At 49.8% G+C, this 57,671-nt stretch carries 59 protein-coding genes and 1 other annotated feature (2 of these 60 cut by a window edge); of the genes, 37 read left to right on the top strand and 22 right to left on the bottom strand.

What is annotated here, in order from left to right; translation table 11 throughout:
* The 6 genes from FS806_RS01480 to FS806_RS01455 form a co-directional block, all read left to right on the top strand.
* Positions 1–388, top strand: the final stretch of a protein-coding gene (locus tag FS806_RS01480; RefSeq protein ID WP_144932455.1) for a GMC family oxidoreductase. 1,334 nt of this gene lie to the left of the window's left edge; the window shows 388 of its 1,722 coding nt (coding positions 1,335–1,722); its start codon lies beyond the left edge, outside the window; its stop codon occupies positions 386–388.
* A gap of 30 nt (positions 389–418) precedes the next feature.
* A complete protein-coding gene (gene tatC / locus FS806_RS01475) occupies positions 419–1,153 on the top strand; it encodes a twin-arginine translocase subunit TatC (RefSeq protein WP_144932454.1) in 735 nt (244 codons plus the stop codon).
* A gap of 16 nt (positions 1,154–1,169) precedes the next feature.
* The gene (locus FS806_RS01470) at positions 1,170–1,373 is read left to right on the top strand and encodes a twin-arginine translocase TatA/TatE family subunit (RefSeq protein WP_144932453.1); all 204 of its coding nucleotides are present in this window, start codon (positions 1,170–1,172) and stop codon (positions 1,371–1,373) included.
* Between the two features lie 371 nt (positions 1,374–1,744).
* Positions 1,745–2,899 (top strand): glycosyltransferase family 4 protein, encoded by a 1,155-nt coding sequence (locus FS806_RS01465; RefSeq protein WP_144932452.1) that lies wholly within the window; start codon positions 1,745–1,747, stop codon positions 2,897–2,899.
* On the top strand, positions 2,896–3,648 hold the full coding sequence (locus FS806_RS01460; RefSeq protein WP_144932450.1) for a YheC/YheD family protein: 753 nt from the start codon (positions 2,896–2,898) through the stop codon (positions 3,646–3,648). The genes FS806_RS01465 and FS806_RS01460 overlap by 4 nt, the downstream gene beginning before the upstream one ends.
* A gap of 143 nt (positions 3,649–3,791) precedes the next feature.
* Positions 3,792–4,514, top strand: coding sequence for an MtnX-like HAD-IB family phosphatase (locus tag FS806_RS01455; protein WP_186328151.1), 723 nt, complete (start codon positions 3,792–3,794; stop codon positions 4,512–4,514).
* A gap of 302 nt (positions 4,515–4,816) precedes the next feature.
* On the opposite strand, the gene sspI is transcribed toward FS806_RS01455, so the two are convergent.
* Positions 4,817–5,023: a small acid-soluble spore protein SspI gene (gene sspI, locus FS806_RS01450; RefSeq protein ID WP_144932443.1), complete on the bottom strand. Its 207-nt coding sequence runs from the start codon at positions 5,021–5,023 to the stop codon at positions 4,817–4,819.
* A gap of 222 nt (positions 5,024–5,245) precedes the next feature.
* On the opposite strand from sspI, the gene FS806_RS01445 reads away from it, so the two are divergent.
* Together FS806_RS01445 and FS806_RS01440 are read left to right on the top strand one after the other, a co-directional pair.
* On the top strand, positions 5,246–5,905 hold the full coding sequence (locus FS806_RS01445; RefSeq protein ID WP_144932440.1) for a potassium channel family protein: 660 nt from the start codon (positions 5,246–5,248) through the stop codon (positions 5,903–5,905).
* 10 nt (positions 5,906–5,915) lie between these two features.
* Positions 5,916–6,716: a TrmH family RNA methyltransferase gene (locus FS806_RS01440; RefSeq protein WP_144932438.1), complete on the top strand. Its 801-nt coding sequence runs from the start codon at positions 5,916–5,918 to the stop codon at positions 6,714–6,716.
* Between the two features lie 375 nt (positions 6,717–7,091).
* Here the strand turns inward: FS806_RS01440 and FS806_RS01435 are convergent, their stop codons facing one another.
* Positions 7,092–7,661 (bottom strand): hypothetical protein, encoded by a 570-nt coding sequence (locus FS806_RS01435; protein ID WP_144932435.1) that lies wholly within the window; start codon positions 7,659–7,661, stop codon positions 7,092–7,094.
* A gap of 549 nt (positions 7,662–8,210) precedes the next feature.
* Here FS806_RS01435 and FS806_RS01430 point away from each other — a divergent pair.
* Entirely contained in the window at positions 8,211–8,669 is a 459-nt protein-coding gene (locus FS806_RS01430; RefSeq protein ID WP_144932546.1) for a MarR family winged helix-turn-helix transcriptional regulator, read from the top strand.
* Positions 8,670–8,867: 198 nt separating this feature from the next.
* On the opposite strand, the gene FS806_RS01425 is transcribed toward FS806_RS01430, so the two are convergent.
* Positions 8,868–10,064 (bottom strand): MFS transporter, encoded by a 1,197-nt coding sequence (locus FS806_RS01425; protein ID WP_144932433.1) that lies wholly within the window; start codon positions 10,062–10,064, stop codon positions 8,868–8,870.
* A 182-nt stretch (positions 10,065–10,246) separates the two neighbouring features.
* On the opposite strand from FS806_RS01425, the gene yunB reads away from it, so the two are divergent.
* From yunB to FS806_RS01405, 4 genes are all read left to right on the top strand, one after another.
* Positions 10,247–11,026 (top strand): sporulation protein YunB, encoded by a 780-nt coding sequence (yunB, locus tag FS806_RS01420; RefSeq protein ID WP_144932431.1) that lies wholly within the window; start codon positions 10,247–10,249, stop codon positions 11,024–11,026.
* Between the two features lie 346 nt (positions 11,027–11,372).
* Positions 11,373–11,852: a nickel pincer cofactor biosynthesis protein LarC2 gene (gene larC2, locus FS806_RS01415; protein ID WP_144932429.1), complete on the top strand. Its 480-nt coding sequence runs from the start codon at positions 11,373–11,375 to the stop codon at positions 11,850–11,852.
* 89 nt (positions 11,853–11,941) lie between these two features.
* Positions 11,942–15,061, top strand: a complete 3,120-nt coding sequence (locus FS806_RS01410) for a GNAT family N-acetyltransferase (protein ID WP_144932427.1) — start codon at positions 11,942–11,944, stop codon at positions 15,059–15,061.
* Between the two features lie 22 nt (positions 15,062–15,083).
* Entirely contained in the window at positions 15,084–15,968 is an 885-nt protein-coding gene (locus tag FS806_RS01405; RefSeq protein ID WP_144932424.1) for an amidohydrolase family protein, read from the top strand.
* A 541-nt stretch (positions 15,969–16,509) separates the two neighbouring features.
* Here FS806_RS01405 and larC read toward each other — a convergent pair.
* The 3 genes from larC to larE are packed head-to-tail and all read right to left on the bottom strand — an operon-like array spanning position 16,510 to position 19,400.
* Positions 16,510–17,778: a nickel pincer cofactor biosynthesis protein LarC gene (gene larC, locus FS806_RS01400; protein ID WP_186328150.1), complete on the bottom strand. Its 1,269-nt coding sequence runs from the start codon at positions 17,776–17,778 to the stop codon at positions 16,510–16,512.
* Between the two features lie 6 nt (positions 17,779–17,784).
* Positions 17,785–18,555 carry a nickel pincer cofactor biosynthesis protein LarB gene (gene larB / locus FS806_RS01395; protein ID WP_144932422.1) on the bottom strand — a complete coding sequence of 257 codons (771 nt, stop codon included), beginning with the start codon at positions 18,553–18,555 and terminating at the stop codon, positions 17,785–17,787.
* Entirely contained in the window at positions 18,552–19,400 is an 849-nt protein-coding gene (gene larE / locus FS806_RS01390; RefSeq protein ID WP_144932420.1) for an ATP-dependent sacrificial sulfur transferase LarE, read from the bottom strand. Before larE ends, larB begins: the two co-directional genes overlap by 4 nt.
* Positions 19,401–19,681: 281 nt before the next feature.
* Between larE and ssuE the strand changes: the two genes are divergently transcribed.
* The 3 genes from ssuE (at position 19,682) to FS806_RS01375 (ending at position 21,948) form a co-directional block, all read left to right on the top strand.
* On the top strand, positions 19,682–20,242 hold the full coding sequence (gene ssuE / locus FS806_RS01385; RefSeq protein ID WP_144932418.1) for an NADPH-dependent FMN reductase: 561 nt from the start codon (positions 19,682–19,684) through the stop codon (positions 20,240–20,242).
* 211 nt (positions 20,243–20,453) lie between these two features.
* A complete protein-coding gene (gene lipA, locus FS806_RS01380; RefSeq protein WP_144932416.1) occupies positions 20,454–21,332 on the top strand; it encodes a lipoyl synthase in 879 nt (292 codons plus the stop codon).
* Between the two features lie 307 nt (positions 21,333–21,639).
* Entirely contained in the window at positions 21,640–21,948 is a 309-nt protein-coding gene (locus FS806_RS01375; RefSeq protein WP_144932414.1) for a YutD family protein, read from the top strand.
* Between the two features lie 159 nt (positions 21,949–22,107).
* On the opposite strand, the gene FS806_RS01370 is transcribed toward FS806_RS01375, so the two are convergent.
* Together FS806_RS01370 and ylbJ are read right to left on the bottom strand one after the other, a co-directional pair.
* A complete protein-coding gene (locus tag FS806_RS01370; RefSeq protein WP_144932412.1) occupies positions 22,108–22,920 on the bottom strand; it encodes an NAD kinase in 813 nt (270 codons plus the stop codon).
* Between the two features lie 120 nt (positions 22,921–23,040).
* Complete coding sequence (ylbJ, locus tag FS806_RS01365) at positions 23,041–24,267, bottom strand: sporulation integral membrane protein YlbJ (RefSeq protein WP_144932410.1); 1,227 nt, start codon at positions 24,265–24,267, stop codon at positions 23,041–23,043.
* Positions 24,268–24,563: 296 nt separating this feature from the next.
* On the opposite strand from ylbJ, the gene FS806_RS01360 reads away from it, so the two are divergent.
* Positions 24,564–24,947, top strand: a complete 384-nt coding sequence (locus FS806_RS01360; protein WP_144932408.1) for a globin domain-containing protein — start codon at positions 24,564–24,566, stop codon at positions 24,945–24,947.
* Between the two features lie 205 nt (positions 24,948–25,152).
* Here the strand turns inward: FS806_RS01360 and FS806_RS01355 are convergent, their stop codons facing one another.
* The 3 genes from FS806_RS01355 to FS806_RS01345 form a co-directional block, all read right to left on the bottom strand.
* On the bottom strand, positions 25,153–26,169 hold the full coding sequence (locus FS806_RS01355) for a GGDEF domain-containing protein (protein WP_222126569.1): 1,017 nt from the start codon (positions 26,167–26,169) through the stop codon (positions 25,153–25,155).
* Positions 26,170–26,361: 192 nt separating this feature from the next.
* Positions 26,362–26,601 (bottom strand): hypothetical protein, encoded by a 240-nt coding sequence (locus FS806_RS01350; RefSeq protein ID WP_144932404.1) that lies wholly within the window; start codon positions 26,599–26,601, stop codon positions 26,362–26,364.
* Positions 26,598–26,789, bottom strand: coding sequence for a YycC family protein (locus FS806_RS01345; protein ID WP_144932402.1), 192 nt, complete (start codon positions 26,787–26,789; stop codon positions 26,598–26,600). Before FS806_RS01345 ends, FS806_RS01350 begins: the two co-directional genes overlap by 4 nt.
* Positions 26,790–27,046: 257 nt before the next feature.
* Between FS806_RS01345 and FS806_RS01340 the strand changes: the two genes are divergently transcribed.
* Entirely contained in the window at positions 27,047–27,424 is a 378-nt protein-coding gene (locus FS806_RS01340) for an O-methyltransferase (RefSeq protein WP_144932541.1), read from the top strand.
* Positions 27,425–27,490: 66 nt separating this feature from the next.
* Here the strand turns inward: FS806_RS01340 and FS806_RS01335 are convergent, their stop codons facing one another.
* The gene (locus FS806_RS01335; protein WP_144932400.1) at positions 27,491–27,718 is read right to left on the bottom strand and encodes an alpha/beta-type small acid-soluble spore protein; all 228 of its coding nucleotides are present in this window, start codon (positions 27,716–27,718) and stop codon (positions 27,491–27,493) included.
* A gap of 148 nt (positions 27,719–27,866) precedes the next feature.
* Positions 27,867–28,820: an aldose 1-epimerase gene (locus FS806_RS01330; RefSeq protein ID WP_144932398.1), complete on the bottom strand. Its 954-nt coding sequence runs from the start codon at positions 28,818–28,820 to the stop codon at positions 27,867–27,869.
* Positions 28,821–29,002: 182 nt separating this feature from the next.
* Positions 29,003–29,243 (top strand) — a binding site (T-box leader).
* 99 nt (positions 29,244–29,342) lie between these two features.
* Here FS806_RS01330 and trpS point away from each other — a divergent pair.
* Positions 29,343–30,326: a tryptophan--tRNA ligase gene (trpS, locus tag FS806_RS01325; protein WP_144932396.1), complete on the top strand. Its 984-nt coding sequence runs from the start codon at positions 29,343–29,345 to the stop codon at positions 30,324–30,326.
* Between the two features lie 15 nt (positions 30,327–30,341).
* On the opposite strand, the gene FS806_RS01320 is transcribed toward trpS, so the two are convergent.
* Complete coding sequence (locus tag FS806_RS01320) at positions 30,342–30,536, bottom strand: DUF5325 family protein (RefSeq protein WP_222126568.1); 195 nt, start codon at positions 30,534–30,536, stop codon at positions 30,342–30,344.
* Positions 30,537–31,055: 519 nt separating this feature from the next.
* Between FS806_RS01320 and FS806_RS01315 the strand changes: the two genes are divergently transcribed.
* The 5 genes from FS806_RS01315 (at position 31,056) to FS806_RS01295 (ending at position 36,495) form a co-directional block, all read left to right on the top strand.
* The gene (locus tag FS806_RS01315; protein WP_222126567.1) at positions 31,056–32,540 is read left to right on the top strand and encodes an ABC transporter substrate-binding protein; all 1,485 of its coding nucleotides are present in this window, start codon (positions 31,056–31,058) and stop codon (positions 32,538–32,540) included.
* Positions 32,541–32,835: 295 nt separating this feature from the next.
* The gene (locus FS806_RS01310) at positions 32,836–33,753 is read left to right on the top strand and encodes a carbohydrate ABC transporter permease (RefSeq protein ID WP_144932391.1); all 918 of its coding nucleotides are present in this window, start codon (positions 32,836–32,838) and stop codon (positions 33,751–33,753) included.
* A gap of 11 nt (positions 33,754–33,764) precedes the next feature.
* Complete coding sequence (locus FS806_RS01305) at positions 33,765–34,661, top strand: carbohydrate ABC transporter permease (protein WP_144932389.1); 897 nt, start codon at positions 33,765–33,767, stop codon at positions 34,659–34,661.
* A gap of 12 nt (positions 34,662–34,673) precedes the next feature.
* Positions 34,674–35,777, top strand: coding sequence for an ABC transporter ATP-binding protein (locus tag FS806_RS01300; protein ID WP_144932387.1), 1,104 nt, complete (start codon positions 34,674–34,676; stop codon positions 35,775–35,777).
* A gap of 31 nt (positions 35,778–35,808) precedes the next feature.
* Positions 35,809–36,495 (top strand): DUF624 domain-containing protein, encoded by a 687-nt coding sequence (locus FS806_RS01295; RefSeq protein ID WP_144932385.1) that lies wholly within the window; start codon positions 35,809–35,811, stop codon positions 36,493–36,495.
* 131 nt (positions 36,496–36,626) lie between these two features.
* Here FS806_RS01295 and FS806_RS01290 read toward each other — a convergent pair whose 3' ends face one another.
* Positions 36,627–37,610: a metal-dependent hydrolase gene (locus FS806_RS01290; RefSeq protein ID WP_144932383.1), complete on the bottom strand. Its 984-nt coding sequence runs from the start codon at positions 37,608–37,610 to the stop codon at positions 36,627–36,629.
* A 113-nt stretch (positions 37,611–37,723) separates the two neighbouring features.
* Here FS806_RS01290 and FS806_RS01285 point away from each other — a divergent pair, with 113 nt between their 5' ends.
* The 3 genes from FS806_RS01285 (at position 37,724) to FS806_RS01275 (ending at position 42,102) form a co-directional block, all read left to right on the top strand.
* Entirely contained in the window at positions 37,724–38,065 is a 342-nt protein-coding gene (locus tag FS806_RS01285) for a hypothetical protein (RefSeq protein ID WP_144932381.1), read from the top strand.
* 114 nt (positions 38,066–38,179) lie between these two features.
* Positions 38,180–40,000 (top strand): ABC transporter ATP-binding protein, encoded by a 1,821-nt coding sequence (locus tag FS806_RS01280; protein WP_144932379.1) that lies wholly within the window; start codon positions 38,180–38,182, stop codon positions 39,998–40,000.
* Entirely contained in the window at positions 39,997–42,102 is a 2,106-nt protein-coding gene (locus FS806_RS01275) for an ABC transporter ATP-binding protein (RefSeq protein WP_144932377.1), read from the top strand. The genes FS806_RS01280 and FS806_RS01275 overlap by 4 nt, the downstream gene beginning before the upstream one ends.
* Positions 42,103–42,169: 67 nt before the next feature.
* Here the strand turns inward: FS806_RS01275 and gerQ are convergent, their stop codons facing one another.
* Together gerQ and FS806_RS01265 are read right to left on the bottom strand one after the other, a co-directional pair.
* Positions 42,170–42,667, bottom strand: coding sequence for a spore coat protein GerQ (gerQ, locus tag FS806_RS01270; protein WP_144932375.1), 498 nt, complete (start codon positions 42,665–42,667; stop codon positions 42,170–42,172).
* A gap of 108 nt (positions 42,668–42,775) precedes the next feature.
* Positions 42,776–43,147 (bottom strand): cell wall hydrolase, encoded by a 372-nt coding sequence (locus tag FS806_RS01265; RefSeq protein ID WP_186328153.1) that lies wholly within the window; start codon positions 43,145–43,147, stop codon positions 42,776–42,778.
* Between the two features lie 269 nt (positions 43,148–43,416).
* Here FS806_RS01265 and cyoE point away from each other — a divergent pair, with 269 nt between their 5' ends.
* The 3 genes from cyoE (at position 43,417) to FS806_RS01250 (ending at position 45,970) form a co-directional block, all read left to right on the top strand.
* Positions 43,417–44,349 carry a heme o synthase gene (gene cyoE / locus FS806_RS01260; protein ID WP_144932371.1) on the top strand — a complete coding sequence of 311 codons (933 nt, stop codon included), beginning with the start codon at positions 43,417–43,419 and terminating at the stop codon, positions 44,347–44,349.
* 66 nt (positions 44,350–44,415) lie between these two features.
* Positions 44,416–45,030, top strand: coding sequence for an SCO family protein (locus tag FS806_RS01255; RefSeq protein WP_144932369.1), 615 nt, complete (start codon positions 44,416–44,418; stop codon positions 45,028–45,030).
* 16 nt (positions 45,031–45,046) lie between these two features.
* Complete coding sequence (locus FS806_RS01250; RefSeq protein WP_144932367.1) at positions 45,047–45,970, top strand: AEC family transporter; 924 nt, start codon at positions 45,047–45,049, stop codon at positions 45,968–45,970.
* Here FS806_RS01250 and FS806_RS01245 read toward each other — a convergent pair.
* Entirely contained in the window at positions 45,960–46,319 is a 360-nt protein-coding gene (locus tag FS806_RS01245) for a toprim domain-containing protein (RefSeq protein ID WP_144932365.1), read from the bottom strand. The two genes, FS806_RS01250 and FS806_RS01245, sit on opposite strands and share 11 nt — an antisense overlap.
* Positions 46,320–46,824: 505 nt before the next feature.
* Here FS806_RS01245 and FS806_RS01240 point away from each other — a divergent pair.
* Entirely contained in the window at positions 46,825–47,784 is a 960-nt protein-coding gene (locus FS806_RS01240) for a Gfo/Idh/MocA family protein (RefSeq protein WP_144932363.1), read from the top strand.
* 12 nt (positions 47,785–47,796) lie between these two features.
* A complete protein-coding gene (locus FS806_RS01235) occupies positions 47,797–48,519 on the top strand; it encodes a ThuA domain-containing protein (protein WP_144932361.1) in 723 nt (240 codons plus the stop codon).
* Between the two features lie 116 nt (positions 48,520–48,635).
* Here FS806_RS01235 and FS806_RS26490 read toward each other — a convergent pair whose 3' ends face one another.
* A complete protein-coding gene (locus FS806_RS26490; protein ID WP_225312747.1) occupies positions 48,636–48,719 on the bottom strand; it encodes a sporulation protein YjcZ in 84 nt (27 codons plus the stop codon).
* 231 nt (positions 48,720–48,950) lie between these two features.
* Here FS806_RS26490 and FS806_RS01230 point away from each other — a divergent pair, with 231 nt between their 5' ends.
* Entirely contained in the window at positions 48,951–50,111 is a 1,161-nt protein-coding gene (locus tag FS806_RS01230) for a DUF6348 family protein (RefSeq protein WP_144932359.1), read from the top strand.
* Positions 50,112–50,371: 260 nt separating this feature from the next.
* Here FS806_RS01230 and FS806_RS01225 read toward each other — a convergent pair whose 3' ends face one another.
* Positions 50,372–51,511, bottom strand: a complete 1,140-nt coding sequence (locus FS806_RS01225) for an MFS transporter (protein ID WP_144932357.1) — start codon at positions 51,509–51,511, stop codon at positions 50,372–50,374.
* A 96-nt stretch (positions 51,512–51,607) separates the two neighbouring features.
* Here FS806_RS01225 and FS806_RS25590 point away from each other — a divergent pair, with 96 nt between their 5' ends.
* The 3 genes from FS806_RS25590 to FS806_RS01215 all read left to right on the top strand — a co-directional run bounded on the left by FS806_RS25590 (position 51,608) and on the right by FS806_RS01215 (position 53,464).
* A complete protein-coding gene (locus FS806_RS25590; protein ID WP_186328149.1) occupies positions 51,608–51,754 on the top strand; it encodes a hypothetical protein in 147 nt (48 codons plus the stop codon).
* A gap of 81 nt (positions 51,755–51,835) precedes the next feature.
* The gene (locus FS806_RS01220) at positions 51,836–52,261 is read left to right on the top strand and encodes a hypothetical protein (protein ID WP_144932355.1); all 426 of its coding nucleotides are present in this window, start codon (positions 51,836–51,838) and stop codon (positions 52,259–52,261) included.
* A gap of 57 nt (positions 52,262–52,318) precedes the next feature.
* The gene (locus tag FS806_RS01215; RefSeq protein WP_144932353.1) at positions 52,319–53,464 is read left to right on the top strand and encodes a transglutaminase domain-containing protein; all 1,146 of its coding nucleotides are present in this window, start codon (positions 52,319–52,321) and stop codon (positions 53,462–53,464) included.
* Positions 53,465–53,586: 122 nt separating this feature from the next.
* Here FS806_RS01215 and FS806_RS01210 read toward each other — a convergent pair whose 3' ends face one another.
* The gene (locus FS806_RS01210; protein ID WP_225312743.1) at positions 53,587–54,690 is read right to left on the bottom strand and encodes a phosphodiester glycosidase family protein; all 1,104 of its coding nucleotides are present in this window, start codon (positions 54,688–54,690) and stop codon (positions 53,587–53,589) included.
* Positions 54,680–55,156: a hypothetical protein gene (locus FS806_RS01205; RefSeq protein ID WP_144932351.1), complete on the bottom strand. Its 477-nt coding sequence runs from the start codon at positions 55,154–55,156 to the stop codon at positions 54,680–54,682. Before FS806_RS01205 ends, FS806_RS01210 begins: the two co-directional genes overlap by 11 nt.
* Positions 55,157–56,023: 867 nt before the next feature.
* Here FS806_RS01205 and FS806_RS01200 point away from each other — a divergent pair.
* Positions 56,024–57,671 carry the 5' portion of a peptidoglycan D,D-transpeptidase FtsI family protein gene (locus FS806_RS01200; RefSeq protein WP_144932348.1) on the top strand. Its footprint extends 377 nt past the window's final position, so only the first 1,648 of its 2,025 coding nucleotides appear in the window; it begins with the start codon at positions 56,024–56,026; the stop codon falls past the right edge of the window.

Here is a 57,671-nt window from a genome sequence, read left to right as displayed (position 1 = left end):
TATATACGGACTGCCGCTGCTTCGATTAACCTATGATTTTGAGAATCAGGATCGGGAATTGGTCAATTTTATTTCAACCAAAACCGAAGCGGTCATGAAGGAAATGAATCCGACCAAGCTGGAAACGTCCAAAGCGATCAGCAACTATGATATCGTCCCATATCAGTCCACGCACAATACGGGAGGCGTAGTGATGGGGGCGGACCCGAGCACTTCTGCAGTCAATTCCTATTTGCAGATGTGGGATGCGGAAAATGTATTTGTTGTAGGAGCATCGGCCTTTCCCCATAACAGCGGATACAATCCGACGGGCACAATTGGGGCGCTGGCATACCGGGCTTCGGAAGGCATTCTCAAATACTTGCAGCAGGGCGGATCTCTCGTATAGGGCTCTGTTCTGTTGAAGGACAGGGGTAGAATGGATATAAAAGAAAATCTGGTCGTTCATCTGACCGAGCTACGCAAGAGATTGATCGTGGTCGCGACGGTCTTGTTGGGCGCCATGTGCGCGGGGTTGTATTTATCTCCCGCCATATTGCGCTATGTTCAAGCCAGGCCGGGCGCCAGCGGCATCGAGTGGAACGTATTCTCGTTGACGGACGGGCTGTTCGTCTACATGAAGTGCGCGTTTCTGTTTGCGATCCTGTTCACTCTTCCGGTGCTGCTGTATCAAATATGGGCATTTGTCAGGCCGGGTCTGACTGATGCGGAGGCCAGAGGAACACTTGCATTCGTTCCGGCCTCCTTCCTGCTCTTCCTTACGGGCACCGTTTTCGGCTACTATGTCGTTTTTCCGATGATGGTCGGGTTTATGAAAACGATGAACGCCTCGATCGGGGCAATGGAGACTTACGGGATCGATCGTTACTTTTCCTTCCTGTTCAACGTCGTCTTTCCGATGGGGGTCTCCTTTGAGATGCCCGTTGTCGTGCTGTTTCTTACACGGCTTGGGCTGTTGACTCCGGAGAGGCTCAAGGGAACCCGCAAATATGCTTATGTCGGGCTTGCAATCGTAGGGGCGCTGATCTCGCCGCCGGACTTCATCTCGCATCTGTCCGTGACGATTCCGTTAATTGCCTTGTTCGAAATCAGCGCCGCCTTGGCAGGCCATTACTACAGAAGACTAGCAACACTGTCAACCAATACCCAGTGAAGGGGAGGTTAATCAAATGTTCAATAATGTAGGGATTCCCGGCTTGATTATTATTCTGGCCATTGCCCTGATTGTCTTCGGGCCGGCCAAGCTTCCGCAGCTCGGAAGAGCTTTCGGCGATACGCTGCGTGAGTTCCGCAATTCGACTAGAGGAATGGTCGACGATACCGAGGATAACGTGGTCCGCCAGGAGAAGGACGAACTTAAATTGCTTAAGTGATAAGGAATAAAAGCCGCAGATCCCTGTGATCGGCGGCTTTTTTACCTATAAAATGGCTTGATCTCCCTTGGAATGAAAAAAAAAGATGTGTTTTTGCAGGCTTTACCGCGGACACGGGATCAAACAGCCCAAAGCGTGCAGAATTGCAGGCTTTACCGCGGATACGAAGCAAAACGTCACTTTTCTTGGGGTTTTGGGTCTTGGTCATGCACTGTCAGTTGTCCAGTGCATCAGCGGGTATGCACACATATGATATTGGAGTAAAAAAGCTCTGTATACCAGTACAGTAAAGGCCGCGTGTACAGGAACGCGAGCAGTGAATCTCTGATACCGGATGCCGTCTCCGATATCGGTTAAGGAGGTGCCGTCTGTTGCATCTGTTAATTATCGCCCCGGAACAAATCCCGGTTCCTCCGGTATTGGGGGGATCGGTGGAAATTTCGATTCACCATATTGCGAAAGAGCTGTCCGCCAGCCATCAGGTAACGATCATCAGCCGCGAACATACCGGCTATCCCGCCTTAACTAAAGACGGAAATCTAACGATCATCAGGGTTCCGGGAGGAAGTCCGGGCAATTATTTAAACCATGTCCTCAGAAGATTGGCCGGCCATACCTTTGACTGGGTGCAGGTAGATAACCGCCCTCTCTTTCTCCCTCGGGTAAAGCGGCAATTTCCTAATACGCCCGTGTCCATTTTCCTGCATTCGCTGACATTTGTTTCCGCCCCCCGAATTTCACGTGAGCTGGCGTTCCGCTGTTTGTCCAAAGCCGATTTGATAGTTGCCAACAGCTTGTCTTTACAGAATAGGCTGAAAGAACGGTTCCCCCGCCTTCACAACAAAATTAAGAAAGTTTGGCTGGGAACGGACTTGAATCGGTTTCGGCCGCCGACACCGGCAGAAAAAATGGATCTGAAAAACCGATACGGGCTAGCGGCATCATTCACCGTGGCCTTCGCAGGGAGACTGATTCCGCGCAAAGGACTTCCCCTGCTGATCCGCGCTATCCGCATGGCGCGAAATGAAGTTCCCGAAATCAAACTGGTAGTGGCAGGGAAGAGCCAGGTGCATGGTTACGGGATGAAATTAAAGAAGCTCGCCCGGCATTACCGGGTCCCGGTCGTGTTCTTGGGGCAGCTGTCGCATCGGCAAATGCACAAGCTGTATTGGATGGCCGATTGCTTCGTCTGTCCGTCGCAAAAGCATGAAGCCTTCGGCCTGGTAAACGTAGAGGCGATGGCTACCGGGCTTCCCTGCATAGCCTCTAATATCGGGGGAATCGGGGAAATTATCCGGGACAAACATAACGGACTGTTGGTCGATCATTATCAGGACTACAGAGCGTTTGCCGCACGGATTGCTTATCTTGCCCGTCACCGGGAATGGGGGAAGCAATTGGGCAAGCAAGCGAGGGAGGATGCAGTCAAGAGGTTTGGTTGGAAAACATCAGCAGGTCATTTAATCAATCTGTATGATCTTTATTACAGGTCCAATGTTAAGTCAAAGGTGGAGGAAGCGCGGTGAAACTGACAGCGAACAAATGGCTTAAGACAACCATCCTGCTGCAGAACGAACAGATTCGCCCGGTCATTCCCGAAACCCGGCGGATGAACAGGGACAGCCTGCAGGAAATGTTGAATAAATACGGTATGGTTTATATTAAACCTAATTTCGGAACCTTCGGTATCGGGGTCATCCGAGTCGAGAAGGAAGAGGCCGAGGGCAGACTCCGGTTTCATTTTCAAAGAGGGAAGCGCAGATGGACGTTCGGTTCTTATACGGATATGTATGCTAATCTGTTAAGACAAACCGGGAAGAAGCGCTATTTGGTTCAGAAGGGAATCAGGCTCTTAAGCCATGAGCAGCGTCCCTTCGATATTCGCGTAATGGTGCAGAGGAACCCGGTGAAGAATTGGGAGACCACCGGGATGATGGGAAGGGTGGCTCATCCTCAGAAGGTAGTAACGAATTATCATAATGGAGGGACACTTAAGACGGTTGACGTCCTTCTGAGCCGATACATGGGCCCTGCCGAGAGGGAGAAGTATATGGCACGGCTTGCCAAGCTGGGGACGGATGCGGCCATACAACTGCATAAACATTTTCCCGGATTGAAGGAAATCGGGGTCGATATCGCCATCGGCAAAGATTTAGATCCGTGGATTTTGGAAGTCAATTTCCGGCCGGACCCTTATATTTTCAGAAAATTGGCCAACCGAAAAGCCTACTTAAAAATTTTAAGGTATGCCAGGGCCTATAAAAGAATCCGATAGCCTGCCAACTTCGATTTATGCGTCTGAAAAATTTGAAAAGCTGTCTCCATCTATTTCATTATGAAACTATAAGGGGTCTGGATGTGGTATGATAAGGACAAATTGACGTTGCTTTCAATATAAACGAAATGGGTGGAGAAGAAATGTCTAAGCTGGCCGTAGTCACCGATTTTGACGGGACCTTAATGCAGCAGGATGTCGGAGATTTGCTTATGAAAACAGCCGAGGTCGAGAAGGAACCGGCAGTGGTGGAGGCTTACCGCCAATTCGATGCCGGTCAGGTCGGTTCCATGGAGGTGGCGAGAACGAGCTACTCCTTTCTGGCAGACCGCAAATCATTGGTGGACGATGTGATCCGACAGATAAATCCGCGGGAGGGAGCTGCGGATTTTCTTGACTTTTGCCGTAAGCACGGTATCCCTGTCACGATACTGAGTGATGGAATGGAATATTATATCCGGGAAATCATCCGGAAGTTCGATTATCAGGTGGAGCAAATCATATCGAATCCGATTTATTATACGGAGGACGGAGGGTACAGGCTTGATTTCCAAAATGAAAATGAAGCTTGCAAATGGTGCGGCTGCTGCAAGGCGGACGTGGTGCGGAAATTAAAGCAGGAAGGCTACCATGTGCTATATATCGGAGACGGAACGAGTGATTATTATGGTTCGGGTTTTGCCGATTGGATCTTTGCCAGAGCAAGGCTGGCCGGTTACCTCGATGAAGCCGGAGAGGCCTACTTTCCGTTCGAAACCTTCCATGACGTGCTGAAAGTTATAGAGCCGGATCTGGATAAGTTCCTATCCGGGGAAGCCTCGGGCAAACGGATGGTCCCTAATACTTTTTGCCTGTTTGAAGAGTGAACTCGTTCAGCTTAGCTGAACATAGAGTAATCAGATGGAGACTCTACTCCACCTGATTTAGAGCCCAGCTATAGAGGTGTGGGGTCTTAACCCGATAATACAAACATCGGGATAAATTTATCGCTCTCTATTCCCATTCATTGATAATGGGTAGAATAGTTTTGAAGTTAAACAGGAGCAATAGTAGACTCTCGCGTTGGGCATGCCGGGCTGCCGCCCCGAGGCCCGCAACGCGCGCCGGGAGAGGCGTGCGTTGACCGGGAGTCTTACTTTTTGGCATTTTCGTGTGTCAGGAAAGATCTCTACTGGGGAAGATGATCCTTAAGGGCTTGAACCAAAGTGGAATGGGTAGGTTCATCCGTATTTTTCCAAATAATTTCAAATAACACGCCTAACCCGGGAAGGGCTTGATCCGTGCTGTCAATCGAACCTTCAATCACATCCGTCAGTTCTTCTGTCGATTTGCCCTGTACTCGCTGCACAATAGCCTGCCTTAAGTCGATATTCATCGTGAGAAAACCTCCGTTGTCGTAAGATTCGTCGCGAGCAACCACAAAAGTTGCCCTATCTAAAGGCCGAACCATTTACCATATATAAAAATGGGGGATGAACCAAGCCACGAAGCCTGCTTTAGGGGGAATTGTTATTAATATGTCTTTAGGCACCCCCTTTTATGTATGGATCCCTACGGTATGGTATAATTCTAGGAAGAAGCTAAAGGAGCGGTAGCGATGAAAAAACAATTTGCCATTATCGGAATGGGCCGCTTCGGTTCGAGTGTGGCCAAGTCTTTATCGAAATCCGGGTATGATGTGTTGGCTGTCGATTCCAACGGCCAGAAGGTACAGGAAATGAGTGCCTTCGTGACCCAAGCGGTTCAAGCGGATTCCACGGATGAAGAAGCACTGAAGGCGCTGGGAATTCATCATTTTGATGTCGTTGTCGTAGCTATCGGGCAGGATATTCAATCCAGCATTCTGACTACCCTGATTCTCAAAGATCTGGGCATCCAGAAGATTATTGTCAAGGCGCAGAACGATTTGCATGGCAATGTGCTGAAGAAAATCGGTGCGGACAAGGTCATTTTTCCGGAAAGGGATATGGGAAATCGGGTCGCTCATCACTTGATCTCTCCCAACATCTTGGATTACGTTGAATTATCCGATGATTACAGCATCGTGGAGATTAAAGCGTCTCCCCAGATGATCGGCAAGAGTTTGCTGCAGTTGGATATCCGGGCCAAATATCGCTGTAATGTGATGGCTATCAAAACCGGCACCCACATGAATATTGCACCTCATGCTGAAGATGCGATCAAGGAGGACGATGTTCTTGTCGTCGTAGGGAAGAACGAGGATTTAGTCGAATTCGAGAAAACGTTCACGAAGTAACGGAGGCTGTATGACCAACGAAATTACATCAGTTAATAACCTGCGGGTTAAGCAGTGGGCGCAGCTGCTTGGCAGGAAGGGAAGAGACGAGCAGAATAAATATTTGATCGAGGGCACGCATCTGGTACAGGAGGCTTTGCGTTCGAACGAGCCGGTCGAGACGGTGCTTTATTCCATGGAACGCGGCCTTCCGCCGGAGCTCAAGGACAACGATCGTGCGGCGCGGGAGGAATGGATAGCCGTTACGGAAGCGGTGCTTTCCAAAGTGACGGATACCCGAACGCCGCAAAGCGTCGCTGCTATTGTCAGGAAGAGGGAAGAATCGGCCGAAGGGCTGCTGTCGTTATCGGACGGATTGGTCGTTGTCGTGGATGGAATTCAGGACCCCGGCAATCTGGGGACCATCATTCGGGCGGCCGATGCTGCCGGCGCTTCCGGAGTCGTGCTCGGACAAGGCACCGTGGACTTGTATAACCCGAAGACCATTCGCGCCACTATGGGATCGCTGTTCCATCTGCCCGTTGTGCAGGCAGAGCTCGCCCCGCTGCTTCGCAAAGCGGGCGATAGAGGCATTCAACTGCTGAACACTTCGTTGAATGCAAGCAAGACCTGCTACGAAACCGACTTCAGACAGGCGACCTGGATCATTCTCGGCAACGAAGGGGCAGGGGTTTCGGAAGAGGTCGGCCGTCTGGCCAACCACAACGTAATCATTCCTATGCGGGGCCGTGCGGAATCGTTGAATGTCGCCATGGCCGGAACCATTCTTCTGTACGAGGCGCTTCGACAGCGGTCTTTTCAGCAAATATAATTCCTGTCCAACCGACTAAGATAAAATTAGTACCCAAACAATACAAAAGACTGGAGGGGGATCTGTTTTTACTCGATCCTTTCATCAGTCTTTTTTCATCCTCCGCGACGATCAAAGCAGGGATTTCTCATCCTTTAAGCATGAACCCAGGTGATCAACGGGTTAGGGGATGTGATGAGTGCTTTGCTCAAGTTTTTTCCCCAAGCTCTTGCTCGGATTTTAAAACACTGATCTCAGCGTTCCCCTGACATTTATCCTGCCCTTCTGGACACGAATTTTTATCTCGTTTCGTTTCTAAATGAGACCTGCTCGTCAAGCGTCTATTTTTACAATGTTCAGAATGCCTATTTTGGTGCCCACTTCTCCAATCTTATTTTAATCTAGCCTTTTATGGTTGGTCGGTCCTACTCCTAACATGATAAGAATGTAAACCATGGCCAATGGTATAACGCTCATATTTTTCAAAAAGAACAGGTAGGCATTATATGCGGATTGGGCTGAATGTTCAACCGAATTGATATCTAAAATGTCGAGGATTGGGGTTAAAGAAAGATTCACGATGACGATAATAGCTAAATTTCCTAGGCCATATAAGAACACAAGGAATATCACGATTTGAGCAAGAAAGAAGCAGGGCCAATTTTTCTTCAGATGCAAGGAACAAGAATCCCCAAGCCTCTGCCAAAACCTCTTCCGCCACAAACTTGTCAAATTTCCAGTAGTCATAAGGCAAAGCATGAGCAGAAACAATACGATTCTTGTCAATTCCACTAAAATTTCAAATACCATGGGTACTTGAAGCTGATTCCACATTTGATATGCACGGATACAAGACGGGATAAGTGCAAGGATGAGCAGGGAGAGATGGCGGTAAAAAAACAAGACGGAGGAAAAAAGTGTATGGAGACCATATTTTCCATAACGCATAAGATCAGAAAATCCCATAAGATCACCTCGTTTAACGATCAGATTATCTGTACAATGTTTAAAAGATAAATGATACTAACGGGAATAATGAACAGATTTTTTTATGCCCAAAACCGCAACTTTTTGAATGGAATCGATAGCTGGAACGTGTTCGAACATTTTTTTAGACATATTCATTGCAATAATTATGACCAAGTTGAGGAACCCGAAAATAAGGCAATAGGTGAGCACATATTGTGATATACTCAATATCCATACCATGCTTTCAATAAAAGCGAAGGTTTTATTCGTGTGTTTGATTATGCTTTGAAAACACCGCATAATAGCTATAGGAATGGAGAGAAGAAATACGATGGCAAAGGTGAAATAAAATGCGTATGACCAGATCAGTACTCGCAATCCTTCCATGGCAGGATATAAAATACTGTTGTAAAAGATGTCCTGGAACAACTTTGTCATTCCTTCCGATTATAAAGCACAATAAAAACAAGGTTTAATTTACCTCCATAATAGAGTATCTCTAATTTGGAGATAAATTCATTATAGGGAGGGGCTATCTGATTGTCAATGAAAAATAATCCTGCGAATGAGCATAATGCAGTCAATTTAGGACAACAATTTAGTCTTGCTTTAATTATGTTCCACCAGACCGTTGCTGAAAAAGTTGGTTTAAATTTAACGGACTACAAAGTGTTAGGGCTTATCCCCGTGGAAGGACTTACTGCCGGGGAGATCGCATTAAAAACGGGGTTATCGACTGGAATGGTTACAACAGTGGTCGATAGACTTGAAAATAAAGATTTTGTTTACAGGGAAAGAGATCCGAAAGACAGGAGAAAGGTTATTATTAAGGCCAATTTTGGAAAAGTGGGAGCTGAATTAGGGCCGATTTTTCAATCGTTTGGACAAGCTATGAGCGAAGTAATGTCTGCTTACAGTCCGGAAGAAAACAAATTGATCCAAGAGTATATTATGAAGAGTACAGAGGTATTTAAACAAGAGACCGAGAAGCTGAACCAAGGATAAAATTGCACTACAGATATGGAAACCCGAAGAAAAAGGGCTTGAGGGACAAGGGAGTTCGAGAGAAGGGCAGAGGGGAAAGTTTGAACTTAAATTCGGAAACGAAACAGCCATCCGACGGATCCATTTTATAACCGAGACAGTCCGGGTTTATGTGCCCGGACTGTTTTCTTTTTGCCCGAATAGGGCGTTTCCGTTTTGTTACAGCTTAGCCTCGCGTTCCGAAAGCTTTGCTTTGGAAGGGATGATTTTGTAAAGGATGAACAGCAAGCCCGACAGCACCGTTAAAGTGCCCGATGCGATAGCCAAGGCTGTGTCCGGGTCGGCCGTCAAGGCGCCGACGGCCGATGATCCCGCCACCACCCCGAGCGAGAAGAAGGCGTAGAACAAGCCGAAGGCCTTCCCCCGGTCCTCCTGGCGGACATGCTTGACCAAGAGCGCGCTGGTCGAAGGGAATATCAGTCCGTAGCCTATTCCGTACACAGCCATAATGAAATATAAACCTCCGAGGCTGGATACTATGGACAGGCTAAGCAAAGAAGCAATGACGATAACCAGTCCGATCATCAGCAGGCGGAAAGGGGGCAGCCGGTCGAACATCCGGTTGGATGGCAGCACGAACACGAGAATCGCCACCAATCCGAAGGTGCTGAGCAGCATTCCGGCAGATTGCGCCGGCAACTGCAATTCATCGGTTTTGAGCGGAAGAGCGAAGGTAAGCACGCCCATGGCGAACAGAAGGGCGAAAGCCCCGGCATAGGCGGTTACGGCATGACGGTTGCCAAGAAGCGGCTTCCACGCTTTAATGGTTTCCGACCAGTACTGGCGCTCCACTCTTGTCCGCTCCGTCTGTGCTGCCTGCTTCTTGGGCAGCATCGTCCAGGCAATAATCGAGAAGACGGCAAGCAGTGCAGACGTTACAATAAACACCGCATCTACTCCCCACTTCGCTTTAAGGATTCCTCCCAACGCCGGACCTATAATCGCGGCCAGTCCGACGGAAGCGCCAGACAAGGCCATAGCCCTTCCTTGACGGTTCATCGAAGCTCTCGAAGAAGCGAGAGTAAACGCGCATGGTGTCAGAAGCCCCCCTGTAAGACCATGTAAAAAACGAACGGCAATGAGATGCTCCGGAGTATTAACGGTTAGGTATAACAAGAGTACAGCCGCTGTTATGGCCATCCCTATAATAAGCACAACTCTGGCTCCGATACGGTCAATCCATTGTCCTGCAACGACATTGCCGGCTATATTCGATAGCGAGTACATTCCGATTGTAAGACCGATAGCGAGCGATCCGGCTCCCAGGCTTTTGGCATAGGGCCCGATAATCGGAAGCTGTACGAATGTATCCAGGAAGGATACGAGAATAATCAAGTAGATCAGTGCTCTCATCATTTCCTCCAAGTTAAAAAAGGGAGCTGCGGCTCCAATAGTAGGGTTTTCTTACCTATTATAGCAGGTTTGGCGGTTATTGCGGACACTATAAGGAAGTCATCTTGACAACGAGTCCTTCTTTTTTGGCTGCGTAAGGCATAGATTAGTTAGAGGGATATGCCTATATACAAGGGGGGAAGGGGATGCGAAGGCGCAGATGGAGAAGCCGGAATCCGCGTAAAGCAAGCTTGAGAAGAACATTCCTCATCACGATGATTCTAATCTTTCTGTTTACACTGCAAACCTTCGTTTATATTGAGAGGAATCTGAAGCCGCCGCTCTTCCACCTGGCTTCCGTCCGCATGAAGCAGATTGCAACACAATCCATCAACGCGGCCATTACCGACCGGATCTCCCAAGGTACCGATCTCAATAGATTGATTGAGTGGAGATACGATAATAACGGCAAGGTGAGCGGGTTTATGCTAAATTATGCCGAGCATATGAAAATACAGGCGGATGCCATTAATAAAGTTCAATCCGCTCTGACCAATCTGGGAAGCATCCCCGAGCATATTCCGTTGGGGATGGCCATGAACAGCGCGATTATCGCATCCTTCGGTCCGGATATTCCAATTCGGCTCGTTCCGCAAGGAAGTGTTCAGGTGGAGCTGAGCAGACGCTCTGAAAATGTAGGGATTAATATGGTGCTGGTGGAGGTTTACGTTCGGGTGATCGCCGATGTGGCCATCATTATTCCGTTCGATTCGGAGCATGAAATCGTTGAGACGGAAATTCCCATTTCCTATGTTCTGGTCGTTGGGGATACTCCGATGTATTATGTGGACAGCAAAGGAAATCCTCTGGGCGGATCACCTCCTCTTCCGCCGAGCGTTACGCTTCCTGTACCGCAGCCCAGCCCGGCAGGGACAGCGGAGGGCGGGACGGAGCCGGTCACTCCCGAATCGGCCAACAAGCTGTAACCGGGTGCTGGCCGCTTAAGCACTATGGGCGGTATTACAAGAAACGGCGGGGTTCTTTTTCGCAGTATCATTCTTCCTTGCCCGTTCACGCAAATAGTGCTGTTAATTTGCCGTTAGGGCTTTTTCCAAATATTTGCTCAGGGGTGCCATCTAAAGGTACTCCTGTTATTTGTTTATGGGCATTATTTTCCCGATGAAATTAATAATTGTCACACAGACATGACCTCAAGGAATGTTTAATCTGCTTTCGGTTCCGGAGGCAGCATTTACATAGTAAGCCGGGGAAGGCTATAATTTGGGAAAAAGCGATCGTTGCGGGTCGATGGGACAAAGGATGGCTGACAGAATGAAGAAATTCGATCATGGGCAAGAGCATCGGGATGATGGGATGGTGCTCATTCAAACGAATCTGGACGATATGAATCCGGAGTACTGTCCCTACATCACGGACAGGCTTCTGGAGAAGGGAGCGAACGATGTCTACTGGATTCCTATTCTTATGAAAAAAGGGCGTCCCGGCCTAATGTTAAATGTATTAACGGACAGGCTCTTATTGTCGGAAATGGAAACCGTCATCTTCGAGGAAACGACAACGCTCGGATTGCGATATATGCCCGTATCCTGCAGCAGACTCGGCAGAAATTTCGAGAAGGTTTCCACTCCCTGGGGGGCTATTACGGTAAAAACCGGGTATAAAGCCGGGAAGCTTGTGCATTTTGCCCCGGAGCATGAAGATTGCGCCAAAGCCGCGCGGGAACACGGAATTCCGATCAAACAAGTATACGAGTACGTCAGGGCGATCTATATCAGTCAAAAATCGTTGTAACTAAATTCTCCTCTTACTCCTGATAAGGGGCTAAGGTATAATGGTAATAATTTGAAAAAAATATTACTATAACCAAAGAGGTGAATACCGTGAACGGGAACATTCGGATAGTTGAATATGAACCGCATTATGCCCGGGCGATTGCTGAAATGTGGAATGCCAGCACAGAGGGCTGGGGAGGAGGGACGGCTAACCGAACGGAGGAATCCATCCTTCAGGAGCATGCCAATTCGACTCTGCTGGCCGCTTTCCTGGCCTTGGATGAAGACAAGGTGGTAGGCTACTGCAGCTTCGCCCATTATCGTAATGATGAGGGAGCTTTATATATTCCGCTTCTTAACGTAAGGCCTGATTATCATGGGCGAAAAATAGGGCGGGACCTGGTCCTGAGCGCGGTGCGAAGAACGATCGAGATGGGTTGGCCGAGATTGGACTTGTTTACTTGGGCGGGGAATACGAAGGCTGTTCCGATGTATAAAAAGTGTGGATTTTTTTGGGAGAAAAGGGAAAACGCCACTCATTTGATGAATTTTATTCCGACTGTTCTGCAAACCGAGGCTCTCCAGCCTTACTTCGAGACCATGGATTGGTATGAGGACGGGAAGAGGGACATCGCCATAGAGCCGGATGGGCGAAACGAGAACGGCTTCGATTTCTTTGAATATAAATGGGCGAAGGACGGGAAGTCCCTGCGTGTGGAATTTGAAAAAACCGGGCGCGGCATCCGTTTGATCGAAACGGACGATTATATTCTGTACGCCGAAGCGGACAGGCATAAGCTCGTTTTTGGGAAGAGCTATCCCATCCGTTATGTGATTCGCAATAAATCGGGGGCACCCCTCCATGTTCAAATTGAAGGGGAGAATAACAAAAATATTAGCTTCTCACTGTCCCGCAATCTGGTAGTTCAAGAGGAAGCCATCATCGAAGGTCAATTTGAAGTTGGGCCGGTAGAGGAGGACCAGAATGATTGGAAGACGCATCCTTGCGTCACCGCACGGTGCCGGATCAACGGACGCAGTGCTGAGCTTCGTGTCGGAATAGAGCCGCAATATCCGGCGAAGCTGATCTTCTCCGCCGTGAATCATGAAAGCCTGCTTCAAGGGATGGAGGAAGGCTTCATAACGATAGAGAATCAGGATACCCGGCCGCTAGTATTTGAGTTTCAGCTTCCAAGTAATGAATGTATCCGTTTTGAACCCGAACGGTTGTCTGTTTCCGTGCCTGGAGAAGAAATTAAAACCGTTGCCGTTTCATACAGGCTCCAGGATTTTGGCTTGTTAAGCGAACGGGTTACGATCCATGCTTATTCGGAGAACAGCCGGGAAGAGCCGGTTGTCTTTACCAGAAAAATAGAACGGATTTTTAAGGGACAAACCGGAAGGTTCGGCGGTGAAACCCAAAAGCAGTGGTTCATTGTCAATGGTCCTTATACTTTATATTACAACAAAGAGGATAATGAAATGTGGGTTCACCGGTATGGTGAGGAGTCCAGGTGCCGATGGATGTCACCGAAGCTCGGGCGCCCCTATTCTCCCGAGTTTGTGAAAAAACAGGCTTCGCGTGTTTCCATAAGCCGGGAAGATCAAGCGATGGTGCTTACGGCGGAATGCGATTCCGAGGAATTCCCGTCCATCCGGTTGACGATAACCGCCAAACTATTTCCTAACGGGTTGGTCGAAAGGTTCCACGAGGTCCATAATCTTGGAAGCCTGACTGCAGAGCAGCCTTTGCATATTGGAGAAGGATTTTATTTCTCGCTAAATCAAGGGATTATCCCTTATGAAGGCCAAGTGATTGATTTGCGGGATCCGGAGGTCGTTTCATACGATAGGCTGAACGATTGGGATATCCATCAGATTTCGGAAAACTGGCTGTTTAGCTACGGCTCCGGGGACCAAGTAACCTGGGGAATGACCTGGCATCCCGAGTTGGCTCTGACCAAGAGCGAATGGCATTTGCAATTGGAGCATCCGGCAGGCCGACCGGGACCGGGGGAGAAGGTGCGGACTGCTTCTACCTTCCTGGCATGCGGCAGCTTTACGAACTGGTCCGATTTCCGCTCTTATGCGCTTGGGCGCAGGGACCGGGTGAATCCCCATTTAATGTCTCCATTCGAAGTGAGCGTAAATAACGGAAATCCATTCGTTCAGGCGGGAATGGAATTCACAGTTCAAGCCAGAGAACGGAGAAACTCCCCGATAGAAGGTCGGGTGAGTGTAAGTTCCCGGAACGGAAGCTTTGCCGCCGTGGAACGGGAGATGGCGGAGGAAGAGCAGATGAGGCTGCTCGATTTTCGAGTGGAGCCCCTTAAGGAGGGCGGCATTTCGGATACGGTTCGACTGAACCTTCAATCCCGAATGGGAGAAAGAACCATCGAACGGGCTGTGTTTGCCTTTTCGGACGAAGTGCAGCCGATAGAAGAGATGAAGCTGACAGACGGAAGCTTCCGTTTTTCCAATGGGGGAGTCACACTTCAAGCTTCTCCGGCTTTCGGGAATGCTTTGTATTCTCTTCAGTATAACGGGAGAGAGTGGCTGGAATCCTCCTATCCCGAGCCCGGACCCAAATCGTGGTGGAACCCGTGGCTGGGAGGACTAGGGATCGAGCTTCAGGGAATTTCCCAGTTAAGCTTGCAGGAGGAGACGATTACCGCCGCCTTTGAGACACTAACGGATAATTACGGGAACTCATGGCGGGGAATATGCCTGCGGACACAGGTGGAGAAGCTGAAGGAGAAACGCGGGCTGGAGTTAGACCAGTATTATCTGATGCTTCCCGGAACCCCCGTTCTCTGTGTGGTGAACCGGATTCGGAATCGAACGGGACGCATGTTCTATGATTACCGCTGTATGGTGGACTCCTTCATCGGAACGGATACTGAACCGGAAGTGCAGTGGTTCCGGGGGCAACCGGACCGCACCTACAAGCGAGGATCCAAGGCACCGGAAATCCAATCCCAAGGTCTGCTGGAGCTGGGCAGTGAGCGGCATGAAGACCGAATGCTCTACATCAGTGGGGAGAAGAATACGTATGCTTTTTCCAATAATCAAATCTTGAGGGTTTGTTCGGAAGAATGGGTACGGCTCGCGGATGGAGAGACGGTATATACCAAGCCTGTCTTCTGCTTGTTTACTGACAGAGATTGGACTTCCGAAGCGTTTACCGAGTTAAGAAGAATACGTTTCGGAGCGGAAGAGAATAAGTAGAGGAAGGAGAAGGAGGGCACCATTGAAAATTATCGACGCTCATATTCATTTATCGGATATTGACAGCTTTCGCAGGACGGCCCGGGAGCTGGCCTTCGTGGAATATTCGGCAGCAGGGCTCAAGGAAGAATTTGACCAGGCCGGAGTAGTTATGGGAATCGGCATGGGGGTGGAGGAACAAGAGGCAGGGCGTTTTCCGGACAGGGGAGCGTCCAACCCGATGACTCTTGATTTGGAACCGGAGGTTCCTCCATTTCTGATGGAATGTGTAGGCATTAATCCTGTACGTCTGGCTTCGGACGGTGCGCAGGAGGAACTGGATCGGATCGAAGCCCGTCTCCGTCAAGAGTTCGTAGCGGGAATTAAGCTCTATGCCGGCTATTACCATTATTACGTTTATGATCCGATTTACGGTCCCGTATATGAACTGGCCAAACAATACGGGCTTCCGGTCGTCATACATTCCGGGGACACGTATTCAAGCGAGGGGCTGCTGAAATATTCCCATCCGCTGACAATCGATGAATTGGCGATACAGCATCGGGACATTAATTTCATCATCTGTCACCTCGGGGATCCCTGGGTAATGGATGCCGCGGAAGTGATCCATAAAAATGCTAACGTCTTCGCGGATTTATCCGGGCTTATCGTTGGAGATTCGAAAGAGTTCGACCGGTTTATGAAGGAGACGCTGTTCATGGATCATTTCCGCCGCGCGCTCATATACGCCGATCACTATGATAAAATGCTGTTCGGCACCGATTGGCCGCTTGCTCCGATCAAGGAATACATCCGCTTCGTGGAGCGTCTGATCCCGGAAGCGCATCAGGAGCAAGTATTCTACGATAATGCTTTGCGGGTATTTCCAAGGCTCGGGGAGCGGCTATCCGCTAACCCGGGTGAATAAAGCAACGCAACGCGCGCCGTTCATTGGCGCGCGTTGCGGCGTTATACGGCGGTAGTCCGCCGGATTGTGTAAAAGACAATCAAAACTGCAGGTCTTTTTGGGGAAAGCCGCGCGGTGGGTTATTCTAGAGCGAAACTGCAGGTCTTTTCCCTAAAAATCGGCGAAATGCTTAATTCTAGAGCAATAATGCAGGTCTTTGGAGCGATTTTTGCGAAATGGCCCCCATTTTGGCAAAAAGACCTGCACTTTTGAGCGTCTTTAGCCTTCTTTTTGGAAAAAGGCAGGATTCTAATGCATTTTTGCTCGTCTTTGGGACGATCGACCGGGATGCGACGTGCGGCTTTCCCTTGACCATCCTTTGACTGGGCAGCGATAAAAGAGTAGGGCGAATGTTAGTGGGAAATTGTACACTAGCCCTCGCTTTTTTTCGGAAGCTACCACGGTTTTGTCGGTTCAGGCCTTCTCACGCATAGTTCTTACTATGTTAATTATGGTGAAAAGCAAGAGGTTTCTCTTAAAGTGGAAAAGGGGCCGGGGCCCCTTAATTTTCGTTTTTTTCCGGCTGCTCATGCTCATGATGGTGGTGATGTCCGTGTTCATGCTCGTGATGCTCATGCTCATGATGGTGGTGATGCCCATGTTCATGCTCATGATGCTCGTGTCCATGATGGTGGTGATGCCCATGTTTATGCTCGTGATGCTTGTGTCCATGATGGTGGTGATGCCCATGCTCGTGCTCGTGATGCTCGTGTCCATGGTGATGGTGATGCCCATGTTCATGCTCATGATGCTCGTGTCCATGATGATGGTGATGCCCATGCTCGTGCTCGTGCTCGTGATGCTCATGCTCATGATGGTGTTGATGCCCGTGTTCATGCTCGTGATGCTCATGCTCATGATGGTGTTGATGCCCATGCTCGTGCTCGTGATGCTCGTGTCCATGATGGTGTTGATGCCCGTGTTCATGCTCGTGATGCCCGTGTCCATGATGATGGTGATGCCCGTGATCGTGCTCGTGATGCTCATGCCCATGGTGGTGCCCGGCAATATAAACGGCTGCGACCGAGGCGGACGGTTTCGGCTGCGCCTGCCCAATAACTGCCCTCAATACGTTGGGCTGATTGGGCAGATTGCGCGTTCCGGCCCCATAGCCGATTTCTTCAACTATCATCGGCGGTAGTGCAGGTGAGAACTGATCCACAATACCGGCGACAATTCCGGCACCTGTCGGTGTAGTCATCTCCATGGCGAAGGGACATTCTGCAATCGGCAGGCCTTTCATCATTTCCAGGGTCGCCGGGGCCGGAACCGGGTATAATCCGTGGTCGCAGCGAACCTTGCCATGGCCAAGCGGAACCGGAGACGAAATGATTTGTTCCACTTGCAGAGAATCCAAGGCCAGGGCAACCCCGATGACATCAACGATGGAATCGATGGCTCCCACCTCGTGGAAATGGACATGATCGAGCGGAAGATTATGGATCTTGCCTTCCGCAATGCCAATCTTTTCGAATATAGCGAGACTAAGTGTCCGGGCCCGGTCGCTGAAACCGGCTTGTTCAATCATCCGCACAATATCCGAGTAATGTCTGTGATGCTGCGGCAAGGACTCCGGATCAAGGATGACGTTCATCTTAAGTGCGGAAATTCCGCATTTGTCCACTCTTTTCCATTCTAATGTAAAGGGTTCGACATTGAGCTTAGTCAATTCTCTCTCAATATACCCGCGGTCCGCTCCCGCATCCACCAGCGCTGCAAGGGTCATGTCTCCGCTTATTCCGGAGAAGCAATCCAAATATGCGATTCTCACAGGGCATCACAACCTTTTTGCCATATTTTGATTTATCAATCCCGCATAATAGCCTGCCCCGAATCCGTTGTCAATATTGACGACACTGATCCCGGGGGCGCATGCATTGAGCATGGCGAGCAGGGCGGCCACTCCCTGGAAGCTGGCTCCGTAGCCGATGCTTGTAGGCACAGCGATGACCGGCTTGGACACCAGCCCGCCTACAACGCTGGCCAGCGCGCCTTCCATGCCGGCGGCTACGACCACCGCGTTCGCTCCGCGAATGAGCGGCAGCCTGCGGAACAGCCGATGGATGCCGGCCACGCCGACATCATACACCCGTTCCACATGGCTGCCCATGCATTCCGCGGTAAGCGCGGCCTCTTCGGCAACGGGCATGTCCGATGTGCCGGCGCACACGACGGCTATATAACCGTCGTGCACCTTCAGCATCGGATGGCGGAACCACGTGATCGCTCTAGCGGTCGGATGATAAGCGGCCCCGTCGATTTCCGCGAGGATGGCATCGGCCTTCGCCTGGTCCACCCGGGTGGCCAGTATACGGTCCGAGTGCTCCTTCATCCGCTTCATGATCGCGATCATCTGTTCCGCCGACTTGCCCTCGCCGAATATAACTTCCGGGAACCCGACTCTGCGTTCCCGGTCCGTATCAATCTGCGCGAAGCCGAGCTCGGCTACGGTTTGGCTTTGCCAATGCTCGGTCAGCTGATTCTTGGCAGCTTCAATATCCAATTCTCCCGATTGTACCTGTTTAAGAATATCTTCCAATGTACTCATACAGAAGCTTCTCTCACTTTTTGTTTGGTTGATTCGCTCAGGACTTCGTTCAGGCTGCCGGTGCGGTAGCCCTGAAGATCCAGAGTGACGAAGGTGAAGCCAATGGAGGTCAATTTCGCATATATTTCCTCCCGGTGCTCTAGCACCTTGGGCAGCTCCTCCGGCATGACCTCAATACGGGCAATTTTGTCATGGTGCCGGACCCGCACCTGATAGAAGCCGAGCTTATTCAGATAATATTCGGCTTCATCCAACTGGTCGATTTTATATTTCTCTATCCGGGTGCCATAAGGAATCCGCGAGGATAGGCAGGCGAATGCGGGCTTGTTCCAGGTAGGCAGGCCCAAATCTTTGGAAAGCAGCCGGATCTCGTTCTTGGTCAGTCCCGCTTCCTGCAGTGGGCTGCGCACTCCTTGTTCATTCTTGGCTTTAAGACCGGGGCGGTAATCGCCCAGATCGTCTACGTTGGAGCCATCGAGCAGATAGGGGTATCCCATCTCTTTGGCCAAATTTTGCAGATGAATATACAGACCTGTCTTGCAGTGATAGCAGCGGTCCGGATTATTCGCTACGAAAGAGGCGTTCTCCAGCTCTTTGACTTCCGTCTTGTACAGGGAGACGCCCATCTCTTCGGCGAGCTTCACGGCTGCATCGAATTCCCGGCTCGGGAAGGTTTCCGAGGCGGCCGTTACGGCGAGCACATGGTCCCCCAGCTCTTGCTGAGCCCGTTTGAGGACGAAGGTGCTGTCCACTCCCCCGGAGAAAGCGACCATTACTTTCCCCATCTCACGCAGAATTTCTCCGAACTTCAAATCTTTCTCATGTATTGTTAACGGTCTGTCCATAGTTCTCCTCCTCCGATATTCGCTATCCCTATCTTACCATAAATTTAGGTAAGCGTATCCGGCTTCCTTCAGAATTCGAGGCCGTTATCCAACCGGAAAAAGCAGAGGAATATGTACTCCGGATAGCTTCAAATGATTGTTGATCTTCATTCCGAGTGGTACAATCGGAGAAGATACGAATGTCGTTCATTGAGGTTATCCGCTGCTTTAACGAGCAAACGGCCTCAATCCGGGGCAAACCCGTAATTCTTAACAAAATAAAACAGATAGGAGTAGTTGAGATGAGTAAAGCCGTGATTATTTTCGGAAGTCCGTCCAAAACGTCCAGACTGACCTCCGTTATTCAATATGCGCAAGAAGTATTGCAGGCCAGCGGAATGCAGACCGAATGGATTAATGTTGCGGATCTTCCCGCAGAAGATTTGATTCTGGCCCGGTTTGACAGCCCGTCCATTGTTCAGGCCAACGCCTTGGTCGAGCAGGCCGACGCCATCCTTATAGCCAGTCCCGTTTATAAAGCGTCTTATACCGGCGTTCTAAAAACATTCCTCGATTTAATACCGCAGAGAGGATTGGCCGATAAATTGATTCTGCCTATATTTATGGGCGGCACGATGGCTCATCTGTTATCGATCGATTACTCGTTAAAGCCGGTACTTTCTGCCCTAGCGGCCAGATATATGCTGGGCGGAGTGTATATTGTCGATTCCGAAGTGACTCGCAATGAACAAGGCTCAATCGAGCTGAGCGAAGCTATTAAAGGCCGTCTGGACGATTCCCTGCGGCAGTTTGTTGAAGAGACCGCCTGGTATTCGCAGAGAGGCAAGAGCCGCGGGCAATGATGCTTCCCGGCCCCTATGGCCTGTTTATAATCCGCCGGGACCGTCCCCTTTTCTCCCGTAATTGAATGGAACGGTCTTGATTCAATCTAGCCCCGTGCGCGGTTCTATAGGCTATTGTGGTTTGTCGGACAGCTCGTGTTATAATACGTTTAATTGTAAAAAATATTGCTGACATGCTTATTTGGATGCCGGAGAGAAAGCGAGGATAAAGATGTCTAACGAACGGCAAAGAAAGCCGGAATGGCTGAAGACGAAGCTGGAAACCAATGACAATTATAAAGAAATCAAGAGAATGATGCGCTCCAAAACTCTACATACCGTATGTGAAGAGGCGAAATGCCCCAACATTTACGAGTGCTGGGCTAACCGGACGGCGACGTTCATGATTTTGGGCGATACCTGTACGCGTGCCTGCCGCTTCTGTGCGGTGAATTCGGGGATGCCTACAGAGCTGGATATGCTGGAGCCGGGGCGGGTCGCGGATGCGGCCGAGCAGATGGGGCTGAGGCATTGCGTCATTACGTCTGTGGCGAGGGATGAGCTGCTGGATGGCGGTGCCCAAATTTTCGCAGAGACCATCCGTGCCGTCCGAAAGCGTCTTCCGTTGTGCGGAGTCGAGGTTCTGATCCCGGATTTCATGGGTAATGACCTGGCGCTGCGTAAGGTACTGGAAGCGAAGCCGGATATTCTTAACCATAACATAGAGACGGTCGAGAGGCTGTCGGACAAGGTTCGTTCCAAGGCGAAATACAGCCGGACTCTGGCCTTGCTTAAGCGTTCGAAACAAATTGCGCCCAGCATCCCTACAAAATCGAGTATCATGATCGGGGTAGGGGAGACGTGGGACGAAATATTGCAAACGATGGACGATTTGCGTCAAGTCGACGTTCAAATTTTGACCGTTGGGCAATATTTGCAGCCGACGAAGAAGCATCTTCCGGTCAAGCAATTCTATACTCCGGAGCAATTTGCGGAGCTGAAGAAGGAAGGCCTCGCCCGAGGCTTCAGCCACGTGGAATCCGGCCCTCTCGTCAGAAGCTCTTATCATGCGCACGAGCAGGTTCAATCGGCGACGGCTTCTTCCCAATAAGCGGCGTCATAGCATCGATCGATGTTCAGGTCCGGAATACGGGGCTGACATGAAGTACCGCCTTCCCGAGACTGTTCCGGCTATACGATGATTGGAGCCAAGGATAAACGGCTATCGCCGTCCCTGGGACAGGCGCGTTTACCGATGAAATATAAAAATAGGTATAAGGTGAACTTATACTTTCTTATATTTTCAAAAAGCCTGCAGATCTATTTTGTTCGGCCGCAAGAGGCGGGAGCTTACGACGGATGGGTCCTGGCAAGGCAGCACGAATGGAAGGAGACGGCTGGAAGAAGGAGGATACGTCATGATTCATGTTGGAGGGAATACTTACGAGCTAATCAGGGAGCACAAGAACGGGTGGAATTACGAGGCATTCAAAGACCGTTATAGTGAAGTGCTCGAAAGATACGACTACATTGTCGGAGACTGGGGTTATAATCAGCTCCGGTTAAGGGGCTTCTTCAAGGAAACGCATCCTAAAGCGAACAAGGACAGCTCCATCGTCGGATTGGAAGATTATTTGAATGAATATTGCAATTTTGGCTGCGCTTATTTTATTCTGGCCAAAGATAATTCCAAAGGGCCGCGCCCGGTCTCCAGTGCCGAAGCTTAAGCCCCGAGCCCAGAGAACGGTACATGCAGGGTAGCCCTCAGAATGATAAAAACTAAAGCCCGGCGGCTTACAGTCGGGCTTTTTCTCTTGCCAAAATAAAAAATAACCCGCTCCATATAGGAAATACGGGTTATTTTTCAAATCTTCGATAATAACGAATTAGTGAAACTCGGTTCCGATGAAGGCTTTCTGCACCCGGCTCCAGAACGGAAACGGGCGGAAACGGGCGAACTTGATCTTCTTGTCCGGAGAAACCTTGCAGCGGATCGACAAGACATCATTTCTTTGCGAATATAAGTGATCGATAGACAATTGCACATTCTTCTTGGTTCGGGGATAAATATCGCAATGATGATGCTTGGGTAAAATCATGGAAGAGCCCAGCGTCCGATACACTCGATTGTTAATCGAAGCGATCTCCGCAATTTGGATCGCCTCCAGCGAGGGGTGAATAAGTCCTCCGTTCACCGCTTTGTTGTAAGCAGTGCTTCCGGACGGAGTAGAAATACATATTCCGTCTCCTCTGAACATTTCGAACATGTCGTCATTGATATTAAGCTGGGCGACCATCGTTTCCTCGATTCCCCGTAAAGTAAACTCATTGAGCGCCAGATACGTCTCGATCCCGTCTGCGGTCGTAAACTGAATCTCGGCGAGAGGGTATTCGGCTATTCTTAGATTACTTTCCTCCAGAGGGGTATTCATCAGCTTAGCCAACTGGCCGATCTCGTCAGGGGTCCAGTCGGCATAAAATCCGAGCCGGCCCGTATGAATCCCCACGAACCAAAGCTCGTCCACAAGATGTTGGAAGCGGTGAAAAGCATGGAGCATCGTCCCGTCTCCACCGATGGACAGCACGATATCGGGCTTCTCCTCATTCTGTTCCATGCCGTAAGAATGGGCAAGCCGATGAAATTGCTCGGTTAATCTTAAAGAAAGCTCGTCACCGCGGTCCACAACAAAATATTTCAAGGGAGATCCTCCTAAAACGTTGTTCTCCCCCCATCATACCGAATCTGACCGGAGAACACAACAAGCCTTCTAAGAGCTTCCATTATGCGGACAGATGGATAAGCGCCGCAGGGAGCTCTGTTATCTGCCGGCCCGCCCGAGCTTCTCCCAGATAGAATGAAGCAGCGCAGCGAGGCACATGACTCCGAGCAGGAGGACGAAACCGATGAGCGTCATTGGAATCGGCCAGGTCCAGTGGAACGCCGCAGGGGAGAAATCAGGGGCCGTAGCCGGTAAGAAGGCGGGGGCCGCTGCCGGCTGCAGCCCTTTCCACAAGACGACCGTCATTAAGGATGCAAGCAGGCCATGAAGCAATCTTGCCGTCAGGAAGGGTGTGTAGCGTATATTGGTCGTATGGAGCAGGCTGACGATTTGGCCATGGACGGACAGGCCTCCCCAGGCAAGGACGAAGGAAGCCAGAATCGTTTTGAACAATAATGGGATCTGCGCCCCGGCTTCCCCGGCCGCCTTGGCACCGAGAGTCACCTCGAAGAAGCCGTTGACCAGAGAATCGGATAATACAGGCGGAATAGTAAGCCATTGGAAGATGGACTGTACCGAGGCATAGAACAAATCCAAGGCGTGGCTGTGCCGCAGCACCTCCATGATAGCGGAGAAGAAAACGACCAGCCCCCCAATAACGAAGATCATCCGGAGCGAGGATTCCACCGCTTGACGCAGCATCGTACCGAAGGGACGCCCGTCCTTAAGTCTGGCGTTATGCATTTCCCGGAGAGCCCGGACGAAAATCGATCCGGAGCTTTTGTCCCCTGCGTGAGAATCGGGTTTATTCGGTCCGTGGAAACGCATAATCAGCCCGACAAGAACAGCGGATCCATAATGTGCGGCTGCCAGAAGGACGGCAAGCTTCGCATTGTGGAAAAAACCGACCGAGACCGCGCCAATAAGAAACACCGGGTCGGACGTCGTTGTGAACGCGACCAGCCTCTCCCCCTCCTCCCGGTTGACCAGCTTCTGCTCCCACAGCTGAGCGGTCAAACGGGCTCCTACCGGGTATCCCGAAGCGAAGCCCATCGCCATTACGAAGCCGCCAATTCCCGGAACACGGAATAATGGACGCATCATCGGGTCAAGCAGCGCTCCGAAAAAATGAACCAAGCCAAAGCCCAGCATCATCTCCGAAATGAGAAAGAACGGGAATAAGGCCGGAAACAGGATGTCCCACCAAATGGAAACCCCGCGAACGGCTGCTTCCAGGGTAGGGGCGGGATAGGCCAGCAGGAGGAACGCAATGGCCGCAGCAAGAACAGGAACGATGTAATACGGCTTCGAGCGTAAACCGGACAAGGGGACGCCCTCCTTTGCTAAAAAAACTAATAATTCAAATAAAACAGACCGATATAAACGGTTAGAAAAGGTTGTCTCCTTAAACTATATGAAAAAAAAAATAGATCCATGCCTGATCCGTTACTGAACGAAGAAAGCGTTTGTGTTACAATAATGCTACAAACAAATGTGGGGAGTGAACGGACATGACGAGTATAGTGACTGCTCTGATTGTATGTGCATTTGTTTTCGTAATTAAAGAAACATTGATTAATTCCACGGAAGATGATGTGGATTATTGATAAGGAGCTAGGAATATGGCAGCATCGTCACCAGGCACGATCTACGAAGCAATCGGTGGAGCGGAGGCCGTCCGCCGTCTGGTTGAAGCGTTCTATCCCAAGGTACTGGCCCATCCGCTTCTGTCCCCTATATTTCCGGAAGATATTACACCGGTTATGGAGAAGCAGTATATGTTCCTCTCTCAATTCTTCGGGGGGCCCTCACTCTATACGGAAGCCTATGGGCATCCGATGATGAGAGCCAGACATCTCCCTTTCCCGATCACACCGGAACGGGCGGAGGCGTGGCTTGCCTGCATGCGGCAGGCTCTGGAGGAAACCGTGGAGGATGAATCACTACGTATGCTGATGCTGGAGAGACTTAGCGGTCCGGCGTATCATTTTGTCAATCAGCCTTAAGCCTTATGAGCTTAAATCCCCAGCGGATTTTTGGCTTGTCCGGTTCATGTGCAGCAGAAAGAAGGGCCTCGATGCAGGCCCTTCTTTTGTCCAAATATAAGAAAGTATAAGTTTTCACCTTATACCTGTTCTTATATTTCATCGGTAAACGCGCCTGTCCTAAGGACGGCGATAGCCGTTTATCCTTGTTAATTAACCTTCTTATCTAATCAAGTGACCAGGATGATAATTTGCGGTGTAATGTAAACCGGTTTTTCCCGGAATGCTTGGATTCATACAAAGCTTCGTCCGCTTCGATGATCAACTGGGTCAAGCCTTCATTCTTATCCGTCGTTGTGGACAATCCGACGGAAATCGTAATTTCTTCAGCGGTGATCGGATAGTCCAAGGACAGGCGGGAGATTTCGTCGCATAATTTACGGGATAATCCCGATAAATAAGCAAGGTCGTTGGTGGGCGACAATATAATAAATTCTTCTCCCCCATAACGGGCGATATAATCTCGGTCACCAATCTGCTGCATGAGTCTTTGTCCTACCTCGCGAAGAAGTCGGTCCCCCTCCGGATGTCCCCATCGGTCGTTAAACTCCTTGAAGTTATCGATATCAACCATCAGAATGGCAGCAGGATGCTTCTGAACGGTTCTTTCGGCGATTTCCATGAAGCTGCGCAGATTAGGCAGGCCGGTAAGATTATCCTGGTTAGCCTTCAACTGCAGGGATCTTTGCATTAACCACGTCCTGTTCTCTTCATTACTCATCATGATAAGGACAGCTAGAAATAAACCGGAGATAGCCGCCACCGAGATAGCCGAATGGAGGGGAAGGGTCAGCGAATGACTGATGTACCATCCGGTCATCCAATGGGCCGCAAATAGGATAGCGGACATTTGCCAGCTGCGGTGCAGGGAAATAATAGAATGCCCGCTTTGTTCAGAGCTGTACATAAAGGAACTGATAACACACGGAATAATAATATCCCGCAGCGTGGCAATTGCCTCGTATGATCCCCCCACCATCAGGTAGGAGTAGGTTAAGGGGGGAATGGCGGACAACATCGAGATCGGATATCCGTAACGAAGACCCGTCAAGATGAGAGGCAGCGCCCGCAGATCAAAATCGATTTCCCCGAAGGGGAGCGGCTGGAGAATAAGAAGAATGGAAGCCGTTCCAGCCATCAGAGGAGCGGCAATTCGCTCAAATGCCCCAAGCTTGTTCTGCAATTTAATTGCAGCATAGCATAGGGTTAACAAAGTGCATGCATTGGTCAGTAGGAAGAGAAAGCCACTCAAGGAAACCACTCGTTTACTAAAATATTCATCCTATCGGATGGAAAAACAGAACCTAAGGAGTATATGTTCTACTCATAATGGAAAAATCCTGCCATTTCATAGTAAAAAGGTCCTATTTTTTGATTAGTGGCGTTTGCGCAGCGGCCGGTCAGCCAGCAAATAGTCGGAATCTGCATCGATGAGGGTAATTTTGTTGTAGCAGCATGGAAACACCAGAAGCTTCTTGGCGCCGGAACGAATGGATTGAAAATCCTTGGCCGTCAACGGAATAAGTACATTCCGTGCATCGCAAAACGGGCATTCATTTACATAAGTGTCTTTATTAATAGTCTCATACGGCCAAGTATTCTCGAAGGGAATCATTCTTCCGACCCCTTCCCGGCTCCGTTGTCTGGATCGGGGCTAGTTTCAGACCGGGCTTCCTGGCGAGCTAATTCCGCGAGCTTCTGCATCAGAATGTGTTGAGGCATATGCATCAGATGCTCCAGGGGAACATTTAGCTTGGCAGCCAGCTTCTGGGCTGTTTCGGCCGATATTTGTAATGGTTTCATATTTTCGCCTGCCTCTGTCCTTTTTTCTGTATTGCTAATCATTATATGCCGTGCAGGCCGTTATAAGCAAACGGATTCACTTTGCACAACCTGCCGAAAGTCTACAAAAATTTGTATATAGTATACAATTTTTGTAATTAAATAGAAAGTTTTGTTGAATTAAGTAAAAAGTCGCAGTATAATGAGTCGTAAGACCCATTTATTAACCAGTTCACCCATAATTTGCGAAAGGAGGAGTTTCATTGAATTTTAACTACATGCCATTAAGCAAGCAGATAGAGCTTGTATTTCGGGAAATTCGGGAAGAAATTCTATCCTTGTCTTCAGGAATCGTCTTCGTCCAAATTAGAAATAACACGATTGGCAAGTTTGGAATCAAGCACTTTCCGATAGAGAGTAAATCCGGTATGCTCCAACCGGTAGGGAGAGGATTGTCCGAATCCCACTTGAAGATGTTCAAAGATATGGCAGTTGAATCTTTGCGTCATAAGAAGCATTGGACTCATGGAGAAATTTTATTTGAATTTGCACTTATAAAGGGAACTCTGCATGCCAGTGTACAGTTCGAATCCAATTATAATATGGCGAATTTGGTTATGAAAAGGGATTCAAGAAATATTAAAGAAATATATTAGAATTGGAAAAGGTGACTGTTTGCACAGTCACCTTTTTGTAATTTGCGAAATGATTCAATCTGATTCTTATCTGCTGAATTGTCCAGCCAGTTGCTGCTCAGCGATTTGAACCAGGCGGCGAGTAATATGACCCCCGATTGCACCTGTGTCACGAGTAGCCATATAACCCATGTAGCCGTCTTGAGGAATTTGGATACCCAGTTCTTGAGCCACTTCGTATTTAAGTTGGTCAAGAGCCGCGTTTGCTTGAGGTACAACTAGTTGGTTGCTGGAACGACTTTGTCCTTGTGCCATGTGTATCACCTCCAGTAATAGGTAGTATAAACGAAATATCAAATTCTACTCAGAACATAAACTGGGAATTTGCACCAGAAGATATGAAGCGGATATGTTCGAGAAACATGCAAAAACCGGCCCTTCGACAAGGCCGGTTATGCTGCAGCTATTGGCGATTAATTTCCAGCAGGACATTGAATGTGAAGCTATCTCCCGGTGCGATAGTACGGAATCCGGTCACCTCGGGATCCATATCGAGGTTGGGAGCATTAGTCACCCAAGTATAAGGTTCTAGACAGATATAATTCCGGGCCGTTCCCATCGTATAGATCACCCATTGTTTGAACTCTTCGGAAGGGACATAGCGAATTTCATAGCCATCCCGGGAGAGAACGGCCAAGGGCTGGTGATGGCCGATCTGGAAAACATTATCGAGATCGACCCCTTCGAGAGTGATGCCGTCGGGCAGACCCTCCATTTCGTTCAAAGGAAGAATTCTTCCTGTTGGCATCGTATCCGGGCCAAGCTCCCAGGCTCCGGTTACCGGCAGACGAAGCTTCCATTTCTCGGGTTCGTTATCAAGCATGAACCAGGTATGCAGTCCGTAACCGAATGGTGCCGGCTTGCGGCTGCCGTTATGGACCTTGACTTTCTGCAGCAGGGAGGAGCCTTTCAGCTCATATGTCATTTCAATAGTGAGCTCGTGCGGATATTGCTTCATCAATTCTGGGAAGTCGGACGTCGAGAAGACCGATGTAATCGAGATCGTATCTCCGTTTTCCTCATAACCGGTTACTTGCCAAGGCCGTCCGACCGCAAAGCCGTGAATGTGATTTCCGGTATTGTTCTTCTCATTTTTGTCTAGTTGATATTCTTGATCGCCTACCTTGAAATAACCTCCGCGAATCCGGTTGGGAGGAATAAGCACCGGTGTTCCGTAATGAACCGGTCTTCCCAGAAGGGTATCCAGGCTGTCCGGTGCCCGCAGCACTTCGCGGGAGGCTGCTTTATCATATATCCGGATCACATTGTTGCCGACGGAGGGACAGAGAGAAAGAGACAGCTCCTCATTCTCAAGAATATACAGATCGGTTCCATGCCATTGTTCCTGCTTGATCATTTAGTCATCGGGCTCCTTTGTTATTAAAATCGCTGTCATACGGCTTGTAGTAAGTAATTAATTCCATTGTAGCAGAGGATATAGGGACTGCCAATCTGGGAAAATGGACAGGGCGTTTGACAAAACCTGATCCCCATGTATAATAAATAACCATAAATTCTAATTTGCTGTGAAAGTTTCATAACGATGCTATGACAGGAAAGAGTAGACGGACAGGTCTCTCAAGAGAGCCGGTGGAGGGTGCGAACCGGCGGGGCTTGCCGATTGAATGGGTCCTTGAGCATGAAGCCGAACCGGATGGCCAACATCGGACTGACCATCTGCAGTAGGCGGAACGTAAGCTCCACGTTACAGGAGTCCAAGGCTTAGCCGGCAGCAGCCGCTGAGCGAATTAGGGTGGTACCACGGTCTTTCGTCCCTTGCGGGCGAGAGGCTTTTTTAATTTTCCGGGGCAATACGTATCGGAGATCATACGTCACCGTTTGATAACACGATTCACAGAATGCAAGGGAGGAAATGATAATGAAGAAAGTACTATCGGGTATTCAGCCGAGCGGACAGCTCACTCTCGGAAATTATATCGGGGCGATGAAAAATTTTGTCGAGCTTCAACACAGCCATCAATGCTATTTCATGGTGGTTGATTTACACGCCATTACGGTGCCGCAAGCACCGGAAGCTTTAAAGGAACAGACGGAATCGGTAGCAGCCTTGTTCATAGCGGCGGGGATTGATCCGGATAAAGCGAGCATATTCCTACAATCCCATGTTTCGGCCCATGCCGAGCTGGGCTGGATGATGACGACCCTGTCGTACATGGGGGAATTGGAGCGAATGACCCAGTTTAAAGACAAGTCCGAAGGCAAAGAATCAGTCGGTGCCGGACTGTTTGTATATCCCGCATTGATGGCCGCGGATATTTTGCTGTACAATGCCGATCTGGTGCCGGTCGGAGACGATCAGAAGCAGCATCTGGAGCTGACCCGCGATCTGGCCCAGCGGTTCAACCAGCGGTATGGGGAAACTTTCCGTATTCCTGAGCCGTATATGCCTAAGGTGGGAGCCAGAATTATGTCACTGGACGATGCTTCCAAGAAAATGAGCAAGAGCAATCCTAACCCGGGAAGCTATATTGCTCTGCTGGATCCTCCGGATGTCATTCGCAAAAAGATAAGCCGGGCGGTCACGGATTCCGGGAGGGAAGTGAAATTTGATCCGGTGAACAAGCCGGAGGTCAGCAATCTTATGACGATTTATTCCCATTGCTCCGACATGACGCTTGAGCAAATTGAGGAGAAATACGAAGGTCAGGGCTATGGCAGCTTCAAGAAAGATTTGGCCGAGCAGGTTGTAGCCACCCTGGAGCCGCTTCAGCACAAATATCAAGAAATCCGAAGCTCCGGAGCCATTCATGACATCTTGCGGAAGGGTGCCCGGGAAGCGGCGGAAGTGGCCAATTCCACAGTGCAGGAAGCTAAACGGAAGATGGGCTTCTTGTTACCCTAGAAAATTTTAATAAAATTATCTGTTTCCTTGCCCGCGTTTGCGGGCTTTTGCTTTGAGAACGAAGCCGAGTCCGATGAACGAAATGGATGCGATGGACAGCAGCAGGACAAGCCATGGCCGGTGCAGGCTGATGGAGATGCTGATGCCGACCAGCAGCATAACGCTGATTAATGCGAAAATAAAGGCGGGCAGCCGTTGCATTGCGAACATTCCTCCTCATGAAAATCCCTTCTACATCATAATACAAGTTCGTTTTTTTCAAAAGACCCTTGTTGATGCTTCCGTAAAACCTGCCCGTAGGATATTTTCCAAAATAATAAAGCTTAATATAAAAATATAGTAATAAAGTTTCAGGATTAAGAAAAATCGTTTGTAATTTTGTTTTGTTTATGTATAATATATTCATGGATAATTTTTGAAACCGCTTTAGTTTTACTCCACCCCAGATTTAGCATATAATCTCTTCGCTTTACTCCTTAAAGATTTACCAACACTTCAAACGTTCTCGGCATAAAAACAAACCAGCATAATTTCGAGATTAAGCAATCGAAGGAGGGACCGCAACCGGATACAACCTGTATATGTTTATTTTTTCAACCTCTTGATTAAACGGGGAGTTTTTGGTCTCATATACTTCCTTATATTTGCTGTTCTTACAATTAAATCAAAAATTAAGAACGAAATATATCCAGAACTTATTTGGATTAGCGACCGATCAAATTTACCACCGTGCGGAAGGAAGCCATCGATCAAATGACGCTAAAGGGGGCGATCATCCGACTGGCTGGACAGGAAATCAAGCGTAATGGACAAGCTGCGGAAGGAATCAAATTAATCTGGAGAGGGGTAATAAAGATGAGAAAATGGATTCTGTTAGCGATCATCTTCTGTTTGGCAGCCACGGCTGCGGGATGCAGCGGCAAAGGAGCCGGAGGCTCCGAATCCGGTAAGGATGTAATTACCGTATGGACTTTCCCTCACTATCGGGAAAATGCGGAGACCGGGCAAAAAAGCTACGAGCAGCATCTGCAGGAATTGATCGCGGAGGTCGAAGCCGAGAATCCGGATATTAAGGTGAAGTATGAAATCCTTTCGTGGGAGGAGGGGGACAAGAAATTCGATATTGCCCTGAACTCCGGAAATCCTCCCGACATCTTCTTCTCGGTCATGCAGCCTAAATTTATCAAGACGGGATTGGCCGTTCCGCTGGATGATTACTTGGACGATGCCGATTTTGCCGATCTGGAGCAGTTCGCGATTGACAACTTCAGCATCGACGGCAAGCTGTGGGCCATCTCGCAATGGATTTCGATCCATACTTGGGGCGGCAACCGGAAAATGATGGAGGAAGCAGGCGCGGATATCGCCAAAATTCAAAAGGAGGGGTGGACTTGGCAAGAATTTTACGATATTGCCAAGAAGATCTCCAAAGAGGAGAACGGCAAAAAAATATACGGATTTGCCACCCAGGGCAAAAATGAAGAAACGCTCACCCATTTAATGCGGAATAACGGGGTCATCAAATCGGTGACCGAGGACGGAAAGTTTATGTGGAACGGCGATAAAGCGGTTGAGACTCTGAATTTCCTGAAGAAAATGATGGACGAAGGCGTCATGCCCAAGGAAACGGCCGGAATCGATGCTCAGAAGGTAGGCGATATGTTCAATGCCGGGGAAGTAGGGATTTATGGCAGAACGGGTCCCTATCAAGTCCGCTTCAACGACAACCGGAATAAAGAGATCGAGGCCGGAAAGATCGAGGGGGAGAAAATCGACTTTGTCCTGCTGCCCTTCCCTCACAATGAAGGTGAGAAGGAGGTCGCCACCGGGGGCGGGGGCGGAATGTGGCTGTTCAAGCAAAAAAATTATAAAGGGGACAAGCATACGGAGAACGCTGCCAAGGTGTTGAAGCATATTACAGGAACGAAATCGAGCGTTACGGCCGCCACCCTGTTCATCCCGCCGGCCCGCAAATCCGGACAGGAGATGTTTGCGGATTTGCTGCAGCTAAATACAGACAACGGAAAATTTATTCAGCGTACCCTCGGGTATGTCGTGCCCGGAGCCAAGCTTGAGCCTGATCTGGCGCAGAAACAATCGCAAATTCTGAACGACGGCATTCGTCCGAAGTTCCAGGGCTTCCTGGCCGGAGAATTGACGGCGGAAGAGACCGTTCAGCAGTGGACCAAGGTTGCGGAAGGCATATTGAAGTAATTTCGAGTGAAGTTCTTCCCGCCCTGCGGCGGGAAGGCTTCCCTTTTTAAAAATAAAGAAAGCATAAGTTTCACCTTATACCTGCTCTTATATTTCATCGGTAAACGCTCCTGTCCAAAGGACGGCGATAGCCGTTTATCCTTGCCCTATGAATAGCTAATGATAAGAAAGGACCCGACGACATCTCCGAAAGCGCTTCAATGGCAGCTTTTCTTACCAAATTAGAAGCTTTTCGCATCACCCGATTGGGCGGGAGAAGAATGGGCAGACGGATCAGACCAAAGGAGTTGAACCTATGACCGTTGCAGCGCAAACGACGAATGACAGATGGGATAACATTAAACAATTTATTAAAGATTACGGTTGGTGCTATGTTTTCATAGCCCTTCCGTTCCTGTTGTTCCTGGTATTTACGGTTTATCCTCTGATTACGGCTTTTGTCATGAGCTTTCAGGAATATGGAGTCATGCAATCGACCTTCATAGGCCTGGATAATTATAAATATTTGCTGAATAACGATATCTTCTGGAAGGCGATGGGCAACACAACGATCTATACGCTGGGCACGGTGCCCGTCAATATATTGATATCCTTTTTCCTTTCCTTGATGATCTTTCCGCTTAACAAACGCTCACAGACTTTTTTCAAGGCATCATTTTATTTACCGGCGGTTACCTCGGGGATCACGATGTCGTTAATTTGGCTGTGGATGTTCGACCCCACCCGGTCTGGACTTATGAACATCATATTGAGCTGGTTCGGAATCGGACAGCAAATGTGGCTGGCCAGCTCCGATTCGGCCTTGTTTTCCCTCATGCTGATGACTTATATAGGCGGTCATGGCGGCGGGGTCATTCTCTATCTGGCGGCAATGGGGGGAATCCCGAGATCGCTGTACGAAGCGGCGGAGATTGACGCGGCTGGCTGGTGGTCCAAAATGAAAAACATTACCTGGCCGCTGCTGAAGCCGACTACTCTCTATATGCTGATTACCGGCGTGATCGGTTCCTTCCAGGTGTTCGAAGCAACCTACGTGATGACACAGGGGGGGCCTAACTTCGCCACAACGACGATAGCTTATTTAATCTATCAGCATGCTTTCGAGTATTATCAGTTCGGCTTGGCGGCGGCGGAAGCTTTCATCCTGGGCATAGTGATCATAGTGATCTCGGTTCTGCAATTTAAATATATGTCCAGTGACGTTGAGTATTAGGAGGGGCGGATATGGAGATCAAACCGGCGACACATTCGCCAAACCAACTGCTGCTTGATGAGAGGAAAGATCAGAGAAGAAAGCTTGTCCGGCTGGCCGTTCTGTCCGTCATCTACGTGCTGCTGGCTTTGTGGGCGGTATTTACTTTCGTTCCTTTGCTGTGGATGCTGAGCTCCTCTTTCAAGGACACCACGGCCATAACGGCTGTCCCGCCCCAGCTTATTCCGAAGAAACCGACCTTGGACGCATACAAACGAATTATTGAAGTCGGCGGATTGGGGCGCTGGTTTATCAACAGCATTATCGTGGCGGGCTTGAGCACAATTATTAACGTATTCTTCGCTTCTCTGGCCGGCTATGCATTCGCCAAGCTGCGCTTTCCGGGCAGAAACGGGGCTTTCTGGATCCTCTTGTCCACCATGATGATTCCCGGTCAAGTAACGCTAATTCCTTTATATATTCTTGTTGTCAACACGTTCGAGCTGGCCAACACCTACGTCGGGCTGATTGTGCCGGGGATGGTCAGCGTCGGCAGCATCTTTCTGATGAAACAGTTCATGAGCTCTCTTCCGGGCTCGCTGATCGATGCGGGGCGAATCGATGCCTGCAGCGAATTCGGTATTTTCTGGAAGATCATTCTGCCGATTTCCAAGCCCGGCTTGGCGGTGCTCGGGATCTTCACCTTCGTTGGCCATTGGAACAACTTCTTCTGGCCCTTTCTCATTACCAACACGAACAGCATGCGGACTCTGCAGGTCGGCCTGACCAGCTTCAGATTCGAGCATCTGCAGGATTATGGAGCCATGATGGCCGGGGCGGTGTTCAGCGCTCTGCCCATGATCATCGTGTTCCTTGCGCTGCAGAAATATTTCTTGCGCGGAATTACTATCGGAGCGATCAAAGGATAGGGGGAGAGACAGATGGCGGAAGTCAAATTTGTAAACGTAGTCAAGGAATTTGAAGATGAGAAGAAGGGGAAGGTTGTAGCCGTCAACAACGCCAATTTCACCATTCAAGATCGGGAATTTCTCGTATTTGTTGGCCCCTCCGGATGCGGGAAGACGACTTCCTTGCGGATGGTTGCCGGATTGGAGAGACAAACGTCCGGGGATATCTATATCGGCAATCGTCTGGTGAACAAGGTCCATCCGAAAGACCGGGACATCGCCATGGTGTTCCAGGATTACGCATTGTATCCGCATATGACCATTCGGGAAAATCTGGGCTTCGGGCTGAGAAATTTAAAGACGCCCAAGAAGGTCATTGAGGAAAAAATTAAGGAAGCGGCCGCCATATTGAGCATCGAAAACTTGCTGGACCGCAAGCCGCGCGAGCTGAGCGGAGGGCAGAAGCAGAGAATAGCCGTAGGACGGGCGATCGTTCGCAATCCGAGCGTGTTTCTGTTCGACGAGCCGCTCAGCAATCTGGATGCCAAATTGAGAGTCCAGATGCGCGTGGAGCTGTCCGAGCTGCACAAAAGGCTGGGCGCCACGGTCATCTACGTCACGCATGATCAGGTGGAGGCCATGACGCTGGGCGAACGGATTGTAGTGATGAATGAAGGGGAGATTCAGCAGATCGCCGTTCCCGAGGAATTGTACGAGCAGCCCAATAACATGTTCGTGGCGGGATTCATCGGGTCTCCTCCGATGAACTTCGTGAAAGCCCGCCTGGATGGAAATAAGTTGTATACAGCCGGTTATACCTTCACCGTACCCGGACACCTGCTGCCCAAATATTCCAGATATGATGGCAAGGAAGTTGTCTTTGGAATCCGGCCCGAAGATATTGTTACGGTCCACTTGTTGAATACCGAGCCGGAGAGGAATGTCATCAGCCCGACCTTAAAGGTTGTGGAGCATCTTGGCGCGGAGCTGCTGCTCTATTTTAATATCGGCGACGAGCAGGTGACCAGCCGGGTCAGCGCGGATGCCAAGGTGAAAGGACTTACTCCGGTCAAGCTGTACTTTAATCTGGACAAAATGCAGCTATTCGATCCGCAAACCCAGGAGCGAATTAAATAGCATTATCAAACGACGAGAGGTGGAGTGCATCATGCTGTCGATCAGCAAACTGATTATTAAGACCGGGCACCAAATCTTCCAGAACATCTTTACCGTTCTTGGTGTCAGCATCGGCTGGTCTTTGTTCGTCTTTCCGGCGGTCTTTCTCTTTCCGCTTCCGTGGGCCGTTGTGTTCCTGGCGATGACTCTGGTACCCGCCACTGCGGCAGTCTATGCGGTCATGAATCAAGTAATTAACGGAGGCAAAGGAGGAATAGCCGATTTCTTCCGCTTCTTTATAAAATATTTCCGCAGAGCTTACCTGATCGGGATCATTCTCGTTCTGGCCGTTCTTATCCCTGTCTCGGAATGGTGGTACTATTTAAATGTAAACAACAGTTACGGCATTTTTCTGTTCAGTGTTTTTCAGACTTATTTATGCGCCACTTTCCTCGCTTCGCAGGTTTATACCATCCCGCTGCTTGTGATGGAGGACTTGAGATGTTTTCAGGCGATGAACCGGTCCATCAAGCATTTCCTGGCACATCCCTGGTATACGATCGGCTTGTTTGTCCAAATGGTTTCGGTGACCGTTCTGTTGAGTCTTTCCATTGTCGGCTTCTTCCTGCTTCATATCGGAATGCTGTCGATATTTATTCTGAATGCGACGCAAAATCTGATGCTCGAACCCCGAAAAAGCACTATTGGTTATCTGAAGGAAAACCCGGCAGGCAGATAAGGGGATGGTTCCCTCTCACCGCAGGCTCGCTCATGCCGGTTTAATAGATCGAGTGAAGAATTGGAGAACTTCGCTTCATTATGTCCATAAAAATAGCCCGCAAACCAATCCGGCTTGTGGGCTGTATTACATTAAAAGGGGTCCATCCGCAGCTTTTTCTCCAAGCGGGATTCGCTGACCCAGCCGACGTAAGAATCAATCGGCTCATATTTGAGATTCATGCGCAGTACGGCGACGAAAGGATACTGCTTGCGATGGCGGTACCTTACATCCGCCCAGCGGACCTCGTATCCCCATTCGTACGGCTTGACCTCGGCAATGGCGAAGGAGGAGAAGTATAGGAAAGCTGCAATGCTTGGATGGGATTTGGAGGCTTCCACAGCAGGATGGTCATCCGGGGCGACCTGGTCCAGCCAGCGGAATTCATCGTTTCTTAATTCACCCAAGAGATACGAGCCGTCGCTTTTCCTTTTGACAACGTTCCAAATCGATAGATTTACCGTCGGGATAAGATAGTATTGATCTCTCTCTTCACTATCGGGGTCGCGGCGTGGTAGGCTTTTTTCCAAGCGATAATGGGTGACGGTTCTCCAAATATAATATCCCGCCATGATGGTATACAGCACCGGAAAGATCCATTGGGGCTCCGCCGCCCGGATGACCCACAGGAAAATAGCGATCAAATGGGAAATAAAAATAAACGGGTCGAAGATATGGATAATGTTCCATGAAATCCATTTTTCCGTAAAGGGCCGAAAGGCTTGGGTTCCATACGTATTGAACAGATCGGTGAAGACATGGAAACAAACCGCTCCCAGCACCCATAGGCCTACATGAAGTAGAGGCAAACCTTTAAACGCGAGAGCCAGGCCGCCCGTAATTAAAATCGTCCATAGGATCAACGCAGGCAGGGAATGGGACAGTCCGCGATGGTTTTTAATATACACAGCATTGCCTTTCATTCGCAGCAGGCCGTCAAAATCAGGGGCCTGAGAACCTAAGACCGTACCGATCAAAACTGCCGTAGCGACGGTCGAGTCCGAAGCCACAACGGGATCCAAATGAGCCAAACCAGCCAATCCTAAGCCGATGACAAGATGCGTGCCAGTATCCAAAAAGGAATCCCTCCTGAATCTAAGGTTAAATTTGCATTTCCTGATATACTTAAGTCAGTTTATTCTTATTGTATCACTTTCGGAAGAAAAATAAATCGAAGGACTGAGGACAAATGGGTATAATTTTTGTCGAATATCGCATTGATGAACAGAAAAGAGAGGACTTCCTTCCTTTCATTCATAGCTTGGCGGAAGGAGCGCCGATGGAGTTATACGAAGGGTCCGACCAGCCGGGTTTGTTTGTGGAAATCTGGAGGGGGCTGAGCGAGGAAGATTACCTCTGCATGAAGGAAGCGAGAACCGGCGAAGCGGCTGATGAGGCTTCGGATTCCCAAGAAGATGAGGTCGACCGGGAAGGGGCCAACGGGCTGTTCTTCCGCCGGTGGTATCCTGTCGCGAATTATGTTCAGGGCGGTGCCGGACGAATCCATATTTGGCGGTTCGTGAAAGTGTGACCGCTCTTTAGGATGATCAAATAATCCATATTTTCGAGCATATAAATCCATGGTTTCTTCCTCTGTTAAGGTGTAATCTTACTAGACAGTAGTGAATCAGAGCAGGGGGAATCCATGGAGAGAAAATCAATATTTAGGGCTTATATTGTTGAAAATCGATGGTATTATGTTCTAGGTTTTATACTTGTTGCCGCATCCAGTTTTATCCAATTGTTTATTCCCAGATTGCTGGGGCAGTTTACGGACCGTTTGGAACAAAACCTGCTCCTGCGTGATGACATTATTTATTTTGCCGTTGGTTTGACCTTGACGGGGCTCGGGGTCGCTTTTTTTCGCTCTGTAGGGCGGATATATTTATTCCGCATGGGCCGGACGCTGGAGATGAAGATGCGCAACGATTTGTTTTCCCACTGGGGAAAGCTCTCCGCCCAATACTTCAATAATCAGAGGGTCGGCGACCTGATGTCTCATGCGATCAATGATGTGAATGTCATCCGCGAAGTCACGATGATGGGCGTCTTTAATACAATGGAAGCGCTCGTTCTGATAACGATTACGACGATAGCGATGATGTCGACGGTTAACGTGTGGTTAACCCTGTTGACCATGCTGCCCTTGCCTCTGTTAAGCTTTCTTGCGTATCGCTTCAACAAAAGAATTCAGAAGCAATCCGCGGATGTTCAGCAGGCGGTGGGGACGCTGACAAGCCGTGTCCAGGAATTCACGTCCGGCATTCGCATTGTGAAAGCGTTCGTACAGGAGAAAGCGGAGCAGGAGCTGTTCACCAAGGATAACGAGCATGCGGTCAAGATGAACCGCAGGTTCGTCCGTTCGAATTCCTTGTTCAACTCGCTGAGCGCAGCCATCGTCGGAGTGAGCTTTCTGATTTCCGTCGTATTCGGGGGAATGCTTGTGATGAGAGGGGCTATATCGCTGGGTGAATTCGTAGCCTTCAACAGCTACTTGTCCCTGCTGATGGGACCGATCGAAAACCTGGGCCGGGTGTTCAATCAGCTGCAGAGAGGAAGGGCATCGGAGGAACGGCTTCTGGCGATCTTAAATACGAAGCCGGATGTAGCGGACGATGCGATGGCGAAGGAAGAGATTGAACATCTGAGCGGCGATATTGAAATCCGCAATCTGAGCTTCCGTTATCCGGGCTCCAAAGAGCCATCCCTGCGCAACATCAGCCTGAAGGTTCCCCGCGGCAGCAGTCTGGCTATTGTAGGAAGGGTCGGCAGCGGGAAGAGCACACTGGTTCATCTGCTTGTCCGGCTGTTTAATCCGCCCAAGGGAACCATTTTTATAGATGGGCATGAAATTCACGAAATTCCGCTCCAAACGTTAAGGGGACAGATCGGAATCGTACCGCAGGATCAGTTTCTGTTCTCCTCCACCATCCGCGACAACATCAGCTTCGATCCCCATCCGTACTCGGATGATGAGGTGGAGGAAGCGGCCAAGATTGCCCAAGTCTATGATAATATAAACGAATTTCCCAACCGGTTCGACACTTCGCTCGGGGAGCGGGGCATTTCGTTGTCCGGCGGACAAAGGCAGCGTGTCAGCATTGCGCGGGCGATTATCAAGAAGCCTTCCATCCTTATCTTCGACGACAGCTTGTCTGCGGTAGATACGATAACGGAGGACCTCATCCTCGAGGGGCTGAATACGGTTATGAACAATCGGACTACGATCATTATCGGACACCGGATCTCCTCTGTGCAGGCTGCGGATCAGATCATCGTATTGGATCAGGGGAGGATCGCAGAGCAGGGGACTCACGATCAATTAGTCCGCCTCAACGGTATTTATGCGGATATGTACCATAAACAATTGCTCGATGAAGAAGCAGAAGCGGTCCGGGATTTCTTCCCTGTTCGTCAGCCGGTACTGCGTCCAAGCGGCAAGAGGGGAGGGAATGCCCAGTTATGAACATTCATCAAGAGAAGGAAATTGTCCGGGTCAAGGATTCCCAGATGCTTCGCCGCCTGTTGTCCTACGCTTGGCCCTATTGGAAAATGATTTTACTCGGCATTGTACTTGCCTTTCTGATCGTTGTCGCCGATTTGGCCCGGCCGTATTTATTAAAAATAACGATTGACGATCACATCAACGGCATTAATCAGCCGATGCTGAGCGTATCCTCCGAACATTCCGGCGATTTGCAAGGCTACGGGAAGCCGATCGAGAGTGACGGCCATGTCTATGTCAGACTGTCCCCGGAGCAGCTAACGGAAGAAATTCCCGATGGGGCTGTCAAGAAGCAGATCATGACGGTCCGCGGACAGGACGTGCTGGTGGATGGCTGGTTGGGGGAACAAGGCAGCAAAGCGGAATGGCTCGAGCAGGACGGGGCTTTCTATGTAGTCACTTCGGAGGGCACTTATTCCGCCGAGCGTCTGGACAAAGAAGAACTGAAGGCGTTCCGGCAGAATGATTATCAGGGCTTTCTAATGATAGGGCTTCTGTTCCTGGGAACGGTGGCTCTGGGATCCATATTGACTTATATTCAAGGAAATTTGCTGCAATATACGGGGCAGTCGATTATTTTTAATATCCGGCAGCAGCTGTTCCAGCATTTAAGCCGTATGTCGATGTCTTTCTTCGACCGCAACCCGTCCGGAAGGATTGTCGTCCGGGTCACGCAGGATACGGAAGCGTTAAACCAGCTTTATTCCCAGGTGGTCGTCAATCTGGTCAAGGACGTTATCGTCGTTCTCGGAATTATCGTCATCATGCTGCAAATGAGCGTCAAGCTATCTCTACTGGCTTTCGCCGTGCTGCCGGTTCTGGCCGCCCTGACGTTCTGGTACCGGTCGGTTATCCGCAAAGGGCAGCGCAAGGCGAGGTTGATTCTATCCCGGCTGAATTCCTTCCTTGCTGAAAATTTATCGGGAATGCGGATCACTCAATTGTTTATTCGCGAGAAACGGCAGTGGGAACAATTTGATCGGCACAACCGGGATTACTACCGGGCAGGGATGTTCAACTCGACGGTCAATTCGATCTTCCAGCCGGCGATCGGCTTCCTCGGAAATTTCGCAATCGCGCTTCTGGTTTGGTATGGGGGAATTCATGTCATTGACGGCAGCATAACGTTTGGGGTCGTGTACGCCTTTACGCATTACATCCGGCAATTTTTCCAGCCGCTGATGAGCCTGGCGGAGAAATACAATCAAATACAGACAGCAATGGTCGGGGCCGAGCGGATCTTCGAAATGCTGGACGAAAAACCCGGCATCGTCGACTCTCCTCAGGCGAAGCCGCTGCCCAGACAGATTAGGGGCGAAATCGAGTTTGACCACGTTTGGTTTGCTTATAATGAAGGCGAATGGGTGCTCAAGGATGTCAGCTTCAAGATCGAAGCCGGGCAGAGCGTCGCGTTCGTCGGAGCAACAGGGGCGGGCAAGAGCTCCATCATCCAGCTGATTAATCGGTTCTATGATATACAGAAAGGGTCCATCAAGCTGGACGGAGTGGACATCCGGGAGATTCCGCTGGACGATCTGCGTCGCAGAATCAGCGTAGTTCAGCAGGACGTCTTCCTGTTCACGGGAGACATAGCCTCCAACATCCGCCTGAATAACACTCAATTGACGGATGAACAGGTACGCGAGGCTGCGCGCATGGTCCATCTCGACTCCTTCATCTCCAGCTTGCCCGAAGGATATTCCACTTTGCTCGGGGAGAGGGGGATTACCCTGTCGCTCGGACAGAGGCAGCTGTTATCCTTCGCCAGAGCCATTGCCTTCCGGCCTCAGATTCTTATATTGGACGAAGCCACTTCCAATATCGATACGGAGACGGAGCTGGTGGTACAGAATGCGCTGCATACCATTTCGAAAGGCAGGACAACGGTCATTGTAGCCCACCGTTTGTCCACTATTCAGCATGCCGATCAGATTATCGTCATGCATAAGGGCAAGGTAAGGGAAATCGGCAATCATTATCAGCTCCTGGCACAGAAAGGCTATTACTACCGCCTGTTTGAGCTGCAGTACAAGGAGCAGCACAAGGTCCGGCCCGCCAGGTGAAGCAGCCGGACCTAAATTCGGGCTCCATCAGGAAACGTTCTGCCGTCAGGGACATCCGGATTCCGCTCTAACGGGATACGGGAAACTGAGTGTAGGGGTAGTTATAATTAAGTGGCTCATCGAAAGTTATATAATTCAGGAAGATCATCAGCAGAATATAACGCCGTCCCGTCTGCGGATCGCTGATAATAATATGATCCCGTCCGGCAGCTTCCAGCCTTCCGCGGAATACTTTAGAGTTCCATTCATTGCTTCCTTCGAAGGTCATGTATACGGTCGCTATCTTGCCCAGATTCAATCTCAATATGTTTTCAATGTAAGATTGCTCCTGAAGCGCAGGAGCCGGACCCCCGGTCGGTGTGATGGCCATCCCGGACGGTATGGACGGCGGAACGCCTTGCGAAGCCGCAGCGGTTCCCGGCGGATAGCTCGGGGAAGTTACGGCTCCCGGTGGATAGCTCGGGGAAGTTACGGCTCCCGCCGGATAGCCGGGGGCCGCGGTCGTTTTGGGAACTACATTCGGATATGCGTAGGGCTGCATGTTGCGGAATGAATTACAGGTCATTCGGATTCTCTCCTCCTTAATATTCGCTTTGAGCTTGGCTTGCCAATCGTTAAACGGGAAGCCGCCTAAAGCGTGAATGAACAGGATAACGGTTCCGAAGGGTTTTCCTTAGTACACTTGCGGACAATCCTGTGAGCTCGGGATAAAGAAACAGTGGCTTTTAAAGCGCCCCGAGTTGACTTGATTGTACCAGCTCCCTGGACAATCGCCCGTCGGACGGAAGAACCATAAAGCATTGGATGCGGGATGGAACCGCTCACCTCTAATCACTCTCTCTGCAAGCCGGACATCTTGTGAGCGGGCCGCCTGATAAAAATATCCTTTGAGCGTCGCTTCGAAGCCTCCAGGTCTTTGGAAGACCATTTCTTCGAGGTTGCGGATATTTCTGAAGTCCAGGCAGTTGGCCAATACCCGGTTAACGCCGACATTTCCTACCATGAGCATGCCGAGCTCTCCCTCGCCTTCCGCTTCGGCTCTCATCAGCCGGGCCAACAGCCTGGTATGCTGGGTAGTAGATTGCACGACGGGCACAACGATTCACTTCCTTCCATTCGGGATGTCAAATGGCCGCCTGTTGGGCAGGAGCCTTTTCATTTACAGTCTATAAAAGAATGGGCGAATTGGTGAGTCGTCCGATAAAAATCAGTTTACGACAATATTTTGAAATGTGAGTTTCATTCGTTGTAATTGGAACGTTACATTGCTATTATTAGAAATGATGCAGAAAAGTAGGAGGGGTAGACGCTGCTGTGGAGAATCCGGTAAGTTATACGAATACGGTAGAATCGACGGAAGATACCAATAAACCTGAAGTCCGGCCCGCAACGTGGAGGGACTTCTTAGAAGTTACGAAACCCGGAATATTGTTTTCCAATACGATCACGACGTTCGGAGGGTTCTGGGTAGCTTCCCATGGCAATGTCCAATGGGCTTTGATGATTTTCGTGATCCTGGGAGCGGTATTGACCATGGCATCGGGATGCGCACTGAACAATTATTTGGACCGCGACCTGGATATCAAGATGGCCCGGACCAAGAATAGAGCGCTGCCTTCGGGGGTTCTGAAACCATCGACAGTTCTTGTTTACGGGATTATTCTAGGCATTGCCGGACTGTGTATGCTGGGGCTCCTCGTTAATCCGTTAGCCGCATTGCTGGGATTGTTCGGATTGTTCGGCTATGTGTGGGTCTATACCGCCTGGTTGAAACGGACATCCGTATGGAATACAACGGTCGGAGCGTTATTCGGAGCCGTACCGCCGGTTATCGGCTATGTAGCCGTTGCCCAAACGCTGGATATGACCGCGCTTATTTTGTTCGGGATCATGTTCTTCTGGCAGCCGCCTCACTTCTGGGCGCTGGGAATCCGCCGGGTGGAGGACTATCGTGAAGCCGGATATCAGATGCTGCCCGCGGTTAAAGGAACGTACCAGACGAAGCTTAGCATAATGAGATATGTGGTTCCGCTCGTTCCGACATCAATGCTGCTTTATTTCACGAATAGTGTCGGAGTCATTTATTTCATTGCCTCGGCGGTGCTTGGCTTGATATGGGTATTTATGTGCATGCAAGGTTTTAAGGCCAAGGACGAAATGTTATGGGCCAAGAAGGTTTTCGTCTTCTCGATCAATTATTTAACCTTGCTCTTTATCATTATGGTTATCGATACAGTTACACTGTAAGGTCAGATCCCATGGTTAACATGGGATTCCTTTTTTATGGCCCGACAAATATAGGGGGAGAGAAACTTGGGCGCATTTTTGTCGAAGCATTGGTTTAAGCTCGTTACAGTAGTGCTGCTGGCCGTAATTGTAGGTGCAATTATCAGCCAATTGAACAAACCGGAAATTACCAAATTTACATTAAATGAGAAGGCTCCGGACTTTACTCTTGAAAATATAGACGGCCGGCAGGTCTCCTTGAACGATACGGACGGCAAGGTTCGTATTGTCTATTTCTTCTTCTCTTTCTGTCCGGACGTATGTCCTCCGACGACGTTCAAGCTGTCACAGGTACAGGAAATTCTGCAGAAGAAGAAAGCATTCGGAACGAAAACGGCGTTCTATTCGATCTCTTTCGACCCCGAAAGGGATACAAGGGAGAGGCTGCAGGAATATTCCAGCTATTATGAACCGGATCCGGAGGCTTGGTTCTTCCTGCGCGGGGATAGCGAGGAGGCTATGAAAGATTTGGCCTACCAATATAAAGTCGGGGTGCAGAAGGATAAAAACGGCAATTTCATGCATTCAAACGTCTTTGCTCTCATTGATAAACAGGGCAATCTTCGTCACTTCTATTTGGTGGATGATGATCTGAAGCCGGAGCGAATCGCCAATGACATGATCGCCCTAAGCAACGAATAGCTGAACGGAGAAATTCATGGAGTATTTTATCTATATTCTTCTTAATAACATAATTCCGCTTTCCATACTGATAGGGATCGGCGCTCTTTTGCAAATCATTTTTAAACTGGATATCAAGACGCTGTCCAAGCTGAATTTTTACCTGTTTTCTCCGGCGGTTATCTTTAAAATGCTGTATGAATCCGAGATTTCGCTGACCATCCTGCTTCAGGTGCTGCTCTTTTTCTTTATTTTTATTGCTTTGTTATTTTTGCTGGTCGAGCTGGTCATGCGAATTCGCCGGTACAAGAACGAAATGAGAAGCGCCATGAGGAACAGCGTCATTTTTTACAACAGCGCGAACTATGCCATTCCCCTGAACCAGCTTGTTTTTATCGGGGATGCTTTCACGCTGTCCATCCAGATTATTATCATGATGATGCAGAGTCTGCTGCCCAATACTTACGGGATCTATAGTGTAAATGCGCACAAAAGCGATTTGAGGGACACGCTTCGCAAAATTTTGTCCCTTCCGGTCATCTATGTCATTCCCCTCGGGTTTCTGATGAGAGGGTTGGAGATCCCGATTCCGGATTCGCTGTACCAGCCGCTGAATTATGTCGCCAACGCCTTTATCGCCACTGCGCTGCTGACTCTGGGCGTTCAATTGGGCAGCATGAAGTGGAAGCTGAAGATCTCCGATGTGGTATTGTCCAATACGCTGCGTCTGCTCGTCGCTCCGGCTCTCGGCTTCGCGGTAGTTTGGATGCTGGGGATTAAGGGAATGATGGCGCAGGCCCTCGTTCTCTCCTGTGCTGTCCCGACGTCGCTCAGCAGTGTGCTGCTTGCGGTGGAATTCGATAACGAGCCGGAGTTTGCTTCCCAGGCTGTTTTCTCGTCAACCGTATTCAGTATATTTACCGTTACGCTTGTGATCTATCTTCTGCAATTTATTCCGTAATCGAAGGCAGTGCCGAAGAAGGGTAGATGATATACTCTTCCAGGCCTGCCTTTTCCAATTGCTGGATCAAATATTCCTCAGGGGTGCCTTCTACCCCGGCATAGCCTCTTCTTGTATAGATTTGTTCCGCATCGGGGAAAGCATCGCACAGCAGAGCCCGAATTTTCTTGCCGGAAGCGTCATTGTCCGTAAAGATGTAGACGGGGACTGCACCGATTTTCTTCTTCAGCCGGGCCAGCGACTCGGTTCCCGGGGTTCCGTAGGAACAGAAAATCCCGACTTGTTCATCGAGCAATCTCCTCAAACGGCTGCGGTCGTTTTTGCCTTCTACAATAATCGCTATGTGCATTTGGACCTCCTGGACTTCATGCCATTGAGAATAATTGCGCGTAAGAATCTTGTAGTCCCTTACAGCGTTAAGACGGTGTATCGAAAAATTCTTGTCGGCAAGAAGAAGCTGTTTCTAAAAAAAGGTTTTTGCCTTCGAGACGGCTTTAAATCAATTTTACCACAATAAGTTTGGGCGAATGCCGACAGCACTGTGGAATGAATATTTCGTCGGAATCGTTTGAATTTATGACTGTCCGGTATTAGAAAGTTAATATTTGTAAACGGGAAGGGCAATCTCTGTTATACTATTTGTAACTATCAACCTTCGCCCTTGAAGCTTCCTGCCGTTGTTCGTTTTGCCAAAATGAAATTATAGTCAGCCGGCAATTACTCGACCGGTGGGAATAGAGGTTAAGGCCAGGAGCATCCGAAACGCGACGGGGAATTTAAGCGGTTACATACATAGAATGAAAGAAACCGGATGGCCCATAACGCCATTCGACATGGTGAGGAGGAGTACAAGATTGAAAGCGATTTTGGTTGGACTGGGAAGTGCCGGATACGGGTGGTACAAGCGGATCCGCCAGGCAGGACTGGAGCTGGCGGTTGTGGAGACCGACCCGAATAACCGGAGCAAGGCCGATGATGGTGTGCCGTTGTACGTCGACCTGGAGGAAGCGATCGGGAAAGAACAACCCGACTTTGTCGTTAACGTCACCCCGCCGCAGGTTCATACGCGAATCAACACGATAGCTTTCGACCATAAGCTTCCGGTGTTATGCGAGAAGCCGATCGCGTTCGATTATGCGGAATCGGTGGACATTGTGGGCAGGTCGGAGAGAGAGCGAATTCCGTTCATGATTGCTGAAAATTACCGAAGGTTTGCCTATATGCGCAAATTAAAGCAAGTGCTGGAATCGGGTGTGATCGGCGCCGTTTCCACCATGGACGTCAGCTTTTACAGATATCACAATGTTCAGCGGAATTATTCCGTCAGTCTGCTGGATGATATTGCCGTTCATCATTTCGATCTTATGCGCTATCTGAGCGGCCGCGAGGGCAGGAAAATTTATGCCCGCCTGTTTAATCCGATCGGACATTGGGGAACGGACAGCGAGTGTCTGGCCATGAACGCCCAGCTTGAATTGGACGGCGGGATCATGGCAGCCTTCACCGGGTCTATTTCCGCAAGGGGGCCGGAGACGGAGTGGGGCGGTCATTGGCGAATAGAAGGAAGCGAGGGCGCCGTGCTTGTGGCCAATCAGGAGATCCGGGTAGTGCGGGACGGCGAAGTAACGGTTATCAACGATTACCGCGATGTGGATTCCCCCGGTGCGCTGGCCGATTTTCTGCGCGGGCTAAGGGACGGAACGGAATTTGAAACGAGCGGTAGAGATTATTTGAAGACGCAGGCCATTGTTCATTACGCGAACGAGTCGCATCGGGAGAACCGGCCGGTGAACATCGTACTTGGAAGGGAATAGGAGGCGGCCGACATGACCATTCGGGTGACAATATGGAATGAGTTTGTACATGAGAGGAAGCATGCCAATGTCGCGGAAATCTATCCGCAGGGAATTCATGCGGCGATCACCGAAGGCATCGGGCGGATAGAGCCGGACTTCTCCATACGTACGGCAACATTGGAGGAGCCGGAGCACGGGCTGACGGAAGAGGTGCTGCAGGAGACGGACGTGCTGCTCTGGTGGTCGCATGCCCGTAATCATCTGGTGCAGGACGAAGTAGTGGAGCGGGTTTGTTCCCGGATTTATGACGGGATGGGGTTTATCGCGCTGCATTCCGCCCTCAACTCCAAGCCGTTTCGCAAGCTTATGGGAACGACCTGCCAGATCAAATGGCGGGAAGCGGATGACAAGGAACGGATTTGGGTCATTGACCCTTCCCATCCGATTGCCGAAGGCATTGGTTCTTACATAGATATCGGTTATGAGGAGATGTACGGGGAACACTTCGACATTCCGATACCAGACGAGCTTATTTTCGTCAGCTGGTTTACCGGCGGGGAAGTATTTCGGAGCGGAGTGACCTATCGGCGAGGCAGAGGCAAAATATTTTATTTCCGTCCCGGACACCAGGAGGTTCCCACATACCATCATCCGGACGTACTGAAAGTTCTGGCTAACGCCGTCCGCTGGGCCGCTCCACGCCATGGCGCGATGCCCCGGTACGGAAATTCCGCTCCGATCGACTTCGTTTGAACCGATCCGCTACCCCTTGTTAGGGGGCCGGAAAACGAAAAAAGGCCTGAAAGCATAGAGCCTTCAAGCCGGTTAAAGAAATTTGGGAGGAGTATGCGATTAAGGAATCATAATCATCATATAAAAGCGCAGGATACAATCACTAACAAGATGAACAGGACGAGAATTGTGCCTGTTGAAGTCCAGAAGCCGGCACTCATGCTATGCACCCCTTTCAGGACCGGTAGGTCATCGACAATACAGTGTATGTAGGAAAAGCGCCCTTGGCTGTGCAAATACCCAGAAGGCGGGAAAATAGGTAAATATCCCGCCCTAAATCAGCAGACGACAATGGTTTGGAAAAAACGAGCTCCGCTCATGGTGATTACCGGAGAATAGTTGTGGTATTCTTGGATAGAAACCGGCACGGACCAAGGAGGAAACGGCAAAAGATGAGCAAGGGTAGAGAAGATTGGTTGGATAGGGAAGACGAGAAAATTGAGGACCCCTTGCACTTCCTTCTGCACCGCGGAATGAGAGGGATTTATGAAGCGGAGGAGGTGCTAGAGGGGGATCATATCTATATTCCGGAATGGAAGCTTACGATCCGTCCTCATGTAGCCCAATGGTCGGAGCAGTCCGTTTTGCTCCAGTTTCATTTAAGCTCGCCGAAATGGGATCGCGATATCTATGAAACCTCCGCTGGCATCGGCAGCGGGGCCCATAATGCTCTCGGCATGGCCATCGGCGGCTTTGCCTTTACGTTAATGCAGGGGATCGCATCCATGGAGAAAGACAGGAACCCCGACGAGCTCCATACGACTTACGGGGACACGGCCCATCGTTGGAAGGTATATAAGAGCGATATCATCGGTGTGGGCGAATCATCCGCTGAAATGCGCAATACTCCTTATTGGGAAGCGCTCAAGGACGGGATTGCGAAACGCGTTGGCAACCAGAAGCTCTGTTATATTAAAATTTATGGCGTGAAAAATGGCGATACCATTACCGGCGAATGCCGCATTAATAATATTCCAAGCCCCGAATTGGGGCAAATCGTGGCAGAAATGGCCGGCAAGTGGCAGGTAGAAGGCTTTGCTTCGCAAAAGCAGTTTATTTTCCTGCTGCAGTCCGAGGAGACATACTCACCGTATCCCTACCAGGCCGATCAAATTGCCGCCGCCACTAGGACAGCGGTTAATATGTTCATGGAGTGCGATACGCAGGAGAAGTATGACGAATATCCGGACCGGCTGGTTGAGCGCTTGCAGGATGCCAGCTTGGCGCAGGAGCTGTATTCCTTCCTGCCGGAAATTTGTGCGGAGCATGCCTTCGATACGCTCACCTATAAAGAGGAACTATTGTTGTTCAGGGGTGAAGAGGCCTTCAGCGTTTATCGGACTCAGCTTGCCAGCTATTATATGATTTATGATGCATTGTTCGAGGACTTCAGTACGGGTCAATTTGATGATGAGGTGTATAAGCGATACATCGGTGTCAGTTCTATCTACAATGTGATTTGCAGTGCTAAAGAGGAGGGGGCGGATTTGGTGGAAAATGGCGGTGAGCTCACGCTTTCCTTCGGAATGTCAGACTCTTATCAGTTTAGATAAAGCCGGAGATCCGTGTATCCGCCAATGAAAAAAGCTTCTGCCTCAAGTGTCGGCAGAAGTTTTTCTTGTGTGGAGCGGAAGCTAAAATTATAGAGGGTTCATTCCGATAAAAACATAACCTTACTCTTGAATAGAATGCCGTGACAGTGGGGCGGACGCACCATAGCTGCCGGCCCTGCCCGATGAATTACGAATTTCCCCGAAGAGATATGAAGCTTTATTCCGGCCACCGCATGATCGCTTGTTCGCCAAGGGGCCTGTCAGGTGCTGATGGCCGGCCGGATGCGGCCTAGAGGCAATAGGGTAATGCCTATCATTAAGGACAGGAAGGCGATAAAATAGGGAGACACCTCCAGCCGGAGCTGCCCGGCAAGTATCGGACCCAGGAAGGCGCCGATCGAGAACGCGATGGATAACAGGGAGAAGGCGCGACCATATCGGTTTCTGCTCGTAATATTGGCTAGGAGGGTGGAGATCGACGGGAGGATGATCCCTTTAGCCATTCCAATTAGAAACAAGGAAACATAAAGGGGAATAGACCAGTTGACCGACATGCCGAAGAAAATCATGGCCAGCCCGAGACAACCCAACAAAGTTCGGATGTAGGCGGAATACCGGTTCAGAAACAGCAGACTCAGGGTGAGCAGAGCTCCCAGGCTGACGAGTGAAAACAGGATGCCCGAGGTCAGGATGGAAGCCTGGACAGACTGCATAAGCGGCAATTCAAAAAATAAAATTCCTTGTGCGCAGGACATGCCTAACGGGATGAGGAAGAATAACCAGGGAATGGATTCGGCTTCCGGCTGCGCCCGGACGTTGGCTACGGCGGCAACCGCTTCTTTCTCGTGGATCACCCCCGGCTCCTTGAGGCCGAAAATAGCCAATATGCCGGTGGCAACCAACCCCCAGCCCAGTATGGAGAAAGAGGCGGTGAACCCGAACTTGGCCACAAGCACGGCCCCTGCCGCAGGAGAAACTACGGAAGCCAACGTATGAACCAGCCCGTTGCCCGACATTAATTTGCCCTGATGAATTTGATCCCGGGCAATTTTGGCCAGCATGGCCAAGCATGCGGGAGACAGGAATGCGAGAACGAAGCCGCTGATGGAGCGGATGACCAACAGCTCCCATGGGGCGGTTACACGCGCCTGGAAGATCAGCAGGAAGCCTGCCGCAATTAGGCTGACAACGAGGAATTTTTTGCTGCCGTACCGGTCGACCCCATACCCGGCCAGCAGGTTCCCGGGAAGATGGGTAATAGAGTAGACTCCCAGAATCAGGCCGATGAACGACGGTGTTGCGCCCAACGATAGGGCGAACGGAGATAAAATCGGATACTGTGCGTGCAAATCGAAAAAGGCGACGAAAATAAATAAATACAGCCATATGGCCGTTTTCATGTTAAAGCCACCCCCTGAATCATTGTGTAATGGCAGGTCTCCCTTTACTTGTACGCTGCTTGGTACAAACATATGCCCAAATAGGAGGGGAGTTCTATGAACAGATGGATGATTATCCTGCTTTTGGCAGCCGTTCTTATTGCTCTATGGAGATTGCGGCGGACTTATTCCGGAATCAAACCCGATAGGGAACAGGAAATTCGCGAGAAGCTGGAGGAGCTGAGGAAGAAAAGAGATGAATAACCGCATCCGAATATTGTAAGATAGGAATAATCAGAGGGATGGAAGATTTGTAATAATCTATAGAACGAAAGGGGAGCCGAGATGGAGCAGTGGATGTTATTTCTGCAGGAACGCTGGTTTATTATCCTGATTGCTATTGTCGTGTTATTTTTAGTGATTAAATTGGTAAAAACAGTGATTAAATGGATTGTTGTGCTATTGATTATTGCAGCGATATTGTATTACGGAATGAATTACAAGGATCAGATTGGAGAATTCGCGGGGACCATCGGCAGCACGATTACGGAAAGCGTGAAGGAGCAAGCGATGAAGGCTATGGCCTCCGAAGCGAAAGAGGCGAAGTATAAGCTCAATGAAGATGGCTCGTATACGGTAACGACCAAAAATATTCAGGTGGATGTCAAGCCGAATTCCAAGGAAGCGAAGATTACCTTCCTCGGCCAAAGCTTCAGCCTCCCGATGAACGACCTCATCGAAGGTTTCATCGAGCAGGCTAAATCACAGTAGCATGATCTCCGAACATTCGCCTGCCACTAGAGATAAAGGTATGGACGGGGGACCGAGATGACCTCTTTTTTCGAAACCATTTCCACATACAATCTTATATCCGTCCTCATTGGAGCCGTCATAGCGCTGTCTGTTCTTCAAGGAGCCAGGAGGGGAGCGGCAGGCTCGGCCCGGCAGTTGACTTTCTTTCTGTTGGAGGGGTTAATGACTCTGGCCAGCGTCGTGGCCGCCTGGAAGCTGATGAACTGGCTGTCGCCGGTTGTGAGGGATTGGCTGATCGCCAGACAAATCGTTATTCCGAATGAGAAGCTTGGTTACTTTCATCAGCTCTATTATACGGCGGTGACCGGGATCCGGGATTTTTCGTTAATGCGGTCGGGGCTTATTTTCCTGCTGGTCTATTTGATTTGCAAGCAATTGTTGACATGGGCGCTGTACCAGCTTTATGGGGGCAGTCCGTCGGCAGCATCCCGCAGGAAGGGGGGCTTCTTTGCCTGGTTAAGCAGTCTGGCAGGGGGAGCGATCGGTTTGTTGACTGGGGCGGGAAGGGCGGTTCTGCTTATTGCCGTCTTGTTTGTCGTGACGGTGCTGTTCCCTCGCTCGTCTTTCACTGAATATATTCAAGGGTCGGGAATCTATCAGAAAGGCGCGAAGGAAGTCATCCAACCGGTGGCAGGAGGGTTTCTGGAGGAGCAGCTGCCGGTGTTCACGAGAGCGGTGGAAGCGGAGTTAAACGGCATTCTGCAGCGGAAATATGAGGTGCTGGACGCCAATGTTCCCGACGATGTGCTGGCGGCTGCGAAAGAAGTGACGGCCGGCGCCGATACGGATGAGGAAAAAGCCCGGGCCTTATACGAGTGGGTAGGCACTCGCGTAAGCTATGATCATGAGAAAGTCAGACTTTACGAAGAAGAGCGGATATGGAAGGAGCAGACACCGGAGGATACGTTCGCCAGCAGACAGGGAGTCTGTATCGATTACTCCAGATTGTATGCGGTTATGGGCCGTTCTGTCGGATTGGAGGTCAAGGTGGTCACCGGTCTCGGCTACGACGGCCGGGGCAGCTATGGGCCGCATGCCTGGAACGAAGTGTTTCTGTCCGAGAAGGGGGAATGGGTGCCGTTGGACGCAACCTGGGTATCGAGCGGCGGCAATTGGTTCAATCCGCCGAATTTCTACGAAACCCACGTGAAGGATGCTTAAGCATCCTGTTTGGAGAAGATGCTTGCGAAGAAGAAAAGGTGGAGCCGGAAGCATAATGTTCCGGTCATCCACCTTTACATGAAGAATCGGGAGCTTGGGGATAGCGCAACACGGCATACCCGTTAAGGCAGCACGACGAAATTGGTAGGAAGCCGTCTTTCCCGTCCGTCGGAAGGGCTGTTGAGCAGCTTGCCGTTGTAGTAAAACGCGCTGGAGCCGCCTCCATCCAGCGTATAGGCATCGCGGACCTTGAACTCAAGCAGCTTGTCCTGTGCTTCTTCCAACGTTACCCCTTCGCTGTAGCCCTTTTGCCTTCCGTCAATTACGATGAAAAGCAGGTCGCCGTTAGAAAAATGTCCGATCAGGGTGCGCGGCTCTTTTTTGTTCCTCCAGGCGCTGGGTATCGTCAGCTTCTCCCCGTCCTTCAACAGGGAAGGAACGAATGTTGCTCCCTGCATCACGTTCAATTTCTTAATCTGTTCTTCGGTCGTAATTTCACCGCCTACGAGCTTTCCGTTATTATCAAACCCGATAAAGCTCAGGTCGGTGCGGTAAAATGTTTTGATCTCACCGTCTACCACCGTAATGCCAATCGGATAGAGCAGCCCGTTCTCTCTGGCGAAGCCGCCGCCGTTAATGGCCAATACGGCACCTGTTCGACGACCGGCCTGACTGGTAGTCTCGCCTTTGTCCCCGACCTTGTCATTGGACAGCACCAGCTTGACCGCGCTCGGATCATGCAGCTTGACCTTGGCCATATACCCTCTATATCCGGCTTCCTTCAACGAGAAAACTTTGACCGTCGATCTTTCGCCGAAGGATTGTCCGATCGGTTCGCCAAGCATATTGGTCAGGATCTGATCCAAGGTATCTTCCGTTTCCTTCGCGTGCTGCTGGCTGGTGGCCACCAATTGGTCTACAGCCTGCCTCTGTGCTTCATCGATTGCGGTTTGGGTTGATACGGATTCAATCAGCTCGGCAAGCGCTTGGCGGCTCTCGCTTAAGTGACCCGCCGCTTGTGAAGCTGTTGCCCCCATAGCCTCGTAACTCTGCTCAATGGCCGTCATATCATGCAGCATACTCCCCAGTGTCTGCTTGGTAGGTTCCAGCGCTTGGGCTGCGTGCATAGTTTGATCATGCAGCGGATTAGAGAACAAAAAAGCGAAAAAGAAGGCCGCCAGCATAGACACAAACAACCCCAGCGCCACATGAATTCTAGTACGCACGGGCAGCTTCCTCCAGCTTAGTAATGGAGCTTCGCAGATTTTCCAGCTCCTTGCTTAAGTCGCTGATCCGTTCATTGAGAGCTTGTCTCGTCTGATCGGAGGAAGTTAACGTGCTGCCGGCGAGCGAAAGCTCTTCCTTCACCGCCTCCAGATCGCTCTGCACATGATCAAACTGGCTCTGGAGCTGGGCCAGGCTTTCCTTATGTTCACCTAACTGGGTATGTAGCTCCGTAACTGTACGGTTCAAGTCTTCGGCACTGGTCTGAATCTGAATCATTTGCTGCTGCAGCCCGTTTATGTAATGCTTGGCCAAGAAAAAACTGCCCACTAACAGCAGCGCCCACACAAGTATGGGAGCGGACCAAACCAGCCATTTGCGCAGCGGTTTTCTGGCTTCCTTGTTAGCCGGGACAGAGGTGCTCGTTGCGACAGAGGAATCGGCAGGAACATACGATAAATCTTTCATGATGTAATAGAAATCCTTTCTGATTAATATTATTCTTGGTGTAGGAAAACTAGCAACCTATTAATACTTACGTCGAATAATAGCAAATGTTGCTGTAAAAAACAAAAAAACTGCGAGCTTTTCGTCGCGGATTAACCTGATCTTCCGACCGGTATCGTTAATCCTTCGGGCCATATGCACAACTAATTTGTACGAAATTTCATACAGAGCAAACGGAATGGCGCATCTAACTGGAAAAACTCCATATAGTTTGCCCCTCTGGAGCGAAAGTCGGTAACTACCTTGAAAATCCGTCTATTTTCATTTTCTGCTGGTGCCGAGCAAACGGAATGGCGCATCTAACTGGAAAAACTCCATCTAGTTTGCCCCTCTGGAGCGAAAGTTGGTAACTAAGTGGAAAAACTGCAGCTAGTTTGTGCAAAAAAGGCGATTTCAGCAAAAAACCTCCATTTTAAATGTAGTTTTTCCATCTAGTTTAGTCACTCTGCGCCATTTGCATCAATTTACCTGCATGAAATACAGTTAGACGCCCATGCAGGCCGCTTGGCCGCACCATCTGATGGTGAAAACAAGCCGGTGGATCCAGGAGAAGATTATAGCTTGGGGGATGGGGGGAAGGGTTATTGGCCGAACACGGGTCAAGGCTTCTTTTTGTGCCGTCAAATATGTTAAACTGGTAGGAAAAGCATAACTGGTGAGGATCGGTTTAGGAAGTCTGGTGAGACAGAGGAGCATGCGGAAAGTTTGGAACGGAAATGGCGGGAAGACTGTTCAAGCGGCGGACCGGGACGTTAACCGTATGGGAAATCCAAACTGGGCGCAAAATGTTCATTCAATCACCACACTTTTTAGGAAGGATGGGCAAGTATGGATATTACTCCGGAAGTGGAAGAGACACAAAAAAGGGAGATTAAGAAGCGAATAGGGTTTTCGATCCGTATTAATGTGTTCTTTTTCTGTATTTTTCTGTTGTTCTCTATCCTTATTGTTCGGCTGGCCATTCTTCAGTTTGTTCAAGGGGAAGAGCTGACAGCATGGGAAAAGAGAAATTTGAGCCGTAATATTTCGATTTCACCGATTCGTGGAAATATATATGATCGGGAGGAATCGCCGATCGCTTCGACAACGTCGACACAATCGGTATCTTACCGGATTGAGCCCGGTCAGACCAAAGAGGAAAAAATTGAGCTGGCCAAAAAGCTGGAGGAAATTTTCGTCCGCTTCGGCGATCCGTCCGTCGAACCGATGACCGCGGAGGAAATCATCGAGAGGATGGATGTCGGCTTCGACATCAACGGCGAGAAGTCAAAGGACCCCGCCTATACCTACTGGCCGAGGCGGATTAAATCCGGACTGACCCGGGATGAGATTGCTTATATTTCGGAACATCGCGACGAATTGAAGGGGCTTGAGGTCGAGGAGGAAAGCACCCGTGTATACGACCCGAGGCAAATTGCCGTGCAGTTGGTCGGATACTTGCGGCCTTATTCTACGGCGATAAATCAGAAGTCGAAATCGTTGGACCGGTACAAAGAGGAGAACAGCGACTATTTGAAGGATGAATATGTCGGTTTCGACGGGTTGGAATTGATGTATCAGGACGTGCTGCGGGGCCAGAACGGGGTGCGCACCTATCCTGTGAACAGCCGGGAGCAAATTGTCGGACATGTGGAAATTACACCTCCGGTCAAGGGAAACAACCTGTTCCTGACGATTCATAATGAGGTGCAGCTGGCAACCCAGCAGGCGATCACGGACCATTTGGAGCTTCTACAGAAGCATCCCCCGAATGCAACTTATGCCAAGGGCCGCAATGCGAAGGCCGGATATGCCGTTGCCATAGAGGTTGACTCGGGCAAGGTAGTGGCCATGGCGAGTATGCCTGATTATGATCCGAATGTATGGACCGGGGGGATTTCAACGGAGGCCTGGAACGCTATCCAGAACCGGTATACAAACGGGACGATACGAGAACGGTACGCGGATGTTCCGGACGATCAGGTAGGAAAATTTGCGTCATCGCTAGTTCCTCCAGGATCGGTGCTTAAACCGCTAACCGTGCTGGTCGGCCTGAACGAGAAATTGATTACACCCAACGAAAGGTATAATGACCGGGGAATCTTCACTTACGGTAAAAATAACAACGCCAAAGTCCGAAATTCGGATTACCGGGCCTACGGTCCGATTTCTCCCGCACGGGCTCTGCAAGTCTCCTCCAATACATTCGTGGCCGAAAGAGTAGGGAACCAGTTATATACCAAAGTTAAAGATCCTCTGGACGTCTGGCACTCCTATATGACGCAATTCGGGCTCGGGGTATCTACCGGAAGCGGCCTGCCCGGTGAAATCGAGGGAGATTACTATTATTACGAAACCGCCAAGAAACTGCAGGCGCAATTTCCGCTAATCAATGCCTCTTTCGGACAGGAAGCCCGCTATACGACGCTTCAGCTTGCGCAGTATACGATGATGCTGGCCAACAAAGGAAAGCGGTACAAGCCTCTCTTCGTGGACC

It is taken from the genome of Paenibacillus sp. 32O-W (genome assembly GCF_007679495.1).
In the GTDB taxonomy this organism is placed as follows: Bacteria; Bacillota; Bacilli; order Paenibacillales; family NBRC-103111; genus Paenibacillus_L; species Paenibacillus_L residui.
Note: the sequence above shows the minus strand (reverse complement) of the source record. Positions and strands in the feature narration are given on the sequence as shown.

Bases quoted from the DNA above. Each gene is read 5' to 3' on its own strand.
- trpS (WP_144932396.1), top strand. From the start codon at position 29,343: ATGAAGAAAGTACTATCGGGTATTCAGCCGAGCGGACAGCTCACTCTC.
- FS806_RS01375 (WP_144932414.1), top strand. From the start codon at position 21,640: ATGATTCATGTTGGAGGGAATACTTACGAGCTAATCAGGGAGCACAAG.
- FS806_RS25590 (WP_186328149.1), top strand. From the start codon at position 51,608: ATGAACAGATGGATGATTATCCTGCTTTTGGCAGCCGTTCTTATTGCT.
- lipA (WP_144932416.1), top strand. From the start codon at position 20,454: ATGTCTAACGAACGGCAAAGAAAGCCGGAATGGCTGAAGACGAAGCTG.
- FS806_RS01320 (WP_222126568.1), bottom strand. From the start codon at position 30,536: ATGTTCGCAATGCAACGGCTGCCCGCCTTTATTTTCGCATTAATCAGC.
- FS806_RS01230 (WP_144932359.1), top strand. From the start codon at position 48,951: ATGAGCAAGGGTAGAGAAGATTGGTTGGATAGGGAAGACGAGAAAATT.
- FS806_RS01345 (WP_144932402.1), bottom strand. From the start codon at position 26,789: ATGAAACCATTACAAATATCGGCCGAAACAGCCCAGAAGCTGGCTGCC.
- FS806_RS01220 (WP_144932355.1), top strand. From the start codon at position 51,836: ATGGAGCAGTGGATGTTATTTCTGCAGGAACGCTGGTTTATTATCCTG.
- FS806_RS01360 (WP_144932408.1), top strand. From the start codon at position 24,564: ATGGCAGCATCGTCACCAGGCACGATCTACGAAGCAATCGGTGGAGCG.
- FS806_RS01250 (WP_144932367.1), top strand. From the start codon at position 45,047: ATGGAGTATTTTATCTATATTCTTCTTAATAACATAATTCCGCTTTCC.
- FS806_RS01435 (WP_144932435.1), bottom strand. From the start codon at position 7,661: ATGGGATTTTCTGATCTTATGCGTTATGGAAAATATGGTCTCCATACA.
- FS806_RS01265 (WP_186328153.1), bottom strand. From the start codon at position 43,147: ATGAGAGCCGAAGCGGAAGGCGAGGGAGAGCTCGGCATGCTCATGGTA.
- FS806_RS01330 (WP_144932398.1), bottom strand. From the start codon at position 28,820: ATGATCAAGCAGGAACAATGGCATGGAACCGATCTGTATATTCTTGAG.
- larE (WP_144932420.1), bottom strand. From the start codon at position 19,400: ATGGACAGACCGTTAACAATACATGAGAAAGATTTGAAGTTCGGAGAA.
- FS806_RS01235 (WP_144932361.1), top strand. From the start codon at position 47,797: ATGACCATTCGGGTGACAATATGGAATGAGTTTGTACATGAGAGGAAG.
- FS806_RS01430 (WP_144932546.1), top strand. From the start codon at position 8,211: ATGAAAAATAATCCTGCGAATGAGCATAATGCAGTCAATTTAGGACAA.
- FS806_RS01340 (WP_144932541.1), top strand. From the start codon at position 27,047: ATGCCATTAAGCAAGCAGATAGAGCTTGTATTTCGGGAAATTCGGGAA.
- FS806_RS01215 (WP_144932353.1), top strand. From the start codon at position 52,319: ATGACCTCTTTTTTCGAAACCATTTCCACATACAATCTTATATCCGTC.
- gerQ (WP_144932375.1), bottom strand. From the start codon at position 42,667: ATGACCTGTAATTCATTCCGCAACATGCAGCCCTACGCATATCCGAAT.
- FS806_RS01350 (WP_144932404.1), bottom strand. From the start codon at position 26,601: ATGATTCCCTTCGAGAATACTTGGCCGTATGAGACTATTAATAAAGAC.
- FS806_RS01455 (WP_186328151.1), top strand. From the start codon at position 3,792: ATGTCTAAGCTGGCCGTAGTCACCGATTTTGACGGGACCTTAATGCAG.
- FS806_RS01245 (WP_144932365.1), bottom strand. From the start codon at position 46,319: ATGCACATAGCGATTATTGTAGAAGGCAAAAACGACCGCAGCCGTTTG.
- FS806_RS01310 (WP_144932391.1), top strand. From the start codon at position 32,836: ATGACCGTTGCAGCGCAAACGACGAATGACAGATGGGATAACATTAAA.
- larC2 (WP_144932429.1), top strand. From the start codon at position 11,373: ATGAAGAAATTCGATCATGGGCAAGAGCATCGGGATGATGGGATGGTG.
- FS806_RS01300 (WP_144932387.1), top strand. From the start codon at position 34,674: ATGGCGGAAGTCAAATTTGTAAACGTAGTCAAGGAATTTGAAGATGAG.
- FS806_RS01225 (WP_144932357.1), bottom strand. From the start codon at position 51,511: ATGAAAACGGCCATATGGCTGTATTTATTTATTTTCGTCGCCTTTTTC.
- tatC (WP_144932454.1), top strand. From the start codon at position 419: ATGGATATAAAAGAAAATCTGGTCGTTCATCTGACCGAGCTACGCAAG.
- FS806_RS01305 (WP_144932389.1), top strand. From the start codon at position 33,765: ATGGAGATCAAACCGGCGACACATTCGCCAAACCAACTGCTGCTTGAT.
- FS806_RS01275 (WP_144932377.1), top strand. From the start codon at position 39,997: ATGAACATTCATCAAGAGAAGGAAATTGTCCGGGTCAAGGATTCCCAG.
- FS806_RS01205 (WP_144932351.1), bottom strand. From the start codon at position 55,156: ATGAAAGATTTATCGTATGTTCCTGCCGATTCCTCTGTCGCAACGAGC.
- FS806_RS01280 (WP_144932379.1), top strand. From the start codon at position 38,180: ATGGAGAGAAAATCAATATTTAGGGCTTATATTGTTGAAAATCGATGG.
- FS806_RS01440 (WP_144932438.1), top strand. From the start codon at position 5,916: ATGACCAACGAAATTACATCAGTTAATAACCTGCGGGTTAAGCAGTGG.
- larB (WP_144932422.1), bottom strand. From the start codon at position 18,555: ATGAGTACATTGGAAGATATTCTTAAACAGGTACAATCGGGAGAATTG.
- sspI (WP_144932443.1), bottom strand. From the start codon at position 5,023: ATGAATATCGACTTAAGGCAGGCTATTGTGCAGCGAGTACAGGGCAAA.
- FS806_RS26490 (WP_225312747.1), bottom strand. From the start codon at position 48,719: ATGAGTGCCGGCTTCTGGACTTCAACAGGCACAATTCTCGTCCTGTTC.
- FS806_RS01295 (WP_144932385.1), top strand. From the start codon at position 35,809: ATGCTGTCGATCAGCAAACTGATTATTAAGACCGGGCACCAAATCTTC.
- FS806_RS01445 (WP_144932440.1), top strand. From the start codon at position 5,246: ATGAAAAAACAATTTGCCATTATCGGAATGGGCCGCTTCGGTTCGAGT.
- FS806_RS01470 (WP_144932453.1), top strand. From the start codon at position 1,170: ATGTTCAATAATGTAGGGATTCCCGGCTTGATTATTATTCTGGCCATT.
- FS806_RS01425 (WP_144932433.1), bottom strand. From the start codon at position 10,064: ATGATGAGAGCACTGATCTACTTGATTATTCTCGTATCCTTCCTGGAT.
- ssuE (WP_144932418.1), top strand. From the start codon at position 19,682: ATGAGTAAAGCCGTGATTATTTTCGGAAGTCCGTCCAAAACGTCCAGA.
- FS806_RS01285 (WP_144932381.1), top strand. From the start codon at position 37,724: ATGGGTATAATTTTTGTCGAATATCGCATTGATGAACAGAAAAGAGAG.
- FS806_RS01335 (WP_144932400.1), bottom strand. From the start codon at position 27,718: ATGGCACAAGGACAAAGTCGTTCCAGCAACCAACTAGTTGTACCTCAA.
- yunB (WP_144932431.1), top strand. From the start codon at position 10,247: ATGCGAAGGCGCAGATGGAGAAGCCGGAATCCGCGTAAAGCAAGCTTG.